This is a genomic window from Streptomyces sp. NPDC002573 (assembly GCF_042889625.1).
GTDB classification, from domain to species: domain Bacteria; phylum Actinomycetota; class Actinomycetes; order Streptomycetales; family Streptomycetaceae; genus Streptomyces; species Streptomyces gibsoniae.
Map to the genome: position 1 here is coordinate 1 of NZ_JBIARC010000064.1, position 43,542 is coordinate 43,542.

Below are 43,542 nucleotides of genomic sequence, written 5' to 3' on the forward strand. Positions count from 1 at the left end.
AACGACGTCCGGGTGCCGTGGAACCCCGGCGCAGCCGCAGCGACACGCGAAGGCCCCGCCCGCGATCACGCGGGACAAACAGGGCGAACCATCAACCTCATCAGGCAATCGCGACCGCTGACGAATCGAGGTTAGCTGTCGGCGGTTGTCAGCGTTGATGTTCGGGCAGCGAGGTTGCCCAGCTGGCGCCACTGGTGGAAGAGGAAGACAAAACCGCCGCGCGGATGCGGGTGTGAGGTCCTGCACCAGCGCCAAGAGGGCGGTGCAGGGCCTCGTGGGCGTCCGGGACTGCTACCTAGTGCGGGAGCGACATGGAGATGGATTCGCCGCAGGCATCGATCACGGCAAACCTGTCATGTGCGTCCACGACTCGGATGTTCGCGCGGTCGTCGTCGGGGTTATGCGGTGCCGAGACCAGCACTTCGTCCGTTGTCACGCAATAGTCGCCGGCACTCTTCGCGCCGCGAGGGGTGTATTGAAGGTCGACCGTCACCTTCGCACCCTTATGCAGAGTGACGGTTTTGGGGTGTCCGTGGCCGACGCCTTCAAGGCTGTTCGCCTTCCCGTTGTGGATGAGGACACCCGGGTAGCCGGCGAACACGCAGGGTCGCGACGCAGGGTTGGCAGCCGTCAATCGCGCGTCGCGCCGACTGCTGCCCTTCGCCGGGAGCAGGACCAGCTTCCACGCCAAGGATTTGGTCCGGCACTCCGCTGGTTTCCCTGCCGGGGGCTGAGCGGCGGAGGCGGTGGCGGATGCGCTCACCGAGCTGGTCACGGGCTTGGTGGTTTTGTCCTGTGCGGCTGTGTGGCCACAGGCCGTCAGTGCCATGCCGACCATGAGCACTACCGTGCCTCCGGCGAGACGGGTCGTAGTTCGCATGATTCCCCCTGAATCCATGAGTCTGGTTCTCGCGTGTCAGGTTCCGGGGTAGACCAGCGTGTTCTCGCTACCCAGGTTCTGGTAGGCAGTATCTGCGTACAGGGTGGTCTCGCCATCGGACCAGCGGACGATCAGGTCGTCGTTGAAGTTGTTTGCCGTGTAGTTGCCTGCCGTCATCACCAGGTCGTGCTTCCACAGGTCGTTGGCGTCACGCATGCGGGCCTCGGCGCCCAGCCCTGCGGTCGAGGTGGCCACGTAGGTGTCGAGCTCGCCGTCGACCCAGCGTACGAGCACGTCCCAGTTGCCGTTACCGCTGAAGTTGCCACTGGTCAGCAAGGTGGCGTTCTTCCAGGTGTCGTTCTTGGCCAGGAGGCGGTTCTCGGTTCCGAAGGTGCCGGCGCCGACGTAGGTGTAAAGGGTCAGTTCGCCGTCGACCCAGCGAACCATCAGGTCGGTCGCGTATTTCCCGTTGTGGAACTGTCCGGCCGAGATCTGTATGGCGTCCTTCCAGATGGAGCCGGAGGGCGCCATCTGGATCTCATTGCCCATGCCGGACGTGCTCACATCGGGGTAGAGGGTGACCTCGCCGTCGGACCAGCGCACCATGAGATCGGACAGGTTACTGCCGGCGAAGTCCCCACCGGTGATGGTTTCTGCGTGTGTCCAGATGGACTTGGGCTTCTGCAGTTGCGTCTCGGGCAGGAACCCGCCCTTGCCATCGCCGGGATACAAGGTGACTTCGCCGTCGGACCAGACCACGATCAGGTCACTGCGGTGGTTGCCCGTGTAGTCACCCGAGGCCAGTAGCTTGGCGTGTTGCCATAGCGCAGCTCCGCCGGGAAGCTCGCCCTGGAGGCCCTGGTACGGAGGCAGGTTGGTCGGAGGATCCTGGTTGGCGACGGCGTTCGCAAGGAGGTTGGCGGCGTCGGTGCCGAACGCCGGGGCGTAGCTGATGTAGTCGACGTTCGCGTCGTTGCCGCCGCCGTTGTATCCACCGAGGTTGCCGATGACATGGCCGCTGCGTGCGTCGTCCTGGTAGTCGGTGATCCAGGGGCTGCCGGACACTCCGCCGTAGTAACCACCGCAGGTCATCGACATCTGTCGGAATCTGGGCAGTTGCGTCGTCGGCACGGTGCACTTGATGGCCTGCCCGGCGTCATTGTGGTTGTCGTGGCCCGGGTAGCCCACGACAGTGATGTCATTGTGGTCGTATCCGGTCGGCTGGGTGAAGGTCAGTCCTCCTCCTCGACCTTCAGCCGGAAGGGGATCGAGCGCCGGTGCGCGGCGCCGGAGGGAATCTGTCGCATGCTGCCCCTTGTCGGCGGCCGTTCGTGTGGTTCATGACGACCGTAGAAGGGTGTGCGCGGTCGGATTGCCGTGGGGCGCACCGGGTGTTGTCCCCTGGTGCACCGCCACGGCGTGCCGCGTCACACGGCGTCCCGGTCCTGCCGCCGGGCGGTGGTGCGGTGCTCGGTGAGCCAGTAGAGCAGGGCGAGGACCGGCAGGGCCGCGCCGAGGACGGTGACCGCGCCCCAGCCGCCGGAGCGGTAGGCGACCGAGCCGAGCTGTGAGCCGAGGGCGCCGCCGAGGAAGAAGGTGGCGATGAAGGCGCTGTTGAGGCGGGCGCGGGCGGCGGGGTCGAGCTGGTAGACGGTGTGCTGGCCGAGGATCAGCGTGGTCTGTACGGCCATGTCGACGGCGATGGCGGCCAGGGCGAGCAGGACGATGCTGTGCCCGCCGAGGCCCGCGACGGCGAAGGCCAGGGCGGCGACGGCGAACGCGACGCCCGTGATGGGCCGGGTCAGGCCCCGGTCGGCCCAGTGCCCGGCGAACGGGGCGATGGCGGCTCCGGCGGCTCCGACGAGGGCGAAGATGCCGACGCCGACGGGGGAGTAGTGGAAGCGGGGGCCGGTCAGGACGTAGGAGACGGTGGTCCAGAAGGCGCTGAAGGAACCGAACATGGCGGCCTGGTAGAGACCCCGGCGCAGCAGCGCGGGGTGAGTGCGCACCAGGCGCACGGTGGAGCGCAGCACATGGTGGTAGGGCACCGTGGTGGTGGGCGCGTGCTGGGGCAGTGCCGCACGCAGGGCCACGGCCAGGAGGGCCATCAGAACCGCGGAGCCGAGGTAGACGACTCGCCAGCCGGCGAGGTCGGAGACCAGGCTGCTCAGCGTGCGGGAGAGCAGGATGCCGGTGAGCAGTCCGCTCATCACCCGGCCGACGATCCGGCCGCGGGCGTGGTCCGGGGCGAGGCTCGCGGCGAACGGGACCAGGATCTGGGCGACGACGGAGGTGGCCCCGCTGATCAGGGAGGCGGCCAGCAGCATGGGGAAGCCGGTCGCGAGGCCGGCCGCCACCAGGGCCAGTGTGGTCACCGCCAGCAGCACGGTGACCAGGCTGCGCTTCTCCAGCCGGTCGCCGAGCGGGACCAGGAAGAGCATGCCGATCACGTAGCCGACCTGGGTGAGCGTGATCAGTAGGCCCGCGGTGGCGGTGCTGATGTGGAAGACGTCGCGCAGCGAGGAGAGCAGCGGCTGGGCGTAGTACAGGTTGGCGACCGTCATTCCGGAGGCGACGGCGAGCAGTGCGACCAGCCAGCCCGGGACGCCGGGGGCGGCCTGGGCGGTGGTCTCGGTGCTGCGGGGCGTGCGCAGAGCGGACGACTGGGACACGGGACCTTCTTCGGGAACGGAGCCGGGCGGGGCCGGCTCGGGGGGACGCCTTGCGGTGGTCGAGCAGCTTCCTCGGTGCTCTCACGGGACCAAGCGCTCGGCGGCTCCCGTTGCTTCCTCGTTCCGGGAGATGGTTTCAGACGTCAGTCATCTCGTCCGGCGATGACCATGCGGCTCTGGCCGTCGAGCCCCCGCACCGGGTGCTTGCTCATGATCGATAGCCGGTTGAACGCGTTGATGGTGATCGCCACCCAGATCACCGCGGAGATCTGGTCGTCCGTGAACACCTGCCGGGCCTCCTCGTACGAGGCCTCCTGGGCCGCGGCGTCCCTCGGCTCGGTGGTGGCCTCGGCCAGGGCGAGCGCCGCGCGCTCCTCGGGTGTGAACAGTTCGGTGTCCCGCCAGGCCGGCAGCACCCCGAGCCGCTGCGGGGTATCGCCGGCGCGCAGGGCGGCGCGGGTGTGTACGTTGAGGCAGTATGCGCACCCGTTGATCTGGGACACACGGAGGTTGATCAGCTCGACGAGGGTACGTTCGAGTCCCGCCTCGGCGGCGACGGTGTGCACCGCCTCCGAGGTCCCGACCAGCGCGCGGTAAGCCGAAGGGCTCTGCTTGTCGAGGTAGATGCGCCGGTGGGCGGGGTGCGTCGTGGGGGTGGTCAACTCGGGACTCCTTCGGCGGCCGCTTCCGACCCGTCGTTCCGTCGTGTACGTGACACCACCATCGTCCTATGATCGGGGCGATAGTTGTTTAATATAAAACCATTATGAAGGTCGAGAGGCGGTCACGGTGAGCAACGTCGAAACAGAGCCGGTCGAGGCGCGCTGCCGCGCGGCGGCGGACGGCGGGCAGCCGGCACAGGGGCCGCGGGTCGATGTGATCACCGCGCGCGACGTACCGCTCGGCGGCCCGCGCGCGATGACCGTGCGGCGCACCCTGCCCCAGCGGGCCCGGACCCTGATCGGGGCCTGGTGCTTCGCCGATCACTACGGGCCTGACGATGTCGCCGCGACCGGCGGCATGGATGTCGCCCCCCATCCGCACACCGGGCTGCAGACGGTGAGCTGGCTCTTCAGCGGGGAGATCGAGCACCGCGACAGCCTGGGCAGCCATGCGCTCGTCAAGCCCGGCGAGCTGAACCTCATGACGGGCGGGCACGGCATCTGCCACTCGGAGGTCTCCACCCCGCGCACCACGGTCCTGCACGGCGTCCAGCTGTGGGTGGCCCTGCCGGAGGAACACCGGCACACCGAGCGGGACTTCCAGCACCATGTGCCCGAGCCCCTGCGGATCGACGGCGCCGAGATCAGGGTCTTCCTCGGCAGCCTGGCCGGCGCGTCGTCCCCGGTGCGGACCTTCACCCCGCTGCTCGGCGCCGAGATCGTCCTCCAGCCCCGTACGACGGTCACGCTCGCCGTCGACCCCGCCTTCGAGCACGGCCTGCTCGTCGACCAGGGGGATGTGCGGGTGGCCGATGTGGCCCTGCGCCCCGCCGAGTTGGCCTACGTCCACCCCGGAACCGAGGCGCTGACCCTGACGAACGAGTCGGCGGAGCCCGCGCGGACGGTGCTGCTCGGCGGAACTCCCTTCAAGGAGGAGATCGTCATGTGGTGGAACTTCATCGGCCGCAGCCACGACGACATCGTCGAGGCGCGTGCGGACTGGGAGAACAACTCCGACCGCTTCGGCGCGGTCGAGGGATATCCGGGGAACCGGCTTCCCGCCCCCGCCCTGCCGAATGCCATCATTACGCCGCGCAGGAATCCACCGCGCGACTGACGCGCCGTCGAAGTCACGGGCACGGTCCGATGCCCTGAGGCGCACTGGAATTCACTGACACCCGGTCAAGGACACTGACCCACAGTCGAGACAATCGATTGACACTCGAAACACCCGACACTCTGTCGAAAGGCACCCCATGAGCCAGCCTTCCGCCGCTCCGGTCGTCGAGCGGGCAGACGCCAGGCACCGCTACGAGATCCTGGTCGACGGCAAGCGCGCCGGTCTGACCGCGTACCGCGACCACGACGCGCAGCGCGTCTTCTTCCACACCGAGGTCGACGAGGCCTTCGCCGGCCAGGGGCTGGCCGGCCGCCTGGTCGAGGAGGCGCTCACCGATGTGCGCGCCCAGGGGAAGCGCATCGTGCCGGTCTGCCCCTACGTGGCGAAGTTCCTGAAGAAGCACGAGGAGTTCTCCGACATCACCGACCCGGTGACGCCCGAGATCCTCGCCTGGCTGGAAAAGGAACTCGGCTGACCGTCCGGCGCTGCGACAGGCCGCCCGGTCCCGGCCGGGCGGCCTGTCCGCGCAGTGCACACCTCTTTGCCCACAGTGCACTGTTTCCCGCACGACTCGTCCCCGCGCGGCGACCGTGACCACCGTGGAAGCTGAATTCCCGCATAGACACGATCGAGGTGTTGATGTGGAGAAATGGGCCAGGCGTGAGGACGAGCGACTGCTCACCGGGAAAGGCCGGTACGTCGCCGATATCAGAGTGCCGGGATGTCTCGACGCCGCATTTGTGAGAAGCCCGGTCGCTCACGGTGTGCTGCGCGAGGTGGACTGCACGGCGGCCCGTGCCGTCCCCGGCGTGGCCGGCGCCTGGTCCGCGGCGGATCTGCCGGAGCTGCCACCGGTTCCGAACACCCTGCTCGCCATGCTCTCCACGGAGGAGGCCGTGGCGGGCCGTGAGTGGCCCGCACTCGTGAAGGACCGGGTGCGCTACCCGGGCGAGGCACTGGCGGTAGTCCTCGGGGAGGACCGCTACCGGGCCGAGGACGGGGTCGCCGAGGTCACCGTCACGATCGATCCCCTGCCCGCCGTGGTGACGCCGTCCGCGGCGCTCGAGGACGAGGTCCGGCTGTTCGACGGCCTGAGCAACGTCGTCCTGCGGGGCGAGGCGGGAGAGCCCGTCGAGGAGTCGGTGCGTTCGGTGCTCACCAACACCATGGTGATCTACCCGTACCGGGGCGCCGGACGCCCCGAGGCGGCGATCGCGATCGAGCGGAGCATCGACCTGCTCGCCCGGCGACTCGGGATGGACCCGGTCGAACTGCGACGGCGCAACTTCATCCCGCCGGACGCCTTCCCGTACGAGACACCGGTCGGACGCGTCTACGACAGCGGGAACTACGCCGCCGCCCTGGACCTGGCCCTGGAGGCGCTGGACCACGACAGATGGCGTGCCGAGCAGGCCCGCCGCCGCAAGGACCCGGACGCCTTTCCGCTGGGCATCGGAGTCTCCTGCTATGTGGAGCGCTCCGGCGGCGAGACCGGCGGCCTGCACGAGTTCGGCAGCCTCCAGGCCGGCGAGGACGGCAAGATCACCGCGCGGTGCGGTACCGCGCCCAGCGGTCAGGGACACGAGACGGTCTTCCCCGCGCTGATCGCCGGGTTCCTCGGGGTGCCGGAGACACAGGTCCGCCTCGTCGAGGGCGACACCGACGAACAGCCCGAAGGACTGGGCTCGTTCGCCAGCCGCTCGGCGCAGATCGACGGCGCCCTGTTCCGGCACCTGGCGGACCTGCTGATCGACGAGGCCCGCACCCGGGCGGCGGGGCTGTGGGATCTGCCGGTCGACCGGATCGAGTGGACGGACGGCTCCGTGCACACCGCCCACGACGGCACGCCCCTCATGGGCCTGGGCGAACTGGTGAAGCACACCGGGCCGTTGCGCGTCGAGGACCGGTTCGAGAGCAGCCAGGCGTTCCCCTTCGGCGCGCACGCGGCGGTGGTCGAGGTGGATGTGGACCTGGGCACCGTGCACATCCTGCGCCTCGTGGCCGTCGACGACTGCGGAGTGATCCTCAGCCCCGCGGTGGTGCACGGCCAGGCGTACGGATCGGTCCTGCAGGGCGTTGGTCAGGCCCTCTACGAAGGCATGCGGTTCGACGACGACGGCGTACCGCATCTGGCCGGCGGCTTCCTGGACTATCTGCTCCCGACGTTCACCGAAGTCCCGCCCATCGACGTCAAGGACACCCACACCCCGAGCCCCAACTCCCCACTGGGCGCCAAGGGAGCGGGGGAGTCGGGCTGCATCGGCACACCTGCGGCCGTCGTCAACGCCGTGGCCGACGCCCTGCCGAACGTCGATCCCGGCCTGCTGCAGATGCCGCTCACCCCCGACAGCATTCTGCGCGCGTTGCGCGCCTCGGCGAACGAGGAAGGCGTCCGGTGAAACCCGCGGCCTTCGACTACACGGTGCCCCGTACGGTCGCCGAGGCCGTCGAGGCACTCGGCGACACCGAGCGCAGGGCCCAGGTCATCGCCGGGGGACAGAGCCTGATCCTGGAGATGCATCTGCAGCGCATCCGGCCGGAGCTCGTCGTCGACATCAACCGGATCCCGGAGCTCGACGGCATGAGCGTCGAGGGCGGCGCACTGCGCGTCGGCGCGCTGGTCCGGCACGCGGCCTTCGAGTCGCCCGACGCCGTACCGGGCCCGCTCGGCACGCTGCTGGCCCAGGCCGTGGTCAACATCGCCCATCCGCCGATCCGTTCCCGCGGGACCATGGTCGGCAGCTACGGCTGGGCCCATCCCGCCTCGGAATGGTGCGCCGTCGGTGTCGCCCTGGACGCCACCGTCGAGCTGACCGGACCCGACGGCGACCGGTCCGTCGCGGCCGGCGACTACTTCCTCGGGCCGTTCCGCACCGCCCGCCGGCCGCAGGAGCTCATCACCGCCGTACGCCTGCCGCTGCTCGGCGAGGACACCGGCGCGAGCTTCGTCGAGCACCGCCGCACGCACTTCTGCTTCGCCCAGGTCGCCGTCGGCACGACCCTGACGGTCGACGACGGCGTGATCAGCGACGTACGGATCGGACTGGTCAACTCCGCCGACCGCCCCGTACGGGCCCGTGCGGCGGAGGACGTGCTGCGGGGCAGCGAACTCGGCCAGCTCCCGGCGGGACAACGGGTCCACGACGACCATCCGTTCGCCCGGGCCGGCCGAGTCGCCGCCGAGCAGGACGCGGCGCCGTCGCCCGAACCGTTCGCCGACGCCGACTACAAACGGCACATCGTCAGCGTCCTGGTCGCACGAACGCTCCTCGAAGCAGCGAACGACCGGCGCGCCCGCCTCGCCGTACGAGAGGGAGACCACCGATGAGGATCACGCTCACCGTGAACGGCACCGGCCACTCCCTCGACGTGGAGCCCCGCCGTCTGCTCGCCGACGTCCTGCGGGACGACCTCGGGCTCACGGGTACGCACCTGGCGTGCGAGCACGGAGTCTGCGGGGCCTGCTCGATCCTCATGGACGGCGAACCGGTCCGCTCGTGCCTGGCGCTCGCCGTGCAGGCCTACGGGCGCTCCCTGCGCACGGTGGAGGGCCTGGCCGGCCCGGACGGCGAACCCCATCCGCTGGAGCGGGCGTTCTCGGCCGAACACGCCCTCCAGTGCGGCTTCTGCACCCCCGGGTTCCTCATGGTGGCCGCCGGGGCGCTCGACGCCGACCCCGATCTGGCCGACCACCCGGAGGCCATGGACCACGTGGTCGGCTCCAACATCTGCCGCTGCACCGGCTACGGGCCCATCCGGCGTGCCGTCGAGCGCGCGGCCCGGGAACAGCGCCGGGCCACGGCCTGACCCCCGCCCGGGCAACCGAGGGCACCCGGGCGGGACGACCCGGTCTCAGGCCCCTGCCCGGACCCAGTCGGCGTCGCCGGCCGACAGGCGGTGCGTGGCCAGGGAGGTGACCGCGAGCAGCGCCAGGGCGAGCCCCAGGGCCAGGACGAGATGGACGTGCAGCAGAAGCTGGGCCCCGATGAAGGCGCCGAGGAACATGGCCAGCACCGACAGGATCCGACGGCCCGGCCGGGGCGCCGTGCCACCTGCGGGCGCCGAGTCCGCGGCCAGCCCGGTCAGGGTCAGCGTGAGCACGGTCGTGGTGAGGTCCGGGACGCCGAGCCGCCGGGCCACCGCGTTCTGCAGGCCCATGGCGAGCCCGAGGAACACGACCAGCGTGTACTCGACGCCGGTGGTGACCTTGCCGTCGCCGATCGCGGCGGCGGCCACGGCCACGCCGACCAGGACCGTCTGCACGGCCGTGGCCGTCTTCAGCAGATTGCCCCGGTGATCGGCGAACCGCGTGCCCAGCCGGCCGCCGGTGAGCGCGCCCACGAGGAACGACGCCAGGGAGACGACGGAGGCCGCCGCGGACAGGTTCGGGGCGCCCGCCAGCGCGAACCCCAGGAAGACCACGTTGCCCGTCATGTTGGCGACGAAGACATGGCCGAGACCGAGGTAGCTCACGGCGTCGACCAGGCCGGTCACCACCGTCAGGGTCAGCATCAGCGGAGGCAGCGGACCATGGCGCTCTCCCCGCGGCGGGACGATCGTACGGTAGGCGTCAGTCAGCAGGCCGCGCATGCGGTGCCCTTTCCACGGTGTGGGACGACCGGTGCAGCACCACCCGGGTGAGCAGTCCGCTCAGCGGCCCGATCACGATCACGGCGATGGCGATCCACACCGGCCAGGATGTGATGCCCAGGGTGCGGTCGAGGGACCACCGGCCCGGCCCGGTCAGGGCGAGCGCCGCGGAGACGACGACGAGGACGAGCGGGTACTCGTAGCCGTCGTTCTGCACCCACAGCCCCTTGGACCACTTGACGGTGGCCGCCACGGTCATCACGCCCATCGCCGCCATGGCGGCCAGCGGGGTGAGCAGCCCGGCGGTCAGGAACAGGCCGGCACCGATCTGACTGCCTCCCGCGACCAGCGCGGTCAGCCGGCCACCGCGGAACCCGTCGTGACGGAACTCCTCCGTACCGCCTGCCAGGCCGTGGCCTCCGAGGTGGAAACTCACCTTCTGCACTCCGTGACCGGCGATGAGAAGGCCCACCGCCAGCCGGAGAAGCAGCAGTCCAGCGTTCATCGTGTTCCTGCCTGTTCCTGACTCGGTCCTTACTGTTTCAGAGGTTCGGTTCAGCCCGCGGCGTGCGCGCCCATGATGGCCTGCGCGTACACGAGGCCGAGGCCGTAGGTTCCGCCGTTCTCCTTCACGACGTCCCCGACGGCGGCGTACGTCTCCGTACGCGCCCAGTCGCGCTGGAGCTCCAGGAGCACCTGCACCCAGGTCACCGGAACAGCCCCGGCCTGGACCATGCGCTGGATGGCGTGCTCGTGCGCCTGCGGGGTGACACCGCCGGACGCGTCCGTGACCACGTAGACCTCGTAGCCCTGGGCGAGGGCGGAGAGCGTGGGCAGCACGATGCAGACCTCGGTCCACAGGCCGGCGATCACGAGCTTCTTGCGGCCGGTGGCCTTGACGGCCTCGACGAAGGCGACGTCCTCCCAGGCGTTCATCGTGGTGCGGTCGATGATCTTGTGGTCGGGGAAGACGGCCGGCAGCTGCGGCATGATCGGGCCGGAGAAGGACTCGGCGGCCACGGTGCTCAGGACGACCGGGACATCGAAGACCTTGGCGGCCTTGGCCAGGCCCACGGTGGAGTTGATGATCGCCGTGCGGTCGCCGCTGCCGGTCCCGAAGAACATCTGCGGCTGGTGGTCCACGAAGAGCACCGCACAGTTGTCGGGGGTCAGCAGGTCGGGGCTGGGGGCCGCGGTGACCTCGGAGATGTCGACCATGGGATTACCTTTCCATGAGGAGTGGCGCGGACGGTCGTCCGCGGCTCGAAGCACCGTCCGTACGGGGGACGGAAGCGTGGTGGTGCCCCGGGCGGGGCGGCGAGGGGCCCGGCCCCGCCCGGGAGTTCTAGAAGTCGAAGCAGGGGTCGAACGGAGCGCTCGCGGTGTCGGCCGCGAGGCCGCGCCGTACGCGCCACTGCCGGTGCTGCTCCGACTCGGCGGCGGCCTGTCCGAGCAACTCGGCCTGGCGGGCACCCGCGAGACCCGTCCGGGGCGCCGCCTGGTAGCCGCCGAAGTGCGCCACCGGGCTCCATGCGGGGCTGACCGGAGGCAGTTCCTCGTCGAGGCCCTCGTACTCGGCGGCGGCGTAGACGATCCGGCCGCCGGTGACGGTCAGCACCGACTCGATGTGCGGGATCTCCGCCTCCGGCACGGTGAAGTAGTCGTCGGACAGCACCGCGAGGTCCCCGTAACAGCCGGGTCGCAGCACTCCCTTGACCTCCTCCTCGCCGGTGAGCGCGGCGCCCGCGCGGGTGAACATCGCGAGGGCGGTGTGCCGGTCGACGCGGCTGGACGCCGGGCGCAGCACCAGATCACCGACGGTGCGGCCGCTGACCAGCCAGTGCAGGGCGACCCAGGGGTTGTACGTGGAGACCCGGGTGGCGTCGGTGCCTGCGGCCACCGTCAGTCCGCGCTCCAGCATGGACCGGATCGGCGGGGCGACCGCGGCGGCGCCGGGGCCGTAACGGCGCAGGAACGCCTCGCCCTGGAAGGAGAGACGATTCTGCACGGACATCGCGCCGCCGAGGGCCACGACCCTGTCGAGGCTGTCCGCGGACACCGTCTCGGCGTGGTCGAACAGCCAGCGGTTGCCGGCCGGGAAGAGGCCCTCCGCGGCGAGCTTCTCGAACACCGCGAGGTCACGGCGGATGGTCTCGTCATAGGTCGCGTGGAGCCGGAAGCCCCAGCCGTTCTCCATGAGCAGGCGGACCGCCCTCTCGAACTCCGCCTCGTAATCCGGGGCGAGTTCCGGGCGGGGCTGGTTGAAGTTCTCGAAATCGGCGGCCGCCCAGGTGAGGTTCTCACCCGCGCCGTTGAGCCGTAGCCATTCGTCACCGTCCGCGGGGTCGGCCATTTCTATCCAGCGGGTGAGATCGTCGATCTCCTGCCCCGCCGTCTGCGGGAAGAGGTGATAGGCGATACGCAGGGAAAGGCGGCCCTCCGCGGCCAGTTCCACAACGGTGCTGTAATTCTCGGGGAAGTTCTGGAAACCACCGGCGGCGTCGATCGCCGACGTGAGCCCGAACCTGTTCAGCTCCCGCAGGAAATGACGGGTCGACGTCTTCCTGTCCTCGCCCTCCAGCACCGGCGCCTTGGCCAGGGTCGAGTAGAGGATGAGCGCGCTCGGCGCGGCCAGCAGCATGCCCGTCGGCTCCCCGCCCCGGCCGCGGACGATCTGGCCGCCCCTGGGGCCGGGGGTGTCCTTGGTGTAGCCGACGGCCTTGAGCGCCGCCCGGTTGAGCACCGCCGACTGGTAGAGGTGCAGTACGAACACCGGGGTGTCGGGGGCGGCGGCGTTCAGCTCCGCGACGGTCGGCAGCCGTCGTTCGGCGAACTGCTCGGCCGACCAGCCGCCCACCACCCGTACCCACTGGCCCTTGGGCGTGCGCGCGGCCTGCTCACGCAGCATCGCCAGGCCCTGCCGCAGGGTGGTCACACCGTCCCAGCGCAGTTCCAGTACGTAGTTGAGCCCCCCGCGGATCACATGGAGATGGGCGTCGTTGAGGCCGGGGACCGCCCGGCGGCCGAGCGCGTCCACCACCTTCGTCTGCGCGCCGATGTGGGGAGCCATGTCCTCGTCGTCCCCGAGCACGGTGATGACACCGTCGCGGATGGCCAGCGCCTCCACCTGGGGGCGGCGCGGATCTCCGGTGTGAATCTTCGCGTTGCGGACGACCAGTTCCGCGGCTTCGTCGTCGGTGGTGCGGGGAACCAGCCCCCCGACGGGCATGGGTGACACCTTGTGACCCTCCTGGAATCGAACCCGAGTGAATGGACCGCGGTTGCTTCGAGCGCCACGCTAGAACCGCTCCGTCGGATCGAGTGGTCTCCGAGTGCACTGAATGCGTACCGACAGTGCACAGGAATTCCCCGGCCCTTTCCCGGCGGGGACGTCTGCGGCACCATTCCGTGCGCTGTGGGCACAGCGGCCGTGCGCTCGGGGTCAAATACCGGCCGTCAGCCGGTTATAGCGTGCGGAACGACAAGCAACGCCCTTCAGTACGCAGGAGATAGTCATGTCCGATGGCGTCGAACTGATCAAGCCCGTCACGCCGGTCCTCGAGCCGGCCGCGGCCGCCTTCGCGGAAGCCACCGCCAACCCGCCCTATCTGTTCGACCTGGCCCCCGCGGAGGGGCGCAAGGCGGTCGACGAGGTGCAGTCCGGTGAGATCGAGAAGCCGGCGGTGGACGAGGAGTGGATCACCGTCTCCGGCGGTCCGACGGGCAGTGTCCGGGCGCGGATCGTCAAGCCGGCCGGTGCCGAGGGCACGCTGCCGGTGATCATCTACATCCACGGCGCGGGCTGGGTGTTCGGCAACGCCCACACCCACGACCGTCTGGTGCGCGAACTGGCCGTCGGGGCGAACGCCGCGGTGGTCTTCCCCGAGTACGACCTCTCCCCGGAAGTGCGCTACCCGGTCGCCATCGAGCAGAACTACACCGTGGCGCGGTGGGTCGTGGAGCAGGGCGCGTCCAAGGGCCTGGACGCCACCCGGATCGCGGTGGCCGGTGACTCCGTCGGCGGCAACATGAGCGCGGCGCTGACGCTGATGGCCAAGGAGCGGGGCGGTGTGCCGCTGGTCCAGCAGGTGCTGTTCTACCCGGTCACCGACGCCGGCTTCGAGACCGGTTCCTACCACCAGTTCGCCACCGGCTACTTCCTGCGCCGGGACGGTATGCAGTGGTTCTGGGACCAGTACACGACCGACGAGGCCGAGCGCGCCCAGATCACCGCCTCCCCGCTGCGCGCCACCACCGAGCAGCTCGCCGGTCTGCCCCCGGCGCTGGTCATCACCGCCGAGGCCGATGTGCTGCGCGACGAGGGCGAGGCGTACGCCAACAAGCTGCGCCAGGCCGGCGTCGCCGTCACCGCCGTACGGGTCCAGGGCGTCATCCACGACTTCGTGATGCTCAACGCGCTGCGTGAGACGCACGGCGCCGAGGCCGCCATCACCATGGCGGTCCGCACCCTGCACGCCGCTCTGCACACCGCCTGAACCAGAGGAAGACAGCACACATGACCACCTCCACGCCCACCGTCGTCCTGGTCCACGGCGCGTTCGCCGACGCGGCCAGCTGGTCCGGGGTCATCGCCGAGCTGCAGCGCGAGGGCATCGCGGTCGTCGCGCCCCCGAACCCGCTGCGCGGCCTCGCCTCCGACGCCGCCTACATCGCCTCCGTGGCCTCCCAGATCGACGGCCCCGTCGTGCTGGTCGGCCACTCCTACGGCGGTGCGCTCATCACCGTGGCCGGCACCACGGAGAACGTCGTCGGCCTCGTCTACGTCGCAGCCTACGTCCTGGAGGAGGGCGAGAGCCTCGGCGAGCTGCAGGGCCGCTTCCCCCTCTCCCCGCTGGTGAGCAACCTGAAGGAATGGACGTACCCCGTCGGGGAGGGTGACACGGCCGTCGAGGTCACCATCGCCGAGGACGCCTTCCCCGCGGTCTTCGCCGCGGACGTGCCCGAGGACGTCACGAAGGTCCTCGCGGTGGCGCAGCGCCCGCTGGCCGCCGGTGCGTTCGCGGAGACCGCCTCGGCGGCCGCGTGGAAGACCAAGCCGTCCTGGGCCCTCGTGGCCGGCGCCGACCAGGCGATCAACCCTGAGGTTGAGCGCTTCGGCGCGCAGCGTGCCGGGGCGACCGTCGTCGAGCTCGCCGGCGCCTCGCACGCCGTCGCCGTCTCGGAGCCGAAGGAGGTCGCGGCCCTGATCCGCGACGCCGTTCGCGCGACGAGCTGACGTACAGTCAAAAAAGGCCGTGCTGAGGGGTTTTCATAGCCCCTCAGCACGGCCTTTCTCCGTTCCGCGCCGACGCGATGCTCCGGCGTCGCCGCCTCAGACGGTGGCGGTGTCCCGGCGTGACACCGCCAGATAGGTCACGAAGCCGAGGATGGCCACCGTCCAGGACAGGGTGACCGGGCCCAGGCCCCAGCCCAGACCGCCGCGGCCCGGACCGACGGCCATCCAGTCGGCGATCGAGGCGCCGAGCGGACGGGTGATGACGTACGCGGACCAGAACGCGGGCACCGCGGCCAGCAGGCCCCCGCGGTGGGCGACGGCCGGGACGCAGATCGCGACGGCGTACAGGACGGCGGAACCGAGGTAGCCGAGGCCGATGGTGGCCGTCAGGTCGCCGGCCGCCGTGCCGAGCGCGAACGTGGCCAGCACCGTCGCCCAGTAGAACGCCTCGCGGCGGCGGGAGTCGATGCTGTGGATGGACAGGGTCCGCTCGCTCGCGTACCAGAGGAGGAACACGGCCGCCAGCGCCACCATGAAGAAGGGTGTCGAGAGCGTGTAGGGGACGCCCAGGCCCACGTGCAGGACGTCCGCGGCCATCGTGCCGAACACACTCACCATGACGATCGCGGTCCAGTAGATCCAGGCCACATACCGTCGCACGGCGAACTGCGCGACCAACGACACCAGCAGGGCCAGACCGCCGAGCCCGACGGCAGGGATCGGGCCGAGCAGATGTGCGAGAAAGTCGGACGCGGTCTCGCCCATGCCCGTGGTGAGAACCTTGATGATCCAGAAGTAGACGGTCACTTCCGGCACCTTGTTCGCCATACGGCGTATCGAGGTGCGGGAGGGGGGCCGGTCATCAAGGGCGTGCTCAATGCTCATGGCCCGCACGATGGCATGACCAACCGTCGCTCTCCCAGGCCTCTTTGCCAATGTTTTGGGGCTTCTGGTGCATGAGTTGCCACAGGGGCGCTCCACCCTGAAAGCAACCTGAACACATCAGGGAAATGGCTGGTCAGCGGGGCCTTCAGGCGGTAGTCAGGGGGATCTGCCGCTGTCTTGACCTTGCCTCGGCCTCAGTAGTGGGTGATCCCCGCCGTCAGTGTCCGCGCCCACGGAGCCTCCACCTCGTCGGCCCCCATCGACACGATGAGATGGCACAGCATCCCGACGGCGAAGAAGTTCTGGACCTGCTGCTCGCTGCCGCCGGACGCGCCGCGCACGTACTCCACCATGCGGGCGTACCCCTGCCGGACGGCCGCGCGCACCGCGGGTTCCGAGACGGCCGCCGCCTGCGCGTGCAGCTGGATCAGCATCAGGTCGTTGTTGCTGATGAGCTTGGCGTAGGAGTCTCCCATGGCGGAGAGCACCACCTCGGGGGAGCTTCCCTCGGCCTCGGCCGCCGCCCGTTCCAGACTCGCCCGCACCTGGACGAAGCAGTGCTCGACCACGGCGACGAACAGCAGCTCCTTGTTGGGGAACAGCCGGTAGACATACGCCTGGGAGATGCCGGCCGCCTTGGCGACCTCGGCCGTGGTGGTGCCGAAGTAGCCGCGCGCGGCGAACGCCCCGATCGCGGTGCGCAGCACGGTCTCGCGGCGCTCCTCGGCGGTGGACAACTGGCGGGGCCGGGCTTTCTGCATGTGAGTAGTCAATCAGTCACGCTTTTGTCCTGTCAAGGGTGGCCCAACCCGGGCCCTGCTGTCACCCGGTGGTCTCCGGTGTCTCGGGCAGCAGCCCGCGCAGGGTGTCGCACTCCTGGTGGTCGACCATCTCCAGGACGGCTTGGGAGACGGTCTCGGCCAGTGCCGGGGAGACCTCGCGCAGCAGTCTGCGTCCCTTGTCGGTGAGGGCGACCTCGATACCGCGCTTGTCGCCGCAGACCGAGCGGCGGGTCACCAGGTCCGCATGGTTCAGACAGGCGATCTGGTAGGTCAGTCGGGTCTTGGGGCGGCCCAGCAGCTCGGCGATCTGTGTCATCCGCAGGGCCGCGCCCGGCTGGTCGGCCAGCAGGCACAGCACCAGGAACTCGTCGTGGGAGACCCCGAGGGTGTCCTTGACCTGGGAGCGCAGCCGCTGCTCGATGGCTCCGGCCGCCGCCAGCAGCCGCATCCAGGCGCGCAGTTCGGCCGGCAGCAGCCCGTCCTTGTCCGTCCCGTCGGGTCCGGGCTGGTCATCGGGGGCGGGGGAGTCGGCCATGGTTCCCCAGTCTACTGGCCGCCCATCGGCGACCCGGAAAACTGCCCCAACTACCATAATCCGCCCCAACGGTGCGTCTGTGCGGCCCTCTCACTCCGTGGACCACCCTCTTGACGCGGGCCGGACCCCGATCGACACTCCCGTAGGGATTTCCTAGTGAACGGGTAGGGAAACATGGGACGCCTGGAGCCGGCCCTCGGCCGAGTGCACCGCCCCCGCCGGCAGTCCCTCCTTCTGACCTCCCGCCGCCACATCGACCTGCTGCGTGTCTGCAGCGCGTCCGCTCCCCTGCGCTGAACCGGCGGCGCCGGACCCTCGGTCCCGTCCCGCCCCGCATCCGGAGAGTGCCGCCCGCCCGTGGGCCGCCACCCACCGCACCCTCGCGCGACCGAACCCCTGGGAGAGACATGTCCGCCCTTGCCCCGACCGCACTCCCGCTCGCCCGCCCCGCCCCCGCCTTCCGGGGCAGGATCGGCCGCGACGCCCGCAGCGGCCACTACGCCGTACCGCGCCGCTACCGCCTCCACCTGTCGCCGTCCTGTCCGGACTGTCTGCGGATCGCCATCACCCACAGCCTGCTCGGCCTCGACGAGGTCCTTCCCGTCACCGTGCTGCCCACGGTGCCCGACGGACCCGGCGGCGAACACTCCGCGCTGCGCCCGCTGTACGAGGCGAGCGCCCATCGCTACTCCGGAGCCGCCGTGGCGCCGGTGCTCAGCGACGACTGGTCGGGCCGCATCGTCAGCACACACCCCCCGGACATCATGCGCGACCTGGTACGCCGCTTCGGCGCAGGCCGCCCCCGGCTCCGTCCGAAGGGCGCCGGCGCGGAGATCGAGGGCGTCCGGCGGCTGTGCGCCCAGGGCATCGACGCGGCCGCCCAGCGCGCCGGAAGCGCCGACGCCGACGACGAGGACCGCGGTGCCGCACTCACCTCGCTGCTGCGCACCTTGCGGCAACTGGACGGCCGACTGGCCCACCAGGAACACCTGCTGGGCGATCAACTCACTGCTTCCGACGTGGAGTTGTGGGTCAGTCTGGTGCAGCTCGACACCGTGCACCGCTGGCACCTGGACGCCGACGCCGTGCACCGTGTGGCCGGCCATCCGCATCTGTGGGCCTACGCCCGCCGGCTGGCCGCCCATCCCGCCTTCGGCCCGCATCTCGACCTCGACGGGATCGCCCGCCGGCATCACACGCACTGCCGCGGGCTCGAGGCCGCGGGCGCGGCCGTGCAGATCCTCGACCGGGCGGCGCACATCCCCAACGGCACCGCACCCGCCTCCTGTTGACCGGGAGCCGGCCGCTCCCGCACACGTATCACCTGACGGACGCGCATTGACAGTGCTTCGGGCGCCTGTCTCAACTGACGGCGTCCACCACGGCCGGCACTTCGACATCCACGGCCGGTTCAACGTCCCGCGCAGTCCCCAGGGCCGCCCGGTGGTCTTCCAGGCCGGGGACTCCTACGGGGGCCGTGAGTTCGCCGCGTCGAGCGCGGACGCCATCTTCAGCCGGTACAGCACCCTGGAGGCCGGCCGGAGCTTCTACGCGGACGTCAAGCGCCGCCTGGCCGCCTACGGCAGCCGACCCGGCCAGTTGTTCATCCTGCCCGCCGCGACCTTCGTCCTCGGCGGCACCGGCGAGGAGGCCGAGGAAGCGGCCCGCGAGGTGCGCAGGGCGCAGGTCAGCGGGGCTACCGCGATCAAGCACCTGGAGTTCGTCTGGAACCGCGACCTGTCCGCCTACGACCCGGACGGCCCGCTCCCGGACATCGACCCGCTGCCCGGCGAGAACACCATCGCGCGCGGCCCAGGTGCGGATGTACCGCGATCCGCTGACCACCGCCCGGGATTGGCGGGAGCTGGCCGCCGCGCACAACTGGTCGATCCGGGACCTGGTCATCAACACCGGCAACCGCCGGAGCTTCGTGGGCTCCCCGGCCACCGTGGCGCGGGAGATCGACGCCTTCGTCCAGGCCGACGCGTCCGACGGTTTCATCCTGGTCCCGCACATCACCCCCGGCGGACTCAACACCTTCGCGGGCACCGTGGTGCCGCTGCTCCAGGAACGCGGTGTGTACCGCACGGAGTACGAGGGCCCGACCCTGCGCGACCACCTGGGCCTGGCCCACCCCGACGCAGGGGCGGCGGCCGAGCGTGCGGCGTCGTTGCGCCCCCGGCACACCGGGCTGCGCAGACACGACCGCCCCGGCCGGATCGGATCCGGCCGGGGCGGTGGTCACACCGGTGCGGCTGCCGCGCGGACGCCGCTTACGCGAGCGTGGTCAGCAGCTGGTTCCAGGTGGCCGACGGGCGCATGACCTCGGCGGCCTTCGCCGGGTCGGGCTGGTAGTAGCCGCCGATGTCGGCCGGCTTGCCCTGGACGGCGGCCAGCTCGTCGACGATCTTCTGCTCGTTCTCGGTGAGCGACTCGGCGAGCGGGGCGAACGCCTTCGCCAGCTCGGCGTCGTCGGTCTGCCGCGCCAGTTCCTGGGCCCAGTACAGGGACAGGTAGAAGTGGCTGCCGCGGTTGTCGATGCCGCCGACGCGACGGGCCGGGGACTTGTCCTCGTTGAGGAAGGTCGCCGTGGCGCGGTCGAGGGTGTCGGCGAGGACCTGGGCACGCTGGTTGCCGGTGGTCTTCGCGTACTGCTCGAAGGACGGCACCAGCGCGAAGAACTCGCCGAGCGAGTCCCAGCGCAGGTAGTTCTCCTTGAGCAGCTGCTGGACGTGCTTCGGGGCGGAGCCGCCGGCGCCCGTCTCGAACAGGCCGCCGCCCGCCATCAGCGGGACGACCGACAGCATCTTGGCGCTGGTGCCCAGCTCCAGGATCGGGAACAGGTCCGTCAGGTAGTCACGGAGCACGTTGCCGGTGACGGAGATGGTGTTCTCGCCGCGGCGGATGCGCTCCACCGACAGCTTGGTCGCCTCGACCGGGGCCAGGATGCGGATGTCCAGGCCCTCGGTGTCGTGCTCCTCCAGGTACTCCTTGACCTTGGCGATCAGGTTGGCGTCGTGGGCGCGGGTCTCGTCCAGCCAGAACACGGCCGGGTCGCCGGTGGCGCGGGCGCGGGTGACGGCGAGCTTCACCCAGTCCTTGATCGGGGCGTCCTTGGTCTGGCAGGCGCGGAAGATGTCACCGGCGGAGACGGTCTGCTCCAGGACGACGTTGCCGGCCTGGTCGACGAGACGGACGGTACCCGTGGTGGGGATCTCGAAGGTCTTGTCGTGGCTGCCGTACTCCTCGGCCTTCTGCGCCATGAGGCCCACGTTCGGCACGGAGCCCATGGTGGCCGGGTTGTAGGCGCCGTGCGCGCGGCAGTCGTCGAGCACGGCCTGGTACACGCCGGAGTAGCTGGAGTCCGGCAGCACCGCGAGGGTGTCGGCCTCCTGGCCGTCCGGGCCCCACATGTGGCCCGAGGTGCGGATCATGGCCGGCATCGAGGCGTCGACGATGACGTCGGACGGCACGTGCAGGTTGGTGATGCCCTTGTCGGAGTCGACCATCGCGAGGGCCGGGCCCTCGGCCAGCTCGGCGTCGAAGGAGGCCTTGATCTCCTCGCCGTTCGGCAGGCCCTCGAGGCCCTTGAAGATGCCGCCCAGACCGTCGTTCGGGGTCAGGCCGGCCGCGGCGAACGTCTCGCCGTACTTGGCGAACGTCTTCGGGAAGAAGGCGCGCACCACGTGGCCGAAGACGATCGGGTCGGAGACCTTCATCATCGTGGCCTTCAGGTGCACCGAGAACAGCACACCCTCCTCCTTGGCGCGGGCGACCTGCGCGGTCAGGAACTCGCGCAGCGCGGCGACGCGCATCACGGAGGCGTCCACGACCTCACCGGCGAGGACCGGGACGGACTCGCGCAGCACGGTGGTGGAGCCGTCGTCGCCCTTCAGCTCGATGCGCAGCGAACCGGCCTCGGAGATCACCGCGGACTTCTCGGTGGAGCGGAAGTCGTCCACGCCCATGGTCGCGACGTTCGTCTTCGACTCGGGGGTCCAGGCGCCCATGCGGTGCGGGTGGGTCTTGGCGTAGTTCTTCACCGAGGCGGGGGCGCGGCGGTCGGAGTTGCCCTCGCGCAGCACCGGGTTCACGGCGGAGCCCTTGACCTTGTCGAAACGGGCGCGGATCTCCCGCTCCTCGTCGGTCTTCGGCTCGTCCGGGTAGTCCGGCAGCGCGTAGCCCTGGGCCTGCAGCTCGGCCACGGCCGCCTTCAGCTGCGGGACGGACGCCGAGATGTTGGGCAGCTTGATGATGTTGGCCGCGGGGGTCTTGGCCAGTTCGCCCAGCTCAGCGAGGGCGTCGTTGATCCGCTGGTCCTCGTTCAGGTACTCGGGGAAGACCGCGAGGATGCGCCCGGCCAGCGAGATGTCCCGCGTCTCCACGGCGACACCCGCCTGCGAGGCGTACGCCCGGACCACCGGCAGGAAGGAATACGTCGCCAGGGCCGGGGCCTCGTCAGTGTGCGTGTAGATGATGGTCGAGTCAGTCACCGGGTGCTCCGCTCCACGTCTGCAACATTGCTCGACATCAAGATATCTCGTGTGCGGACCCCTCTCGACAGTGGCCTACGCCACGGACACCCCGGACGGCCACCCGTACGCACGTCCTCGGCCCCCACAGTGCCGCGAGGCCCGGTCGGCCGGGGCGGCTCAGGGCCGGTCCGCGCTCGGTGCGCCGGTTCCCGGGCCCGGCGCGCCCGCCACCTCGCGCTCGATCCAGCGGCAGATCACGTCCACCACGTAGACGCGCTCGGCACGGCTCAGTTCCCGCCCCCTGGGGATCCCGTGCCAGCGCTCCAGGCAGGTACGGCAGCAGGTGGCGGTCGCGTGCTGCGCGACGAAGACCGGGTGGCCCCGGTAGGGGGTCTGCTTGCCGTCCTTGTACGGCTCGGCCGGCGCCAGCCGCCGGGCGATGAGGTCGTAGGCGTGCCACCGGATCTTGGCGGGGCCCTTCAGCTCGGCGGTGGCCAGGTCGCGCCCGCGCAGACGGAACTTGGCGCGGAAGGGATGGCGCGCGATCCGGTCCAGCCGCCCGTCGAGCGGATGGGCCGTCGGGCCGGGCGTCCGGTCGGGCATCGGGGGTTCGGCGAAGGGGTGCATGCTCCTTTCGAGCATAGGGCCGGCGGTCTCCCGCGGGGGACCGCCGGTCCAGGCCTCCGCGGCGCGAGGCCGACGGCGGAGGCGCGTCAGGAGATGTCCGGGCCGCCGTGCTCGATCACCAGGTCGGCGCCGTTGCGCGGCTGCGGTATGACCGCCGCACCCTGTTGCAGCGCCACCGTCCGGGCCGGCGCCGGGATCCGGATGCCCTCGGCCCGGTACCGCTTGTGCAGGCGCTTGATGAACTCGTGTTTGATCCGGTACTGGTCGCTGAACTCACCGACGCCCAGGATCACCGTGAAGCCGATCCGGGAGTCGCCGAAGGTGTGGAACCGGATGGCCGGTTCATGTTCCGGAACGGCGCCCGTGATCTCCGTCATCACCTCGGCGACGACCTCCATGGTGACCTTCTCGACATGCTCAAGGTCGCTGTCGTAGCCGACCCCCACCTGCACCAGTACGGTCAACCGCTGCTCGGGACGGGTGAAGTTGATCATGTTCGACTTGGCGAGCTGCCCGTTGGGGATGACGACCAGGTTGTTGGAGAGCTGGCGCACGGTGGTCTGCCGCCAGTTGATGTCGACGACATAGCCCTCCTCGCCGCTGCTCAGCCGGATGTAGTCACCGGGCTGAACGGTCTTGGAGGCGAGGATGTGGATGCCCGCGAACAGGTTCGCCAGGGTGTCCTGAAGGGCCAGGGCGACGGCGAGACCGCCCACACCCAGGGCGGTGAGCAGGGGTGCTATGGAGATGCCCAGCGTCTGCAGCATCACCAGGAAGCCCATGGCCAGCACCACGACCCGGGTGATGTTGACGAAGATCGTGGCCGATCCGGCGACCCCGGAACGGGACTGGGTGACCGCCCGCACCAGGCCCGCGATGACACGGGCTGCCGTCAGCGTCACCACGAAGATGAGCAGCACGCTCAGGGTCTGGTTGACATGGTGCTGCACGGTCCGGGTGAGTGGCAGCACCGCCGCCGCCGAGGCCGCGCCGCCCGCGATGGCCGCCCAGGGCACCACGGTGCGCAGCGCGTCCACGATGACGTCGTCACCGCTCCACTTGGTGCGGCTCGCGTGCCGGCCCAGCCAGCGCATCAGCATGCGCAGCAGGAAGGCCGCCAACAGGCCCGCGGCCAGGGCGATTCCGGCGAGGATCAGATCGTCGAGGGTGACCCCGCGGTTCACCGGTCACCTCCCGCGCCGAAGAGAGGGCCCCGGGGCCGGAAATGAGGACTCGTCACTTGCCACCTGCTCGTTTCACGGGATGCACGATCGCCTCCGGGCGGACTTGCCGCGTCCGGAACGAGGATTCATCCTGCCGTATGCCGGTGCGGGACCGTGAAACGAGCGTCGCCGACCGGCCGTTGGCGCTCCGGTGGCGTGGCACCGGAGCGGCGCGCCCTCACAGGTCCGTGAACGACCCGTGCCGTCCGGACCCGGCCGCGAAGCGGGCCGCGCCCTCCAGACCCTCCGCCAGCACACCCTTGCCGTGGCGGAGTTCGCTCAGCAGTGCCGCCTCCTCGCCCAGCCCCTCCTGGTCGAGGACCGAGGCGCGGTCACCGCGCAGACACGCCTGCGGGAACCGGGCGATCTCGGCGGCCAGTTCCTCCGCCTCGGCGCGGGCGCGCCCGGCCGGCACGACGCGGTTGGCGAGCCCCATCGCGTACGCCTCCTGGGCCGGCACCGGCCGGCCGGTGAGGATCATGTCCAGCGCACGGCTGGTGCCGATCAGCCGCGGCAGCCGTATCGTGCCGCCGTCGATGAGCGGTACACCCCAGCGGCGGCAGAAGACCCCGAACACCGCGTCCTCCTCGGCGATCCGCAGATCGCACCAGAGCGCGAGCTCCAGACCGCCGGCCACCGCGTGCCCCGCGACCGCCGCGATCACCGGCTTGGACAGCCGCAGCCGGGTCGGTCCCATGGGGCCGTCGCCGTCCTCGGCCACCCGGTTGCCGCGCTCGGTCCCGACCGCCTTCAGATCGGCACCCGCGCAGAACGTCCCGCCCTCGCCCCACAGCACCGCCACCCGCGCCGACGCATCCGCCTCGAACGCCCGGAAGGCCTCGGCGAGCGCGGCGGCGGTCGGCCCGTCCACCGCGTTGCGGGCCTCGGGGCGGGAGAGGACGACGGTGGTGACGTACCCCTGACGTTCGATCCGGACCGGCATCGGGCTGCCTCTTTCGCGGGCGGGAAGGGCTGGCCCCGCAGAGGTTACTCCCCGGTACAAGAGTTGTCCGGAGGTGGCGCGGACAGGGACGGGGCGGGCCGGAGGCGGACCTGTGGCGACCTGTGGCGAGGGCCGCCGCCGGTCAACCCTGAGGGCCGCCGCCGGTCAGATCACCTTCAGCCGTACCAGCGCGCCCAGCGTCAGCGCACCCGGCACCAGGGGCAGCCACACCGTGATGATCCGGTACGCCAGAACCACCGCCGTCGCCACGGCCACCGGGCCGCCCGCCGCCACCAGGGCGAGGATCAGCGCCGCCTCCACCGAGCCGATCCCGCCCGGGGTGGGCACGGCGGCGACGGCCAGGGTCGCCGCCAGATACGCGACCGCCATGTGTACGGGCGGCACCGGAAGCGACAGCGCCTCGCCCACCGCGGCCAGACCGGCCGCCTGCAGCGCAGGGAACGCCAGCGAGCCTCCCCACAGGGCGAGCGCGCGGGTGGGGCGCGTGTGCACCGAACGGGCCTCGCCGAGCGCCGTGCGCAGGAAGGAGAACACGGCCGTGCGCAGCCGCCGCACCAGCAGCACCACCGCCACCGCGACGCACACCGCCCCGGCCGCGGCGAACAGCAGCGGGCCCGCAGCCCACGAGGGGATCAAGGAGCCGAGGCGGAGCGCGTCCGGGAAGGTGAGCAGCAGGACCAGCAGCAGCCCGACCCGGGTGATCGCCTCGGCGAGCATGTACAGAGCCAGCGCGGCCGACGAGCGGGCGAGCGGCACCCCGCACACCGTCATGAAGCGCAGATTGACCGCGCTCGCACCGAACCCGGTGGGCAGCAGATGGTTGGCCGCGCCCGCCGCGAACTGGGTGGCCAGCAGCCGTCGCCGGGGCAGTCGCTGCATCACCGCGCCCTGCCGGGTGACGGCGGCCGCCACCCAGGTCAGACAGGTCGCGCCGGCGGCGGCCACCAGCCACGGCCACTCGGCCGACCGCAGATGGGCGAAGCCTTCCGCGAGTACGGACCAGTGCTCTGCCGCGACCACGAGCACGAGGACGAGCGGGAGCAGACACAGGACCTGGCGGACCGGAAGACGTCTGGGGAGTCCCTGGGGGAGACGCACGGCAGTCACATTCGCAGAGGTTTTCCGCGCCGCACCAACACCAGGTTGCGTGCGCGCAGACGGATGCTGACGTGCGGGGCAAGGCCCGGGAGCGGCTCCGGCTCCGGCTGCGTTGACCTCGAGAACGCTTGAGGTTCTACCGTCGATCTCATGAGCATGGAGACCACTGCCTGGCACCAGTTGCACAGCGTCATGACCGCACAGCGGGAGCGCCGGCCCTTCGCCCGCGCGACGCTGCGCCGCATCGCGGCCTTCGCCCGCCCGCACCGCCGCCGCATCGGGTGGTTCGTCGTGGTGAGCGTGGTGACCGCCCTGCTCGCCGTCGCGACTCCCGTACTCGCCGGCCGCGTCGTCGACGCGATCGTGTCGCACGGCGACCAGGGCAGGGTCCTGGAGCTGTCCTCGCTGATCGCCCTCATCGCGCTCGCCGAGGCGGGGCTCGGGCTGGTGAGCCGCCGTCTGTCGGCCGTGCTCGGGGAGGGCCTCATCCTCGATCTGCGGACGGCTGTGTTCGATCATGTGCAGCGCATGCCGGTCGCGTTCTTCACACGCACCCGCACGGGAGCACTCGTCAGTCGTCTCAACAACGACGTCATCGGCGCCCAGCGCGCCTTCAGCAACACCCTGTCGGGCGTGGTGAGCAACATCGTCACGCTACTGCTCACCCTCGCCGTGATGCTCACCCTGTCCTGGCAGATCACCCTGATCGCGCTGGTGCTGCTGCCGGTCTTCGTGGTGCCGGCGCGCCGGATGGGCAGCCGTATGGCACGGATGCAACGCGAGGCCGCCGACCTCAACGCCGCGATGGGCACCCGGATGACCGAGCGCTTCTCCGCGCCGGGCGCCACCCTCGTCAAACTCTTCGGGCGGCCGGAGGAGGAGTCGGCCGAGTTCGCGGCGCGGGCCCGCCGGGTGCGGGACATCGGGGTGCGCACGGCGATGGCACAGTCGGCGTTCCTCACCGCGCTGACCCTGGTCTCCGCCCTGGCACTCGCCCTGGTCTACGGCCTCGGCGGCTGGTTCGCCCTGCGCGGCACCCTGGAGCCGGGCGCCGTCGTCTCACTGGCCCTGCTGCTCACCCGGCTCTACGCGCCGCTCACGTCCCTCGCGGGGGCCCGGGTGGAGGTGATGAGCGCCATGGTGAGCTTCGAGCGCGTCTTCGAGGTGCTCGACCTCAAGCCGATGATCGAGGAGAAGCCGGCGGCGCGCAGTGTCCCCGAGGGCCCGGTGTCGGTGGAGTTCGACGACGTCCGCTTCGGCTACCCGGCCGCCGACCGGTTCTCCCTCGCCTCGCTGGAGGAGGTGGCGAACCTGGACACCCGCGGCGGGACCGAGATCCTGCACGGGGTCTCCTTCCGTGCCGAACCCGGCCGGACGGTCGCCCTCGTGGGCTCCTCGGGCGCCGGCAAGTCCACCGTGGCCGCGCTGCTCCCGCGGCTGTACGACGTCGACGCGGGCGTGGTGCGGGTCGGCGGGATCGACGTCCGCGAGCTGAGCGCGGCGTCGCTGCGCGAGACGCTGGGCATGGTCACGCAGGACGGCCATCTGTTCCACGACACGGTACGGGCCAACCTGCTGCTGGCCCGGGCGGACGCCACCGACGACGATCTGTGGGAGGTCCTGCGCCGGGCCCGTCTCGACGACCTCGTACGGTCCCTGCCCGACGGCCTCGACACGGTCGTCGGCGAGCGCGGCTACCGTCTGTCCGGGGGCGAGCGCCAGCGGATGACCATCGCGCGCCTGCTGCTGGCCCGGCAGCGCGTCGTCATCCTCGACGAGGCCACCGCCCATCTCGACAGCACCTCGGAGGCGGCCGTCCAGGAGGCCCTGGCCGAGGCCCTTCAGGGCCGTACCGCCGTCGTGATCGCCCACCGACTTTCCACCGTACGCGCCGCCGACGTCATCCTGGTCGTGGAGTCCGGCCGGATCGTGGAGCGGGGCACGCACGAGGAACTGCTGGCCCTGGGCGGACGGTACGAGGAGCTGTACCGGACGCAGTTCGATCAGGCGGGTGCGACTTCACGGACAGGGGAGACGGCGGAGAACGCGGAGCTCGGGGAGACCGAGGCCATCGCCTGAGGGGCGGGTGGCGGCGGTCGGCGGCAGCGTGCCTCGTACGGTTCCGGGACACAGGACCCGCATGGTGCCGTGCTCCAAGGGCAGAACTCCCGGCATGGAGGCCCGAGGACCCTGGAGACGGCATCACCGGGAGACCCTGTGCACGACCAGGCGCCTCGTGGCGTACCAGGACCAGGTGACGCTGCCAGACGGAAGCGCGGGCCGCTACGACTGGGTGCGGGTGCCGGACCAGGTCCGGGTCGCGGCGCTGGTCGGGGGAAGCCTGCTGATCGTCGAGCAGTACCACTACCTCACCGGCACGATGTGGCAGCTTCCGGGCGGCAACGTCGACCCCGGGGACCAGGACAGCGTTGCCGCTGCCCGTCGGGAACTCGCCGAGGAGACCGGCTTCCGGGAGGGCCGCTGGACACCGCGGGGCGCCCTGCATCCGCTGCCCGGCCTCACACCCGCCCGGGTCCACCTGTGGAGCGCCGAAGGCCTGACGCCGGGCAAGCCCGCACCGGAGCCCGGCGAGGCCGACCTCGGGGTCCGCCATGTGCCCCTGGCCGAGGCGGTGACGGCCGCCTGCGACGGCCGAATCGGCTGCGCCGCCAGCGCAGCCCTGGTCCTGGCCGTGGGCGCGGCACACGCCGGCTGAGAGCCGGGCGGCGGGGGAACGTCCAGGGGGCGTCCTCGGTTACAGAAGGCGTGGTGGTGAAGGGGCCAGTGTCCCCGGGCCTCACCTCTTGCCCATGGGGACGATCGTTCGGCTGAAGCCTCATGGAGCCTTTCGCCGAGAGGCGACCGCCCTTCACCGCCACAGCTCGCTGATCAGCCCCGACCGGTGCGACCCTCCGGCCGGGGCTGAGCCCATTTTCGGTGAAAGCCCTGGACGCGCGCTCCCGCGCGAATACTCTGCGTGCTGAATCCGACGCTCAAGGTGGAGCGGTGCCAGGGGGGAACGCGACGGAATGACATGGTGGACCACGCTCCGGAACGGGGCGCGCCTGCATGGTCTCCGGCTGCTGGCCGCCATGGTGGTCGGAGCGGCCACCGGGCAGGCCGTCTTCAGCGTCACCCGGGTCAGCGGCCGCAGCCTCTTCGTCATCACCGGCGGCCTGGCCGGCCTCCTCGCCGTGGTGATCCTCCAGGTCTACGGGCGTGCCGCGCGCCTGAGCGCGGTCACTGTCCGGGTGCCGCAGGTCAGCGAACTGACGTTCGTGGTGAACAACGACTCCCGGCAGATGGCCTGGCATCTGTTCGTCGAGACCTCGACCCGCGTCTCCACCCAGCCCCTGAGCCAGGACGAGGGCCTGCTGCGCGAGGCGCTCAGCTCCCTGCACGGGCTCTTCGCCACGACCCGCGAGACCCTCAAGGCCGGCCGCCCCTCCAGAGCCGTCGTCGGCGGGCACACCGTCGAATACCTGGCCATCACCATGCTCAACCACGAACTGCGCCCCTTCCTCTCGACCTGGCACCCCCGTCTGCACGCCCACGAACAGGCGCGCCCGGACGCCCCCGAAGCCTCCTGGCCCGACACCGCGGCCTGCCGCGCCGCTCTCCTCACGGTCCAGGGCAACCTGCACGAGTACGCGCTGGGTTTCGCCCGTCTCGCCGGGGTGCACGCCCCGGAGACGCTCGTGAACGGCCCCGGCCGGCTCTCCTGAGCGTGCCGCCTTACCCGCTCCCGTGGGCGGCTGCGCTGCGCGGCCCGTAACGTCAAGAGATGGGCGGGCAGCAGGGGAGGGCCGGGAAGGGAGACGGTCACGATGCAGGGGACGGACATGGACTACGCGGCGCTGTTCGCCGCCACACCGAGCCCCTATCTGGTGCTGGCCCGCGACCTGGTGATCGTGGAGGTCAACGAGGCGTATCTGTGCGCCACCCGCAGGACCCGGCAGGCCCTGCTCGGTCAGCACATCTTCGAGGCCCTCCCGGGCAGCCCCGCCGAGCCCAACGCGGACGGTGTGCGCAATCTGAAGGCCTCGCTGCACCGGGTGCTGGTGACCGGGGAGCCCGACACGATGGCGGTGCAGAGGTACGACATCCCGGTCGGCGACCGGCCCGATGTGTTCGAGGAACGCTGGTGGTCCCCCGTGAACACGCCGATCCCGGGCCCGGACGGGAGCGTGGCCTGGATCATCCACCGGGCGGAGGACGTCACCGAGTACGTCCGCACCCACCCGTTGAGCCCCGACCCCGGGATCAAGCATCTCACCGAGCGTGAGGCCCTGGAAGCCGAGTTGTACGCGCGGGCGCGCGAGCTCCAGGTGCTGAACGAGGAGCTGAGGCAGGCCCACAACCGTGAGCGCCAGGTGGCGGTCACCCTGCAGGAAGCCATGCTCCAGGCACCCGACCTGGCCCGGCACGGGAACGTGGCCGTGCGCTATCTGCCCGCCACCGGCTCCCTCAACGTGTGCGGTGACTGGTACGACGTAGTGGATCTGCCCGACGGCCGGTTCGCGGTGGCGGTCGGCGACGTCGTCGGTCACGGCCTGGAGGCCGCCGCCGTCATGGGGATGCTGCGCAGCGCGCTGAGCGCGGCCATCCGGGCACTGGAGCGGCCGGCCCAGGCCATGGAGGTGGTGGGCCTGTACGCGCGCTCGGTCGAGGGCGCCCTGAACACGACGGCCGTCAAGGCCATGGTGGACACCCGGAGCCGCCTGATCATCTACAGCAGCGCGGGGCATCCGCCGCCGGTGTTGGTCCACCCGGAGGGCGTCTGCGAGTTCCTGGACCAGGCGACCGACCCGCCGCTGGCGGCCCGGCCCCAGCATGTGCCCCGTCCTCAGGCCGGACAGCCGTACACCCCTGGGGACCTGCTCGTGCTCTACACCGACGGGCTGATCGAGCGGCGCGACGAGAGCATCGAGGAGGGGCTGCGCCGGCTGGTCGAGGCCCTCTGCCGCTACAGCACCCTCAGCCCGGAACGCGTGGCCGACGCGCTGCTCGCCGATCTCGGGGTGGCCGGCGGGGCCCGTGACGACATCGCGCTGGTGATCGTCCGGCTGTGACGGCGCGACGTACCGGATGCGCAAGACGCCGTGCCCACCAGCCCCGGGAGTACGCACAACTCGGAAGGGCCGCCGAGGACTTCCGGCACGCCGGCCGCCGCGCCCGGCAGAACTGCCGTGTCGCGGAGCGGAGATATCCGATCGCCCCGCTGTCGGTGCTCCCGTAGGGTGCGCGGGTTGCCGTGACGGAGAGGCGGTTCGGAACGTGGCACCCAGGGCAGTGACGCGGGAGCAGCTGGCGGATGCGGCGCGCGCAGCGCTCGGCGGCGGGCGACGGCCGGTGGCGGTCGAGCGGGTCGCGGGCGGCAGCAAGAAGGGCGTGTACCGCCTGGTGATGGACGACGCGACGACAGCGATCGCCTACCTGTGGGACGACACCGAGAACTACTGGCCGGCGGCCGAGGGCGACGACGACCTCACCGACCCGTTCTCACCCGGCCTGGGGCTCGACCTGTTCGAGGCCGCGCACGCGCGGCTGGACGCGCTCGGTGTCCGCGTCCCGGCGATCCGTCTCGTCGACCGCGACGGCGTCCACTGCCCGGCCGATCTAGCGATCGTCGAGGACCTCCCGGGCGAGAACCTGGAGAAACTGCTAGCGCGCGACCCGCACGCGGCCGCCCCGGTCATGGCCCGACTCGGGGAGGCACTGGAGGCGATGCGGCGTCATCGGGCACCCGCCTACGGCAAGGTGGCCGTCGTCGACGGCGGAGGCACGTCGCGCGGGACGTCGTGCGAAGGGGTCGTCCTCGACCGTGCGCTACGGGACCTTGCCGAGGCGGCGGCGCTTGATCCGCGGATCGGGGAAGCCCGCGACCGGCTGGAGGAGCGGCTGCTGGATCTGGCGGCGGCGGTCCGGCCTCGCGCGCAGTACGCGGTCGTGCACGGCGAACTGGGGCCGGACCATGTGCTGGTCGACGCGGAGGGCAACCCCGTGGCGATCGACATCGAGGGCTCGATGTACTTCGACGTCGAGTGGGAGCACGTCTTTCTGCGGATCCGCCTGGACGACGCCTACCGGCCGCTCGCGGTGGACGGACTGGACCCGGGCCGGCTGGCGCTCTACACGCTGGCGCAGCGTCTCTCGTTGACGGCCGGTCCGCTACGGCTGCTCGACGGAGGCTTCCCCGACCGGGCGGCCGTGGCGGGCATCGCGGAGCACAACCTGAAGAAGGCACTGGACCTGATCCACGCCTGAACGCCCGCGACGAGCCCCGTAGCCCCGGCCGCCCGGATCGGCACCCCGGCGATCCCGCTCACGTCGCCGAGGCCGATGGCACGCTCCACACTGTGACAGTAAGGAGTTTTCCGCCCAGACGGGCACGGGTGCCCCACGCCCTCGAGTGACCGAACATGGTCGACATCCCGCGCCGCACGACGCAGTCGGCTGCCCGCCGCCCCCGCGCCCGCCTGGGGAGGGAGCAGTTGCAGGGAATGCTGCGCCCCGGCCGCTTCGACCGGCACGAACTCGCCTACGGCGGGGCCCTCCGCGTCGCGGTGGGTGTGGCGGCTCCGCTCGCCGCGGGGACGGCGACCGGGCATCTTCAGTACGGGGCGTTCGCGTCGCTGGGTGCCCTTCCCGCGGGTTTCGCGTCGTTGCAGGGGGTGACCCGCACGCGCGCGGTCACCGTCGTGGCCGCCAGCGCGGGGGCGGCGATGTCCACCTTCGTCGGTGGCGTCCTCGCCGCGTCCGCTCCCTGGCTGCTGGTGCCCGTGGTGGCCCTGTGGGGGTATGGGACGGGGCTCGCCGTCTGCCTGGGACGCTGGACGAGCGTCGCGGTCCTCCAGTGGCCCGTGGCGCTGCTGATCGCGGCCGGGATACCCCTGGGCCCGTCCGAGGCCGCGCTCCGAGCCGGTCTCGTGCTGGCCGGGGGACTGCTCCAGTGTGCGCTCGTCGCCGTCTCCTGGACGCTGCGCCCCGGCGCCGCCGAGCGGGCCGCGCTGGCCGAGTCCTACCGCGGCCTGTCCGCCTACGCCCGCGGTCTCGCCGCCGGCCGGGCAGGCCCGCCGCCACCGGCGGACTTCGTGGCCGGCGACGCCGTAGCGGACCCCAATCCGCTCCTCCCCGCGGCCGTACGCGCGGACCATCTCAATCTGCTGGAGCAGGCCGAGCGTATCCGCGCCTCACTCGCGGCCCTGGCCGTGTACACGGACGACGACACCTCCGGGACGGCGCGCCTCTTCGCCGCCGACACCGCGCAAGCCCTGGACGGCGTCGCCGACGCGCTGAACACCGGGCCGGGCGACCGTGCCTCGCCGGTACAGACGCCGGACGGAGGGTTCACCTGGCAGGAGGCCGCAGGTGACACCGGCTGGCACTGGGCCGCCGAGGCGCTGCTGTGCCAGCTGCGGGCCGTGAACCGCATTCTCGGCCACGGCCCTACGCCGAAGAGGGCCGTGCCGCGCGATGGACCCGCATCACCGGACCGGCCCGTTCCCCGGGACACGGTGCGCTGGACCGCCCTGACCCTGCGGGCCAACCTCACGGCGGCGGGCGAGACGGGGCGCCACGCGCTCCGGCTGGCGGCGGTCACCGGACTGGTCGAGTTCCTCGTCCAGGTCACCGGCCTCTACGAGGGCCGTTGGGCCGTGCTGACGGCCTTCCTGGTGCTCAGACCGGACTTCGCCACGACGCTCACGCGCAGCGTGCACAGGGCGGTGGGTACGGCCGTGGGCGCCGGTCTCGGCGCGAGTGCGGCAATCCTGGCCCACCCCGGTGACGCAGGTCTCGTCGTCGGGGCCACGATCGCCGTCGCGGCGGCGTTCGCGTTGTTCGCCGTGAACTACCTGCTCTTCAGCGTCTTCCTCACTGCCTTCCTCGTGATCCTGCTGGAGACGTTCGGGCTGCCGGCGGGCTCCACCGCCACCGCGCGGCTGGCCCAGACCGCTCTCGGCGCGGCCTGCGCGATCATCGCCTACTGGGTGTGGCCCACCTGGGAGGGCCTCTCGGCGCAGCAGAAGTTCGCCCGGATGCTGACCTCCCACAGCCGGTACACCGCGGCCCTGCTCCGGCAGCTCTCCCACCCCGAGGAGCTCGATCCCGGCAGGCTCCGCGCCCTGCAGACCACGGCCCGCCGCGACCGTACCGACGCCGAGGCGTCCATGGCGCGCCTGGCGGCCGAGCCTTCGCAGCCACCGATGACCCCGGCCGTCGCCCGGACCCTGGTCGCCGTGGTCACGCGGCTGGCGCAGGCGGAACTCGCCCTGCACGCCCTGGTTCTCCGGCATCCGGCGGCCGGTCAGGAGGAGCAGCCTCAGGACCCTGACGGCCGCGGCTCACTGGACGACCTGGCCGTCGCCCTCCGTACGACGCTGGAGCGGCTGGCGGAGTCGCTGCTCACCCTCGAAGCCCCCGGCGGGCTTCCTCCCCTGCACCGGATCCAGGCGCCCCTGCGCAGCCAGCCCCTGCCCGCAGGTCAGCACACCGCCCTCGTCGTGGACGGTCTGGTCGACGCCACGGACGCCCTGACGGATGTGGTGCGCCGCCTGGTCGATGATCGAGCGGCCCGGCGTTGAGGCACCACTGGGGCGCACACGGTGCTGTTCAGCACCGTCGGCGACAAGATCGGCGCGGCCGGCCGAGGGCTCCTGATCACATCAGGCGGGGTCGCCCGGCAGGCGGTGCGCCGCGTGCCGTGACAGTGGGCCCGGAGCCGCGTCGGGCGGATCTCCGGGCCGTGCGTCTGCCTCGCCGTGCGGCGGGGTGCGGTGCCGTCACGGCACGCAGTAGACGATGGGGGTGATCAGGTACTCCTGGGTGGTCGGCGCGTTGTGGAAACTGATGGTCCAACTGTCGTTGTCGGTCGTGCTCGTGGTGCGGAAGCTACGAACGGGGACGACCTCGTCGCGCGTCATCCATCCGCCGGCGATGGCCGTCCGACCGCTCGGACAGACGGCGACCACCGCCATCGTCTGCTCCGGCCCGAGTGTCGTCTGCACCCCGAACACGGCAGTCATGTGGGCGGTACCGGAAGGCCCTTGGGTTCCGGTGACTCCTTGGGGGCCGGTCCCTCCTTGGGTTCTGGTGGCTCCCTGGGGACCGGTGGCTCCGGTTTCGCCGGTGGTGCCTTGTGGGCCGGTCGCTCCTTGGGGTCCGGCTGCTCCTTGGGGTCCGGCTGCTCCTTGGGGTCCGGCTGCTCCTTGGGTTCCGGTGGCTCCCTGGGGCCCGGTGGCCCCGGTTCCGCCCTGGGGCCCGGTGGCCCCGGTTCCGCCCTGGGGCCCGGTGCCTCCTGGGGGTCCGGTGTCGCCGGTGTCGCCCTGCGGCCCCGCGGGTCCGGTGCTGACGCACTCACGCGAGAGCTTGGATGAGGATGTCCAACCGGTGGGCCGCCCATCCTCTCCGGGGGAAGCGGCAGCCGGCCGGTATCTATTGCCCCTCCGGGGCGACGCATGGACGCCGGTCTGTCGCGATGGGCACCTCCGTAGAGAAAATTGCATCCGATCAGCCGGTGTCGTCCAGGCACCGGCTGACGCGGCTTCCGCCCCCGGCGCCGGGGCCACCTTGTGCATCGCGGTTCCTTCGGGGGATCTGCCACCCGTACAGACCGTCGTGTACGGGTTCCAGCCGTGCCACGCGCGTAACCCCCGCCGAAGGGCGAGCTGTTGTACTCGGCGGCAAGGTGTGCCACAAACAAGGGGGTCGTCGTCATGGCGATGGGCAGTGCACTCGAACCGTCCGGCAGTCTGAAGGCGTTCGGGGCCGCCTTGAAGGTGTTCCGGGAACGAGCCCTGCTGACACAGGAGCAGTTCGCCGAGCGGCTCAACTACTCACTCGCCCTGATCGCTTCGGTCGAGCAGGGCCGACGGATGCCGACCGCGCTGTTCGTCGAGCGTGCGGAGGAGGTGCTGGGGGCGCTCGGGGTCCTGCGTGCCATGGCGCGGCACGTCGGGCGGGAGCGGGGGCTGGCCGTCTGGTTCCGGGAGTGGGCGCAACTGGAGGAGGCGGCGGTGACCCTGTGCACGTACGAGTGCCGGGTCGTGCCGGGGCTGCTCCAGACCGAGGCGTACACGCGGGCCGTGATGCTCAACGTCCCGCCTCCGCCCACGGAGGACCAGCTCGAGGAGCGGATCGCCGCCCGGCGGGCGCGGCAGGAACTGCTGACGCGCAGGCCGCCGGTGGCGTTCAGCTTCATCGTCGAGGAGTCGGTGCTGCTGCGGCACACGGGAGGTGAGGAAGTGACCCGAGAACTGCTCGGCCATCTCCTCGCCCGCACGGAACTGTGGAACGTGGAGCTGCAGATCATGCCGCTGCGGCAGCCGTACCACGCGGGCCCGGACGGACCCATGCAGCTCCTGGAGACCCCTGAGCGGCAGTGGCTGGGGTATGCGGAGGGCCAGAAGACCGGGCAGTTGGTCTCCGACCGGGAAGCGGTGAGCGTCATGCAGATGCGCTATGCCAAGATGCGCTCACAGGCCCTGTCCCCGGCGGACTCGGCGGAGTTGTTGCAGCGGATGCGGGGAGCGCTATGAGCACCGTCAGCGAGCTGGACTGGTTCAAGAGCAGCTACAGCGGGTCCGAGGGCGACAGCTGCGTGGAGGTCGCACATACTCCCGGGGCCGTGCACGTACGGGACTCCAAGGAGAAGGACGGGCCGCGATTCGCGGTCGCCGCCTCCACGTGGGCCGATTTCCTTGGTTATGTTCTGGATTAGCCGGTCTGCGGAGGCGCCGGCCGGCCTCTCGCCCGGGTCGGTGCCCAGTGCGTCTGGGTCGCCGAGGCCGAAGGCGGTGCGGCTTCCGCCGCACCGCCTTCGGCCCCCGGCGCCGACCTGCCGCGCAGCCCTCGCGGCGGAGCGCTCTGGCAGAAAACGAAGCGTGGATCAGCCCGCCCGGAAGTGATCAGCGCTTCAGGCCGACCCCGCCGAACATGGCGACCTCCTCCGGCTCCACCTCGCCGGTGACCTCCGGACGCCAGCGCGAGCAGGACACCACGCCCGGCTCGAGCAGCTCAAGCCCGTCGAAGAAGCGGGTGACGTCCTCGGGCGTGCGCTGGGTCAGCTTCGGCGTGCCGTGCTCGTTCCAGAACTTCACTGCCTCGTCGACGTCCGGCATCGCCGGGCTGGTGATCGTGTGCGACAGGACAAGATGGCTGCCGGAGGGCAGCCTGTCGACCAGCCGCCGTACCAGACCGTACGGGTCCTCGTCGTCGCCGATGAAGATGACCACGCCGAGCAGCATCAGTGCCACGGGTTGCGTGAAGTCCAGCGTCTTCGCGGCGTGTTCGAGGATCGCGTCCACGTTGCGCAGGTCCTCGTCGAGGTAATCGGTACGGCCTTCGGGCGTGCTGGTGAGCAGCGCCCGGGCGTGCGTCAGGACGAGCGGGTCGTTGTCGACATAGACGATCCGCGTCTCCGGGGCGATCCGTTGTGCCACCTCGTGCGTGTTGTCCGCGCTCGGCAGTCCGGTGCCGATGTCGAGGAACTGGCGTATCCCCTTGTCGGCGACCAGATGGCGTACGGCACGGCCCAGGAAGAGCCGGTCCGCGCGGGCGTACTCGCCGATGTCCGGGTGCAGTTGGCGGATCTGGTCGCCGGCCGCGCGGTCGACCTCGTAGTTGTCCTTTCCGCCGAGCCAGTAGTTCCAGATGCGGGCCGTGTGCGGCTGGGAGGTGTTGATACGGGCACGCAGCGCCTGGGCGGCGGGGTCAGCTCCGGCGGACGGGTTCGCGGTCACGGATCGACTCCTGTGAGGATGAGGGATTCGCGGTCAACGAGCAATCTAGACCGCAGAGTTGATCTCTGCAGACCGTCCCGCTGTTTTCGCCGCCGGTCCAGGCTGATCGCCGAAGACTCGCGCCGGGTCAGGATCGCGGGGGTGGGACGATGCCCTGACTCAGCGCCTCCAGAGCCCGGGCCTGCTGCTCGTGGACTTCGAGCGCAGCCAGGGAGCCGTCGGCGAAGTGCAGGTCCACGCGTCTCGAGAGCGATGTGGGCCGGACGGCGACGCTCTGGAGCTGTCCCGGCAGGATCTCGCCCAGACGCCGGGCCTCCTTCTTCAACCGCTGCTCTCCGGGCGGGACCTTGCCGAAAAGGGGCACCTTCTTGTTCCTGGTGGAGACCGTGCGCATCAGCAGGATCCTGCGGTCGGTGAAGACCATCAGCGCCTGTTCGTTGTCGTAGCTGCTCGGAGTGTCGGGTCCGGTGCGAACGGCGATCACGAACTGGCCGGCCATGCTCTGCCATCCTCCCGTGAGACCGGCCCCACGCACCATGCGTCGGAACCTGCGGATGATGCCGAAGTCGAAGAACTCGACGGCATCCACGGCCGAGGCGGCAACTTCGGAGGCGCCATGCACTGCGCCGAGCGTGCCCCTCCACTCCTTGCCGACCCGAAACTCGCGGGGCACGCGGCGGATCAGATCACTCAGCTTCACCTCGACGACTCCGAGCAGTCGCTCGTGCGGCTGCAGCCATGGCGCGATCAATGGCACATGGGAGCCGCCGCCGAGCAGGCACGGCTCGAAGACGGGCTGTGGGCCGTACTGGCTGGCGCTCATCCGAAATCCTTCTCGATCTGTGCCTTCGGCACACGGTACGGGGCCTCGTTCTTGCGGCCGTCGAGCTGGCCGGTCACGGCGTCGACGGCGGGGTCCTTGCTCAGCCCGTCCGTGACGGCGCTCATCGGGCCGTCGGCTCCGACCACCGCTCCGATGCCGCCTGCGATGGCGCCCTTCGCGGCGCCGTACACGGCCTTGGTGCCCGTGGCGGCCGCGAACTCTCCTAGGTTCTCCATCGACGGGGAACTGACCAGCTTCCCGGTCCTCTCAAGCCTGTTGCCGATGGCGCCGATCTTCCGCACGGCCTTGGCCGCCTGCAGGCCGCCCTTAAGGCTGTCCTTGATCGTACGGAAGGACTTTTCAGCCGCCTTGATCTCGCGGACCGCCTTCTTGAGTTCGTCCAGCTTCTCCGCCAGGCTGGCGGAGACTTCTTCCACCCGTCCGATGAACGCAGTGATCTCGGCATCCGCCACGAGGGCGTCGGCAGCTGTCGCAAGGCCGAGGGTCAGGATGTCGACCGCGACCATCGCGGCGAGCGAGACGATCAGCGCCTCGATCGCCTCCCGGATGATCTCGATGATCATGTTTTCGGCGAGCTGGCAGGCGGCAGCCGCCTGACTGATGATCTGCGCGATCTGGTCCATGTCCTTGGCGGTGCCGTCGATGGCCTCGACCACCTGGCCCATGTGCCTGCCGAACGCGTTCGACGCGTCGCCTTCCCACTGCCCGGCGAGTGTGGCGCCGCCCGCGCGCAGCGTGTTGCTGACGGTCTGCATCGCCTTCGCCTGGGCCTGCCACTCGTGGGCGGCCGCGGTGAGTCCGGCGAGGTTGCCGGTGACCTCCTCCAGCATGTCCATCAGCCCGGTGGAGTCGAGCGCCGCCTTGACGATGCTGTCCAGGCCTGCGTCCAGGCCGTCCGCGACGGGATTCTCGATCTGCGGCAGTGGGATCAACGGTTCGTCGAGGAAGTCCCGCGTCCACTTGTACGCGTCGCCGACCTGCTGGAAAGTGCCTGCACTCACCGTCCGCCTCCGAACGAGGCCCCGATGTGCACGTCCTGGCTCTCGTAGTTCTTCGCCGAGTTCTCGAGACCCTCACTGGTGTCGCGAAGGATCTCGAGCAGGTCGGCGAAGTTGGCCTGCTCGGCCTGCACGTGCTCCTGGTACGCCTCGTAGAGGTTCTGCGCGTTCGGCAGTTCGCCGAAGTCGTTCGACGAGAGCGGCACCGCCGCCAGTCTCGGCCAGATCCGCGCGATCTGCTCAGCCTGGTCCTGAATGATCTGATCGTACGACTTCAACGCGTCCGGATGGACCCGAAATCCCTGCTCCCCCACAGCTTCTCCCTGATCGCGGAATCAGCGCATCATCATACGTGCGACTTGATCACCGCTGCGCTCGGCCTGTGACTCAACACCCGAACGCACCGGTGTGGGAGTCACCGGGATGCCGCGACCGATGCCGCTGTGAGTCTGTCCACGGCCGCCGCGACCGCCTCGGGGCTGGAGACCATCGTCAGGTGCCGGGCGCCCGGGATGAGCGTCGGAGGCGGTGCGCCGATGCGCCGTGCGGTCTCCTGCGGCGTCTGCCGGGTGAACACGTCGTCCTGGGCGCCGAACACCACCGACTTGGGCAGGCGCACCCCGGCGAGCCGAGCCACCTGGTCCGCCGGTAGTCCCGGCACCCCGGCGGCCAGTATGGTCCAGAGCGCGCCCTCGGCGCCCGGTACCCGGAGCGGGCGTCGCCACTGATCCAGACCGGCGGCGTCCAGGCGCGGACAGGCCGGACCGCACTGTGCGTCGTACAGGCTGCGGATCACCGCGTCGATGCCGAGCCCGAGCCGCAGCAGGCTGGTGCGGTACGGGTCGATCAGCACGTACTTGAAGGCCGGCGGCGGTCCGGCACCCGTGTCGAGGGCGTCGCCGTCGAGGAGCATCACACCCCCCAGCCGGCCAGGAGCCCGCAACGCGGCCTCGGTGACCACGGCGGCCCCGCTGGAGTGCCCAACCAGCAGCGGGTGTTCGCCCGGACCGCCGAGGTGCATGGCGCTCAGGAAGCCCAGGAGCTGCCTGGTGAAATGGTCGACGGTGTACGGGCCGTGGCGCTCGCTGTATCCGTCGCCCGTCAGGTCGAGCGCGTACACCCGGTGGTCCCGGGCGAGCAGCGGGGCGAGGCGCGACCAGGTGTCGACGGTTTCGAAGGCGCCGTGCACCAGGACGACCGGCGGGCCGGCCGTACCCCAGGTCTGGTACCGCGTGCGGATGTCGGCGGCCTGCACGTACTTGAGCCCCCGCGGCGGGGCGGCGCGCCCGGCCGTGACGCCGTTGTAGACGAACGAGGCCGCCGTGACGACCACCAGCAGGACGGCGCAGCCCAGCGCGCCGCGCCGCAGCCACCGCCGCAGCCGGGAGCGGCGCGGCGGGTGCGCACGCTCGGCAGGGACCGACGGCGGAGCGGGTGCCGGATGCGCGCGTCCGTCTCTGGTGCCATCTCCGGCGCCGTCTCCGGCGCCGTCTCCGGTTTCGGCTCGGTGAAGATCAGCTGTCACAGCCCACAGCATCGCCCAGGGCACACCTGTGGTCATCCTGCGGGGGGAGTCATTGTGTCTACTCCGCCAGGTGCAGGGGAGTGCTGGGCGACGGGTCGGCGCCGGCCGGGGCAGGGAGCAACCGTCCTTCGTGCTGGTGCCGGGCTCAGTGCGGAAAGGCCCGGGGTGGTCGCTGCCGGGGGAGCTCCTCGCGGAAGCCGGAGATGGCCGAGCTGATCTGGCGCATCAAAACCGTGCCTTCCAGCCGGTCGAGATAGAGGTTCGCGCGCGCCAGGGCGGGCAGGTCCACGCAGAAATACAGCGCCATCAGCGGGTTGACGAACAGTTCGCTGCCGCGGGTGCGCTCGGTGAACCGTACGTCGCCGAACTCCCCCCGCACGGCGGCAGCGACGGACCCGTGCACGATGCTCGGATGACTCGCATGGCAGCGGTGGGCGTGGGCCACCGCGTCGAGGTAGGCGGCACCCTCAAGGCTTTCGCGGGGAAGCGAGAACGCACCCAGATAGCCTCCGGCGCGGTCCAGGCCGGCCAGGTTCTCCAGTACCAAAGAATGGTTCACACCGTGGTAGGCGTCCACACCGAAGCCCACACACGCCACGAGCCGGTGCGGGACTTCGTCCAGCCCGGCGACGGCCGCCAGGCTGGCCGTGTCCTCCTCCGGAGTGCCGAGCCCGTGTTCGTCGCCATGCATCAGGATGTCGGTCCCGCCGTCCACCAGCACGACCGCGTCCACCCCGCCGAGGTGCTCCAGCAGTGCTCGGTAGGCGGCACGCAACGGCTGAACACCCGTGCGGGGAAAGGCATACACGGTGTCGGGCAGTTCCTGCGAGTGGAGCCAGCGGGCGAGAGAGCGCTCGGGGAAGTAGTCGCCATAGAGCTCGGTGTCCGGGCGGACGGCGGCGACGTCCTCCGCGACCCACGAGTCCAGGTCCAGGGCGTGCAGTTCGGAAAAGGACAGGCCGGCCAGGTGAACGTCGGCACCGGCCGCCCGCAGCGCGAGGGCCAGGGGCAGCCCCGCGTACACGTCGAAGCCACCGCCCGCACCGGCGACGAGGATCCGGCGCGCTTCGCGCAGGCGGGTGAAGAAGGCGGGCTCACGGAGGGAGAACACCACTCGACCCTAACCTCGCCCTTTCGGCCGGGGTGCTGAGACGTCACTGTTCGTCTGCTGTCATGCGGGCGACGTGATGTCGGTTCTTGGGCATGGCGGGGCTCCGACGCGGTGGTCGCGTTCGCGTTGCCAGGCGGCCTGGCGGGACTTTCGTAACGCGCCCTAGTTGTAGTGGCCCGGCGTTCTGGCCGAGGCGGTTGCTGGGAGCGGGCGTCGCCGCCACAGCAGGGCTCTGGCCAGGAGGGCCACCTCCACGTCCAGTCGGTCGTCGGTGAGCGGTCGGCCGAGGAGTTCCTCGGCCTTGCGGATGCGGTAGTGCACAGTGTTCTTGTGCAGGTGCAGCCGCGTCGCCGCCTGTGTGTAGCTGCTCCCCGACTCGAAGAACACACGTATGGTGTCGCGCAGTTCACGGTTTCCTGGGGCGTCGGTCGCGAGGTCGCCGAGTACGCGGACGATCCAGCGCTCGAGATCCTCGGAGTTCTCGGTGAGCAACGCGGCGACCGCGACGTCGTCGAAGGCGAGGACTCTGAGCGCGCGGTTCTGCGCGTTCTCGACGACGGCCCGGGTGCGGATGGCCTCACGCAGCGAGCCACGGAAACCGTCGAGGCCCGGTGCCTGCGCGCCCAACACGACCCGCACTTCGGCGGCGAGGCCGGCCACACCCTCGCTCAGCCGGTTCAGGTCCAGGTGCCGGGGGGCCGGTTGCTGCACCCAGACCCACATCGTGCGCTCGTCGTCGAGCAGTGTCAGTGGTGTCCCGGGGCCGGAGACCTCCTGGATCAGGCGGGCGGTGGCATCGAGCATGCCGGCCGCGCTCGGCCCCTCCGCGGGCATCCAGGCGACGGCGGCCGTGTGCCAGCCGGACATGGGGATGCCGAGGAGATGACAGGCTTCCGCCTCCGAGAGGTTCTCCGACTCCAGAACGAGGCGGATCTGCGCTGCTCGGGCGGCTCCCATGCGACTGTTCCAGAGACGTCGTTCCGTCTCGTAGATGTCGATCAGACCTTCGATGACTTGGTCGATGTAGCTGTTGGTGCGCCGGGACAGTTCCGCAACGGCGGCGAGTGCCAGGTCTGTCGGTACTCCGCCGATCCGGTCCAGAGCCGTGATGCTCCACTGCGTGAAGCGGTTCTCACCGAGCCGGTACGCCCGAAGCAAGGCCTCCAGGGACAAGGAGTGCTGGGCGAATCGGCGGGCGTACTCCGCGGCGGCTCCAGGCACGGAGATCTGTTCCACCGGGATGGAGTGCCTGAGCAGGTCGACGATGGCCACGAGGTTGGACGACGTGCTCGCCACCATGAGCCCGCGGATCGCCTCGTCGTGCTGGAACTCCGGGATGACCTCGGTGAACCAAGCAGTCAGCTCCGAGGTGAGGGCGGGCAGGTCCGCGTCGATGGCACGCGCCACCTCGGCCACGAGAGCATCGACAGCAGTGGGCATGGCGGGCACCGTAGCAAGCCCGCCACCGGTACGGCAGAGGGGGGTTCCCCCCGAGAAGTGGACACCGGTTTGTATGCTTATGCGGCAAGTGTGAGTGTAGCTGAGTGTCGGGCCTCGTAGGCGACGGGGCTGAG

General features: G+C 70.8%; 41 protein-coding genes and 1 pseudogene. 18 read left to right on the forward strand and 24 right to left on the reverse strand.

What is annotated here, in order from left to right; all coding sequences use genetic code 11:
* Positions 1-295 precede the first annotated feature (295 nt).
* The 4 genes from ACFYX0_RS37385 to ACFYX0_RS37400 all read right to left on the reverse strand — a co-directional run bounded on the left by ACFYX0_RS37385 (position 296) and on the right by ACFYX0_RS37400 (position 4,214).
* Positions 296-838 (reverse strand): DUF4232 domain-containing protein, encoded by a 543-nt coding sequence (locus ACFYX0_RS37385; protein WP_388977614.1) that lies wholly within the window; start codon positions 836-838, stop codon positions 296-298.
* A gap of 78 nt (positions 839-916) precedes the next feature.
* Entirely contained in the window at positions 917-2,068 is a 1,152-nt protein-coding gene (locus ACFYX0_RS37390) for a hypothetical protein (RefSeq protein WP_388977617.1), read from the reverse strand.
* A gap of 239 nt (positions 2,069-2,307) precedes the next feature.
* The gene (locus ACFYX0_RS37395; protein ID WP_388977706.1) at positions 2,308-3,444 is read right to left on the reverse strand and encodes an MFS transporter; all 1,137 of its coding nucleotides are present in this window, start codon (positions 3,442-3,444) and stop codon (positions 2,308-2,310) included.
* A gap of 251 nt (positions 3,445-3,695) precedes the next feature.
* Positions 3,696-4,214 carry a carboxymuconolactone decarboxylase family protein gene (locus ACFYX0_RS37400; protein ID WP_388977620.1) on the reverse strand — a complete coding sequence of 173 codons (519 nt, stop codon included), beginning with the start codon at positions 4,212-4,214 and terminating at the stop codon, positions 3,696-3,698.
* Positions 4,215-4,341: 127 nt separating this feature from the next.
* Here ACFYX0_RS37400 and ACFYX0_RS37405 point away from each other — a divergent pair, with 127 nt between their 5' ends.
* The 5 genes from ACFYX0_RS37405 to ACFYX0_RS37425 all read left to right on the forward strand — a co-directional run bounded on the left by ACFYX0_RS37405 (position 4,342) and on the right by ACFYX0_RS37425 (position 9,141).
* Positions 4,342-5,331 carry a pirin family protein gene (locus tag ACFYX0_RS37405; RefSeq protein WP_388977622.1) on the forward strand — a complete coding sequence of 330 codons (990 nt, stop codon included), beginning with the start codon at positions 4,342-4,344 and terminating at the stop codon, positions 5,329-5,331.
* Between the two features lie 139 nt (positions 5,332-5,470).
* Entirely contained in the window at positions 5,471-5,809 is a 339-nt protein-coding gene (locus tag ACFYX0_RS37410) for a GNAT family N-acetyltransferase (RefSeq protein WP_388977625.1), read from the forward strand.
* Between the two features lie 166 nt (positions 5,810-5,975).
* Positions 5,976-7,733: a xanthine dehydrogenase family protein molybdopterin-binding subunit gene (locus tag ACFYX0_RS37415; protein ID WP_388977627.1), complete on the forward strand. Its 1,758-nt coding sequence runs from the start codon at positions 5,976-5,978 to the stop codon at positions 7,731-7,733.
* Complete coding sequence (locus ACFYX0_RS37420; RefSeq protein ID WP_388977630.1) at positions 7,730-8,662, forward strand: FAD binding domain-containing protein; 933 nt, start codon at positions 7,730-7,732, stop codon at positions 8,660-8,662. Before ACFYX0_RS37415 ends, ACFYX0_RS37420 begins: the two co-directional genes overlap by 4 nt.
* Positions 8,659-9,141 carry a (2Fe-2S)-binding protein gene (locus ACFYX0_RS37425; RefSeq protein WP_388977632.1) on the forward strand — a complete coding sequence of 161 codons (483 nt, stop codon included), beginning with the start codon at positions 8,659-8,661 and terminating at the stop codon, positions 9,139-9,141. Before ACFYX0_RS37420 ends, ACFYX0_RS37425 begins: the two co-directional genes overlap by 4 nt.
* 45 nt (positions 9,142-9,186) lie before the next feature.
* On the opposite strand, the gene ACFYX0_RS37430 is transcribed toward ACFYX0_RS37425, so the two are convergent.
* From ACFYX0_RS37430 to ACFYX0_RS37445, 4 genes are all read right to left on the reverse strand, one after another.
* Positions 9,187-9,924: a YoaK family protein gene (locus ACFYX0_RS37430; RefSeq protein WP_388977635.1), complete on the reverse strand. Its 738-nt coding sequence runs from the start codon at positions 9,922-9,924 to the stop codon at positions 9,187-9,189.
* On the reverse strand, positions 9,905-10,429 hold the full coding sequence (locus tag ACFYX0_RS37435) for a DoxX family protein (RefSeq protein WP_388977638.1): 525 nt from the start codon (positions 10,427-10,429) through the stop codon (positions 9,905-9,907). Before ACFYX0_RS37435 ends, ACFYX0_RS37430 begins: the two co-directional genes overlap by 20 nt.
* 50 nt (positions 10,430-10,479) lie before the next feature.
* The gene (locus ACFYX0_RS37440; RefSeq protein ID WP_355907878.1) at positions 10,480-11,142 is read right to left on the reverse strand and encodes a hydrolase; all 663 of its coding nucleotides are present in this window, start codon (positions 11,140-11,142) and stop codon (positions 10,480-10,482) included.
* A 127-nt stretch (positions 11,143-11,269) separates the two neighbouring features.
* Positions 11,270-13,153 carry an amidohydrolase gene (locus ACFYX0_RS37445; protein ID WP_388977640.1) on the reverse strand — a complete coding sequence of 628 codons (1,884 nt, stop codon included), beginning with the start codon at positions 13,151-13,153 and terminating at the stop codon, positions 11,270-11,272.
* Positions 13,154-13,439: 286 nt separating this feature from the next.
* Between ACFYX0_RS37445 and ACFYX0_RS37450 the strand changes: the two genes are divergently transcribed.
* Positions 13,440-14,420: an alpha/beta hydrolase gene (locus ACFYX0_RS37450; RefSeq protein ID WP_388977643.1), complete on the forward strand. Its 981-nt coding sequence runs from the start codon at positions 13,440-13,442 to the stop codon at positions 14,418-14,420.
* A 20-nt stretch (positions 14,421-14,440) separates the two neighbouring features.
* Complete coding sequence (locus ACFYX0_RS37455) at positions 14,441-15,160, forward strand: alpha/beta fold hydrolase (protein ID WP_388977645.1); 720 nt, start codon at positions 14,441-14,443, stop codon at positions 15,158-15,160.
* A gap of 96 nt (positions 15,161-15,256) precedes the next feature.
* On the opposite strand, the gene ACFYX0_RS37460 is transcribed toward ACFYX0_RS37455, so the two are convergent.
* The 3 genes from ACFYX0_RS37460 to ACFYX0_RS37470 form a co-directional block, all read right to left on the reverse strand.
* Positions 15,257-16,045 carry a hypothetical protein gene (locus tag ACFYX0_RS37460; protein ID WP_311691618.1) on the reverse strand — a complete coding sequence of 263 codons (789 nt, stop codon included), beginning with the start codon at positions 16,043-16,045 and terminating at the stop codon, positions 15,257-15,259.
* Between the two features lie 194 nt (positions 16,046-16,239).
* The gene (locus tag ACFYX0_RS37465) at positions 16,240-16,806 is read right to left on the reverse strand and encodes a TetR/AcrR family transcriptional regulator (protein ID WP_388977648.1); all 567 of its coding nucleotides are present in this window, start codon (positions 16,804-16,806) and stop codon (positions 16,240-16,242) included.
* A gap of 61 nt (positions 16,807-16,867) precedes the next feature.
* Complete coding sequence (locus tag ACFYX0_RS37470; RefSeq protein WP_388977651.1) at positions 16,868-17,362, reverse strand: MarR family winged helix-turn-helix transcriptional regulator; 495 nt, start codon at positions 17,360-17,362, stop codon at positions 16,868-16,870.
* A gap of 174 nt (positions 17,363-17,536) precedes the next feature.
* Between ACFYX0_RS37470 and ACFYX0_RS37475 the strand changes: the two genes are divergently transcribed.
* The 3 genes and pseudogenes from ACFYX0_RS37475 to ACFYX0_RS37485 all read left to right on the forward strand — a co-directional run.
* The gene (locus ACFYX0_RS37475) at positions 17,537-17,659 is read left to right on the forward strand and encodes a hypothetical protein (RefSeq protein WP_355907860.1); all 123 of its coding nucleotides are present in this window, start codon (positions 17,537-17,539) and stop codon (positions 17,657-17,659) included.
* 110 nt (positions 17,660-17,769) lie between these two features.
* On the forward strand, positions 17,770-18,654 hold the full coding sequence (locus ACFYX0_RS37480) for a glutathione S-transferase C-terminal domain-containing protein (protein WP_388977653.1): 885 nt from the start codon (positions 17,770-17,772) through the stop codon (positions 18,652-18,654).
* An 82-nt stretch (positions 18,655-18,736) separates the two neighbouring features.
* Positions 18,737-19,532 (forward strand): annotated as a pseudogene (locus ACFYX0_RS37485) (LLM class flavin-dependent oxidoreductase); the annotation flags it as partial.
* 103 nt (positions 19,533-19,635) lie between these two features.
* On the opposite strand, the gene ACFYX0_RS37490 reads toward ACFYX0_RS37485, so the two are convergent.
* From ACFYX0_RS37490 to ACFYX0_RS37510, 5 genes are all read right to left on the reverse strand, one after another.
* Positions 19,636-21,855 carry an NADP-dependent isocitrate dehydrogenase gene (locus ACFYX0_RS37490; protein WP_388977655.1) on the reverse strand — a complete coding sequence of 740 codons (2,220 nt, stop codon included), beginning with the start codon at positions 21,853-21,855 and terminating at the stop codon, positions 19,636-19,638.
* A gap of 159 nt (positions 21,856-22,014) precedes the next feature.
* A complete protein-coding gene (locus tag ACFYX0_RS37495; protein ID WP_388977658.1) occupies positions 22,015-22,464 on the reverse strand; it encodes a DUF4186 domain-containing protein in 450 nt (149 codons plus the stop codon).
* An 86-nt stretch (positions 22,465-22,550) separates the two neighbouring features.
* Complete coding sequence (locus tag ACFYX0_RS37500; RefSeq protein WP_388977661.1) at positions 22,551-23,648, reverse strand: mechanosensitive ion channel family protein; 1,098 nt, start codon at positions 23,646-23,648, stop codon at positions 22,551-22,553.
* Positions 23,649-23,865: 217 nt separating this feature from the next.
* Complete coding sequence (locus ACFYX0_RS37505) at positions 23,866-24,630, reverse strand: crotonase/enoyl-CoA hydratase family protein (RefSeq protein ID WP_388977664.1); 765 nt, start codon at positions 24,628-24,630, stop codon at positions 23,866-23,868.
* Positions 24,631-24,795: 165 nt separating this feature from the next.
* Complete coding sequence (locus tag ACFYX0_RS37510) at positions 24,796-25,758, reverse strand: YbhN family protein (RefSeq protein WP_388977666.1); 963 nt, start codon at positions 25,756-25,758, stop codon at positions 24,796-24,798.
* A 147-nt stretch (positions 25,759-25,905) separates the two neighbouring features.
* Here ACFYX0_RS37510 and ACFYX0_RS37515 point away from each other — a divergent pair, with 147 nt between their 5' ends.
* From ACFYX0_RS37515 to ACFYX0_RS37540, 6 genes are all read left to right on the forward strand, one after another.
* The gene (locus ACFYX0_RS37515) at positions 25,906-27,828 is read left to right on the forward strand and encodes an ABC transporter ATP-binding protein (protein WP_388977709.1); all 1,923 of its coding nucleotides are present in this window, start codon (positions 25,906-25,908) and stop codon (positions 27,826-27,828) included.
* A 175-nt stretch (positions 27,829-28,003) separates the two neighbouring features.
* Positions 28,004-28,465 (forward strand): NUDIX domain-containing protein, encoded by a 462-nt coding sequence (locus ACFYX0_RS37520; RefSeq protein WP_388977668.1) that lies wholly within the window; start codon positions 28,004-28,006, stop codon positions 28,463-28,465.
* Between the two features lie 313 nt (positions 28,466-28,778).
* Positions 28,779-29,474, forward strand: coding sequence for a hypothetical protein (locus ACFYX0_RS37525; RefSeq protein WP_388977671.1), 696 nt, complete (start codon positions 28,779-28,781; stop codon positions 29,472-29,474).
* A 102-nt stretch (positions 29,475-29,576) separates the two neighbouring features.
* A complete protein-coding gene (locus tag ACFYX0_RS37530; protein ID WP_388977674.1) occupies positions 29,577-30,821 on the forward strand; it encodes a PP2C family protein-serine/threonine phosphatase in 1,245 nt (414 codons plus the stop codon).
* Positions 30,822-31,041: 220 nt separating this feature from the next.
* On the forward strand, positions 31,042-32,016 hold the full coding sequence (locus ACFYX0_RS37535; protein WP_388977711.1) for a phosphotransferase family protein: 975 nt from the start codon (positions 31,042-31,044) through the stop codon (positions 32,014-32,016).
* Positions 32,017-32,171: 155 nt separating this feature from the next.
* Entirely contained in the window at positions 32,172-34,334 is a 2,163-nt protein-coding gene (locus tag ACFYX0_RS37540) for an FUSC family protein (RefSeq protein WP_388977677.1), read from the forward strand.
* A gap of 198 nt (positions 34,335-34,532) precedes the next feature.
* On the opposite strand, the gene ACFYX0_RS37545 is transcribed toward ACFYX0_RS37540, so the two are convergent.
* Complete coding sequence (locus ACFYX0_RS37545) at positions 34,533-34,775, reverse strand: hypothetical protein (RefSeq protein ID WP_388977679.1); 243 nt, start codon at positions 34,773-34,775, stop codon at positions 34,533-34,535.
* 690 nt (positions 34,776-35,465) lie between these two features.
* On the opposite strand from ACFYX0_RS37545, the gene ACFYX0_RS37550 reads away from it, so the two are divergent.
* Both ACFYX0_RS37550 and ACFYX0_RS37555 read left to right on the forward strand, forming a co-directional pair.
* Entirely contained in the window at positions 35,466-36,287 is an 822-nt protein-coding gene (locus ACFYX0_RS37550) for a Scr1 family TA system antitoxin-like transcriptional regulator (protein WP_388977682.1), read from the forward strand.
* Positions 36,284-36,469, forward strand: coding sequence for a DUF397 domain-containing protein (locus ACFYX0_RS37555; RefSeq protein ID WP_388977685.1), 186 nt, complete (start codon positions 36,284-36,286; stop codon positions 36,467-36,469). Before ACFYX0_RS37550 ends, ACFYX0_RS37555 begins: the two co-directional genes overlap by 4 nt.
* Positions 36,470-36,656: 187 nt before the next feature.
* On the opposite strand, the gene ACFYX0_RS37560 is transcribed toward ACFYX0_RS37555, so the two are convergent.
* From ACFYX0_RS37560 to ACFYX0_RS37590, 7 genes are all read right to left on the reverse strand, one after another.
* A complete protein-coding gene (locus tag ACFYX0_RS37560; RefSeq protein ID WP_388977688.1) occupies positions 36,657-37,490 on the reverse strand; it encodes an SAM-dependent methyltransferase in 834 nt (277 codons plus the stop codon).
* A 127-nt stretch (positions 37,491-37,617) separates the two neighbouring features.
* Positions 37,618-38,313, reverse strand: a complete 696-nt coding sequence (locus tag ACFYX0_RS37565) for a hypothetical protein (protein ID WP_388977691.1) — start codon at positions 38,311-38,313, stop codon at positions 37,618-37,620.
* The gene (locus tag ACFYX0_RS37570) at positions 38,310-39,335 is read right to left on the reverse strand and encodes a WXG100 family type VII secretion target (protein WP_388977693.1); all 1,026 of its coding nucleotides are present in this window, start codon (positions 39,333-39,335) and stop codon (positions 38,310-38,312) included. Before ACFYX0_RS37570 ends, ACFYX0_RS37565 begins: the two co-directional genes overlap by 4 nt.
* Positions 39,332-39,646: a hypothetical protein gene (locus tag ACFYX0_RS37575; protein ID WP_388977695.1), complete on the reverse strand. Its 315-nt coding sequence runs from the start codon at positions 39,644-39,646 to the stop codon at positions 39,332-39,334. Before ACFYX0_RS37575 ends, ACFYX0_RS37570 begins: the two co-directional genes overlap by 4 nt.
* Positions 39,647-39,747: 101 nt before the next feature.
* The gene (locus ACFYX0_RS37580) at positions 39,748-40,857 is read right to left on the reverse strand and encodes an alpha/beta fold hydrolase (RefSeq protein ID WP_388977698.1); all 1,110 of its coding nucleotides are present in this window, start codon (positions 40,855-40,857) and stop codon (positions 39,748-39,750) included.
* A gap of 145 nt (positions 40,858-41,002) precedes the next feature.
* Positions 41,003-41,968 carry a DUF1152 domain-containing protein gene (locus ACFYX0_RS37585; RefSeq protein ID WP_388977701.1) on the reverse strand — a complete coding sequence of 322 codons (966 nt, stop codon included), beginning with the start codon at positions 41,966-41,968 and terminating at the stop codon, positions 41,003-41,005.
* A gap of 162 nt (positions 41,969-42,130) precedes the next feature.
* Entirely contained in the window at positions 42,131-43,408 is a 1,278-nt protein-coding gene (locus tag ACFYX0_RS37590) for a PucR family transcriptional regulator (RefSeq protein WP_388977704.1), read from the reverse strand.
* Between the last annotated feature and the right edge of the window lie 134 nt (positions 43,409-43,542).

Excerpts from the sequence above, each read along its gene's own strand:
- ACFYX0_RS37395 (WP_388977706.1), bottom strand. The coding sequence starts at position 3,444 with ATGACGGTCGCCAACCTGTACTACGCCCAGCCGCTGCTCTCCTCGCTG.
- ACFYX0_RS37460 (WP_311691618.1), bottom strand. The coding sequence starts at position 16,045 with ATGAGCATTGAGCACGCCCTTGATGACCGGCCCCCCTCCCGCACCTCG.
- ACFYX0_RS37445 (WP_388977640.1), bottom strand. The coding sequence starts at position 13,153 with ATGCCCGTCGGGGGGCTGGTTCCCCGCACCACCGACGACGAAGCCGCG.
- ACFYX0_RS37515 (WP_388977709.1), top strand. The coding sequence starts at position 25,906 with ATGGAGACCACTGCCTGGCACCAGTTGCACAGCGTCATGACCGCACAG.
- ACFYX0_RS37495 (WP_388977658.1), bottom strand. The coding sequence starts at position 22,464 with ATGCACCCCTTCGCCGAACCCCCGATGCCCGACCGGACGCCCGGCCCG.
- ACFYX0_RS37525 (WP_388977671.1), top strand. The coding sequence starts at position 28,779 with ATGACATGGTGGACCACGCTCCGGAACGGGGCGCGCCTGCATGGTCTC.
- ACFYX0_RS37385 (WP_388977614.1), bottom strand. The coding sequence starts at position 838 with ATGGTCGGCATGGCACTGACGGCCTGTGGCCACACAGCCGCACAGGAC.
- ACFYX0_RS37590 (WP_388977704.1), bottom strand. The coding sequence starts at position 43,408 with ATGCCCACTGCTGTCGATGCTCTCGTGGCCGAGGTGGCGCGTGCCATC.
- ACFYX0_RS37470 (WP_388977651.1), bottom strand. The coding sequence starts at position 17,362 with ATGGCCGACTCCCCCGCCCCCGATGACCAGCCCGGACCCGACGGGACG.
- ACFYX0_RS37545 (WP_388977679.1), bottom strand. The coding sequence starts at position 34,775 with ATGACTGCCGTGTTCGGGGTGCAGACGACACTCGGGCCGGAGCAGACG.
- ACFYX0_RS37530 (WP_388977674.1), top strand. The coding sequence starts at position 29,577 with ATGCAGGGGACGGACATGGACTACGCGGCGCTGTTCGCCGCCACACCG.
- ACFYX0_RS37435 (WP_388977638.1), bottom strand. The coding sequence starts at position 10,429 with ATGAACGCTGGACTGCTGCTTCTCCGGCTGGCGGTGGGCCTTCTCATC.
- ACFYX0_RS37555 (WP_388977685.1), top strand. The coding sequence starts at position 36,284 with ATGAGCACCGTCAGCGAGCTGGACTGGTTCAAGAGCAGCTACAGCGGG.
- ACFYX0_RS37450 (WP_388977643.1), top strand. The coding sequence starts at position 13,440 with ATGTCCGATGGCGTCGAACTGATCAAGCCCGTCACGCCGGTCCTCGAG.
- ACFYX0_RS37410 (WP_388977625.1), top strand. The coding sequence starts at position 5,471 with ATGAGCCAGCCTTCCGCCGCTCCGGTCGTCGAGCGGGCAGACGCCAGG.
- ACFYX0_RS37440 (WP_355907878.1), bottom strand. The coding sequence starts at position 11,142 with ATGGTCGACATCTCCGAGGTCACCGCGGCCCCCAGCCCCGACCTGCTG.
- ACFYX0_RS37480 (WP_388977653.1), top strand. The coding sequence starts at position 17,770 with ATGTCCGCCCTTGCCCCGACCGCACTCCCGCTCGCCCGCCCCGCCCCC.
- ACFYX0_RS37465 (WP_388977648.1), bottom strand. The coding sequence starts at position 16,806 with ATGCAGAAAGCCCGGCCCCGCCAGTTGTCCACCGCCGAGGAGCGCCGC.
- ACFYX0_RS37425 (WP_388977632.1), top strand. The coding sequence starts at position 8,659 with ATGAGGATCACGCTCACCGTGAACGGCACCGGCCACTCCCTCGACGTG.
- ACFYX0_RS37505 (WP_388977664.1), bottom strand. The coding sequence starts at position 24,630 with ATGCCGGTCCGGATCGAACGTCAGGGGTACGTCACCACCGTCGTCCTC.
- ACFYX0_RS37455 (WP_388977645.1), top strand. The coding sequence starts at position 14,441 with ATGACCACCTCCACGCCCACCGTCGTCCTGGTCCACGGCGCGTTCGCC.
- ACFYX0_RS37540 (WP_388977677.1), top strand. The coding sequence starts at position 32,172 with ATGGTCGACATCCCGCGCCGCACGACGCAGTCGGCTGCCCGCCGCCCC.
- ACFYX0_RS37430 (WP_388977635.1), bottom strand. The coding sequence starts at position 9,924 with ATGCGCGGCCTGCTGACTGACGCCTACCGTACGATCGTCCCGCCGCGG.
- ACFYX0_RS37550 (WP_388977682.1), top strand. The coding sequence starts at position 35,466 with ATGGCGATGGGCAGTGCACTCGAACCGTCCGGCAGTCTGAAGGCGTTC.
- ACFYX0_RS37565 (WP_388977691.1), bottom strand. The coding sequence starts at position 38,313 with ATGAGCGCCAGCCAGTACGGCCCACAGCCCGTCTTCGAGCCGTGCCTG.
- ACFYX0_RS37475 (WP_355907860.1), top strand. The coding sequence starts at position 17,537 with ATGGGACGCCTGGAGCCGGCCCTCGGCCGAGTGCACCGCCCCCGCCGG.